The sequence below is a fragment of the Chitinophaga ginsengisegetis genome (assembly GCF_900168065.1).
In the GTDB taxonomy this organism is placed as follows: domain Bacteria; phylum Bacteroidota; class Bacteroidia; order Chitinophagales; family Chitinophagaceae; genus Chitinophaga; species Chitinophaga ginsengisegetis.
This window is the reverse complement of sequence record NZ_FUZZ01000001.1, coordinates 3,085,038-3,142,708: the sequence shown is the minus strand read 5'-3', so window position 1 is coordinate 3,142,708 and position 57,671 is coordinate 3,085,038. Positions and strand designations below refer to the sequence as shown.

General features: G+C 45.2%; 52 protein-coding genes and 3 tRNA genes (1 of these 55 only partly in view). 23 read left to right on the top strand and 32 right to left on the bottom strand.

Translation table 11 applies throughout. The annotated features are described in order from the left end of the window. Positions 1–56 precede the first annotated feature (56 nt). Positions 57–1,334, bottom strand: a complete 1,278-nt coding sequence (locus tag B5Z18_RS12425) for a serine hydroxymethyltransferase (protein ID WP_079469653.1) — start codon at positions 1,332–1,334, stop codon at positions 57–59. Positions 1,335–1,472: 138 nt separating this feature from the next. Between B5Z18_RS12425 and B5Z18_RS12420 the strand changes: the two genes are divergently transcribed. Continuing rightward, the gene (locus B5Z18_RS12420; protein WP_079469652.1) at positions 1,473–2,465 is read left to right on the top strand and encodes a sugar phosphate nucleotidyltransferase; all 993 of its coding nucleotides are present in this window, start codon (positions 1,473–1,475) and stop codon (positions 2,463–2,465) included. Positions 2,466–2,498: 33 nt separating this feature from the next. Beyond that, positions 2,499–3,446: an NAD(P)H-dependent flavin oxidoreductase gene (locus B5Z18_RS12415; protein WP_079469651.1), complete on the top strand. Its 948-nt coding sequence runs from the start codon at positions 2,499–2,501 to the stop codon at positions 3,444–3,446. A gap of 44 nt (positions 3,447–3,490) precedes the next feature. Here B5Z18_RS12415 and B5Z18_RS12410 read toward each other — a convergent pair whose 3' ends face one another. The 4 genes from B5Z18_RS12410 to B5Z18_RS12395 form a co-directional block, all read right to left on the bottom strand. After that, on the bottom strand, positions 3,491–4,786 hold the full coding sequence (locus tag B5Z18_RS12410; protein WP_079469650.1) for an ABC transporter permease: 1,296 nt from the start codon (positions 4,784–4,786) through the stop codon (positions 3,491–3,493). A 14-nt stretch (positions 4,787–4,800) separates the two neighbouring features. Further along, complete coding sequence (locus B5Z18_RS12405; RefSeq protein WP_079469649.1) at positions 4,801–5,745, bottom strand: ABC transporter ATP-binding protein; 945 nt, start codon at positions 5,743–5,745, stop codon at positions 4,801–4,803. Between the two features lie 45 nt (positions 5,746–5,790). Further along, positions 5,791–7,350 (bottom strand): NAD(P)/FAD-dependent oxidoreductase, encoded by a 1,560-nt coding sequence (locus B5Z18_RS12400; protein WP_079469648.1) that lies wholly within the window; start codon positions 7,348–7,350, stop codon positions 5,791–5,793. Positions 7,351–7,491: 141 nt separating this feature from the next. Beyond that, positions 7,492–7,878, bottom strand: coding sequence for a DUF3127 domain-containing protein (locus tag B5Z18_RS12395; protein WP_079469647.1), 387 nt, complete (start codon positions 7,876–7,878; stop codon positions 7,492–7,494). Between the two features lie 552 nt (positions 7,879–8,430). Here B5Z18_RS12395 and dnaA point away from each other — a divergent pair. The 6 genes from dnaA (at position 8,431) to B5Z18_RS12360 (ending at position 14,718) form a co-directional block, all read left to right on the top strand. After that, complete coding sequence (dnaA, locus tag B5Z18_RS12390) at positions 8,431–9,864, top strand: chromosomal replication initiator protein DnaA (RefSeq protein ID WP_079469646.1); 1,434 nt, start codon at positions 8,431–8,433, stop codon at positions 9,862–9,864. A 193-nt stretch (positions 9,865–10,057) separates the two neighbouring features. Beyond that, positions 10,058–10,146 (top strand) — tRNA-Ser (locus B5Z18_RS12385). Positions 10,147–10,628: 482 nt separating this feature from the next. After that, the gene (locus B5Z18_RS12375) at positions 10,629–11,216 is read left to right on the top strand and encodes a Crp/Fnr family transcriptional regulator (protein WP_200817232.1); all 588 of its coding nucleotides are present in this window, start codon (positions 10,629–10,631) and stop codon (positions 11,214–11,216) included. Positions 11,217–11,593: 377 nt separating this feature from the next. Then, positions 11,594–12,352, top strand: a complete 759-nt coding sequence (locus B5Z18_RS12370; protein ID WP_079469644.1) for an SDR family NAD(P)-dependent oxidoreductase — start codon at positions 11,594–11,596, stop codon at positions 12,350–12,352. Positions 12,353–12,412: 60 nt separating this feature from the next. Next, on the top strand, positions 12,413–13,000 hold the full coding sequence (locus B5Z18_RS12365) for an NADPH-dependent F420 reductase (protein WP_079469643.1): 588 nt from the start codon (positions 12,413–12,415) through the stop codon (positions 12,998–13,000). A 626-nt stretch (positions 13,001–13,626) separates the two neighbouring features. Next, a complete protein-coding gene (locus tag B5Z18_RS12360; protein WP_079469642.1) occupies positions 13,627–14,718 on the top strand; it encodes a serine hydrolase domain-containing protein in 1,092 nt (363 codons plus the stop codon). A 275-nt stretch (positions 14,719–14,993) separates the two neighbouring features. On the opposite strand, the gene B5Z18_RS12355 is transcribed toward B5Z18_RS12360, so the two are convergent. Further along, a complete protein-coding gene (locus B5Z18_RS12355) occupies positions 14,994–15,509 on the bottom strand; it encodes a cupin domain-containing protein (RefSeq protein ID WP_079469641.1) in 516 nt (171 codons plus the stop codon). 112 nt (positions 15,510–15,621) lie between these two features. Beyond that, positions 15,622–16,140, bottom strand: a complete 519-nt coding sequence (locus B5Z18_RS12350) for a chromate transporter (RefSeq protein WP_079469640.1) — start codon at positions 16,138–16,140, stop codon at positions 15,622–15,624. A 207-nt stretch (positions 16,141–16,347) separates the two neighbouring features. Between B5Z18_RS12350 and B5Z18_RS12345 the strand changes: the two genes are divergently transcribed. Beyond that, positions 16,348–16,421: transfer RNA gene (locus B5Z18_RS12345), tRNA-Pro, on the top strand. Between the two features lie 76 nt (positions 16,422–16,497). Here the strand turns inward: B5Z18_RS12345 and B5Z18_RS12340 are convergent. Continuing rightward, positions 16,498–17,052 carry a hypothetical protein gene (locus B5Z18_RS12340; RefSeq protein ID WP_079469639.1) on the bottom strand — a complete coding sequence of 185 codons (555 nt, stop codon included), beginning with the start codon at positions 17,050–17,052 and terminating at the stop codon, positions 16,498–16,500. A 203-nt stretch (positions 17,053–17,255) separates the two neighbouring features. Between B5Z18_RS12340 and B5Z18_RS12335 the strand changes: the two genes are divergently transcribed. The 4 genes from B5Z18_RS12335 to B5Z18_RS12320 all read left to right on the top strand — a co-directional run bounded on the left by B5Z18_RS12335 (position 17,256) and on the right by B5Z18_RS12320 (position 22,077). Continuing rightward, positions 17,256–17,828 (top strand): RNA polymerase sigma-70 factor, encoded by a 573-nt coding sequence (locus B5Z18_RS12335; protein WP_079469638.1) that lies wholly within the window; start codon positions 17,256–17,258, stop codon positions 17,826–17,828. An 88-nt stretch (positions 17,829–17,916) separates the two neighbouring features. Then, positions 17,917–18,912: a FecR family protein gene (locus B5Z18_RS12330; protein WP_079469637.1), complete on the top strand. Its 996-nt coding sequence runs from the start codon at positions 17,917–17,919 to the stop codon at positions 18,910–18,912. Between the two features lie 92 nt (positions 18,913–19,004). Further along, positions 19,005–21,677, top strand: a complete 2,673-nt coding sequence (locus B5Z18_RS12325) for a carboxypeptidase-like regulatory domain-containing protein (protein ID WP_079469636.1) — start codon at positions 19,005–19,007, stop codon at positions 21,675–21,677. A gap of 49 nt (positions 21,678–21,726) precedes the next feature. Further along, positions 21,727–22,077 (top strand): hypothetical protein, encoded by a 351-nt coding sequence (locus tag B5Z18_RS12320; protein ID WP_079469635.1) that lies wholly within the window; start codon positions 21,727–21,729, stop codon positions 22,075–22,077. A gap of 77 nt (positions 22,078–22,154) precedes the next feature. On the opposite strand, the gene B5Z18_RS12315 is transcribed toward B5Z18_RS12320, so the two are convergent. The 4 genes from B5Z18_RS12315 to B5Z18_RS12295 all read right to left on the bottom strand — a co-directional run bounded on the left by B5Z18_RS12315 (position 22,155) and on the right by B5Z18_RS12295 (position 25,630). Then, on the bottom strand, positions 22,155–23,138 hold the full coding sequence (locus B5Z18_RS12315; RefSeq protein ID WP_079469634.1) for an NAD-dependent epimerase/dehydratase family protein: 984 nt from the start codon (positions 23,136–23,138) through the stop codon (positions 22,155–22,157). Positions 23,139–23,411: 273 nt separating this feature from the next. Next, the gene (locus B5Z18_RS12305) at positions 23,412–24,308 is read right to left on the bottom strand and encodes a winged helix-turn-helix domain-containing protein (protein ID WP_079469632.1); all 897 of its coding nucleotides are present in this window, start codon (positions 24,306–24,308) and stop codon (positions 23,412–23,414) included. A gap of 218 nt (positions 24,309–24,526) precedes the next feature. Next, a complete protein-coding gene (locus B5Z18_RS12300) occupies positions 24,527–24,985 on the bottom strand; it encodes a nuclear transport factor 2 family protein (protein ID WP_079469631.1) in 459 nt (152 codons plus the stop codon). Positions 24,986–25,120: 135 nt separating this feature from the next. Continuing rightward, positions 25,121–25,630 (bottom strand): GNAT family N-acetyltransferase, encoded by a 510-nt coding sequence (locus B5Z18_RS12295; RefSeq protein WP_200817231.1) that lies wholly within the window; start codon positions 25,628–25,630, stop codon positions 25,121–25,123. 153 nt (positions 25,631–25,783) lie between these two features. Here B5Z18_RS12295 and B5Z18_RS12290 point away from each other — a divergent pair, with 153 nt between their 5' ends. Both B5Z18_RS12290 and B5Z18_RS12285 read left to right on the top strand, forming a co-directional pair. Continuing rightward, positions 25,784–26,662, top strand: a complete 879-nt coding sequence (locus B5Z18_RS12290) for an MBL fold metallo-hydrolase (protein ID WP_079469630.1) — start codon at positions 25,784–25,786, stop codon at positions 26,660–26,662. A gap of 85 nt (positions 26,663–26,747) precedes the next feature. Beyond that, a tRNA-Pro gene (locus tag B5Z18_RS12285) sits at positions 26,748–26,821 on the top strand. 126 nt (positions 26,822–26,947) lie between these two features. Here the strand turns inward: B5Z18_RS12285 and B5Z18_RS12280 are convergent. Both B5Z18_RS12280 and B5Z18_RS12275 read right to left on the bottom strand, forming a co-directional pair. Then, positions 26,948–27,280: a hypothetical protein gene (locus B5Z18_RS12280; protein WP_079469629.1), complete on the bottom strand. Its 333-nt coding sequence runs from the start codon at positions 27,278–27,280 to the stop codon at positions 26,948–26,950. Then, entirely contained in the window at positions 27,277–27,864 is a 588-nt protein-coding gene (locus tag B5Z18_RS12275) for an RNA polymerase sigma factor (RefSeq protein WP_079469628.1), read from the bottom strand. Before B5Z18_RS12275 ends, B5Z18_RS12280 begins: the two co-directional genes overlap by 4 nt. A 106-nt stretch (positions 27,865–27,970) precedes the next feature. Here B5Z18_RS12275 and B5Z18_RS12270 point away from each other — a divergent pair, with 106 nt between their 5' ends. Both B5Z18_RS12270 and B5Z18_RS12265 read left to right on the top strand, forming a co-directional pair. Then, positions 27,971–28,312, top strand: a complete 342-nt coding sequence (locus B5Z18_RS12270; RefSeq protein WP_079469627.1) for a DUF6249 domain-containing protein — start codon at positions 27,971–27,973, stop codon at positions 28,310–28,312. A 93-nt stretch (positions 28,313–28,405) separates the two neighbouring features. Next, complete coding sequence (locus tag B5Z18_RS12265; protein ID WP_079469626.1) at positions 28,406–30,034, top strand: serine hydrolase; 1,629 nt, start codon at positions 28,406–28,408, stop codon at positions 30,032–30,034. Positions 30,035–30,044: 10 nt separating this feature from the next. Here the strand turns inward: B5Z18_RS12265 and B5Z18_RS12260 are convergent, their stop codons facing one another. The 6 genes from B5Z18_RS12260 to B5Z18_RS12235 all read right to left on the bottom strand — a co-directional run bounded on the left by B5Z18_RS12260 (position 30,045) and on the right by B5Z18_RS12235 (position 38,566). Further along, on the bottom strand, positions 30,045–30,701 hold the full coding sequence (locus tag B5Z18_RS12260; RefSeq protein WP_079469625.1) for a GIY-YIG nuclease family protein: 657 nt from the start codon (positions 30,699–30,701) through the stop codon (positions 30,045–30,047). Positions 30,702–30,891: 190 nt separating this feature from the next. Beyond that, positions 30,892–31,998 carry a hypothetical protein gene (locus B5Z18_RS12255; protein ID WP_235015914.1) on the bottom strand — a complete coding sequence of 369 codons (1,107 nt, stop codon included), beginning with the start codon at positions 31,996–31,998 and terminating at the stop codon, positions 30,892–30,894. A gap of 15 nt (positions 31,999–32,013) precedes the next feature. Then, positions 32,014–33,684, bottom strand: a complete 1,671-nt coding sequence (locus tag B5Z18_RS12250; protein ID WP_079469623.1) for an amidohydrolase family protein — start codon at positions 33,682–33,684, stop codon at positions 32,014–32,016. A gap of 8 nt (positions 33,685–33,692) precedes the next feature. Further along, a complete protein-coding gene (locus tag B5Z18_RS12245) occupies positions 33,693–36,521 on the bottom strand; it encodes a S8 family serine peptidase (protein WP_079469622.1) in 2,829 nt (942 codons plus the stop codon). 153 nt (positions 36,522–36,674) lie between these two features. Beyond that, the gene (locus B5Z18_RS12240; RefSeq protein WP_079469621.1) at positions 36,675–37,427 is read right to left on the bottom strand and encodes a CHAP domain-containing protein; all 753 of its coding nucleotides are present in this window, start codon (positions 37,425–37,427) and stop codon (positions 36,675–36,677) included. A 173-nt stretch (positions 37,428–37,600) separates the two neighbouring features. Next, positions 37,601–38,566: a phosphatidylinositol-specific phospholipase C gene (locus tag B5Z18_RS12235; protein WP_079470065.1), complete on the bottom strand. Its 966-nt coding sequence runs from the start codon at positions 38,564–38,566 to the stop codon at positions 37,601–37,603. Positions 38,567–38,773: 207 nt separating this feature from the next. On the opposite strand from B5Z18_RS12235, the gene B5Z18_RS12230 reads away from it, so the two are divergent. The 4 genes from B5Z18_RS12230 to B5Z18_RS12215 all read left to right on the top strand — a co-directional run bounded on the left by B5Z18_RS12230 (position 38,774) and on the right by B5Z18_RS12215 (position 46,221). After that, a complete protein-coding gene (locus tag B5Z18_RS12230) occupies positions 38,774–39,361 on the top strand; it encodes an RNA polymerase sigma-70 factor (RefSeq protein ID WP_159454285.1) in 588 nt (195 codons plus the stop codon). A gap of 73 nt (positions 39,362–39,434) precedes the next feature. Continuing rightward, complete coding sequence (locus B5Z18_RS12225; RefSeq protein ID WP_159454284.1) at positions 39,435–40,586, top strand: FecR family protein; 1,152 nt, start codon at positions 39,435–39,437, stop codon at positions 40,584–40,586. Positions 40,587–40,900: 314 nt separating this feature from the next. Then, positions 40,901–44,449, top strand: coding sequence for a SusC/RagA family TonB-linked outer membrane protein (locus B5Z18_RS12220; RefSeq protein ID WP_159454283.1), 3,549 nt, complete (start codon positions 40,901–40,903; stop codon positions 44,447–44,449). A 17-nt stretch (positions 44,450–44,466) separates the two neighbouring features. Then, the gene (locus tag B5Z18_RS12215) at positions 44,467–46,221 is read left to right on the top strand and encodes a SusD/RagB family nutrient-binding outer membrane lipoprotein (RefSeq protein WP_159454282.1); all 1,755 of its coding nucleotides are present in this window, start codon (positions 44,467–44,469) and stop codon (positions 46,219–46,221) included. Between the two features lie 53 nt (positions 46,222–46,274). Here the strand turns inward: B5Z18_RS12215 and B5Z18_RS12210 are convergent, their stop codons facing one another. The 6 genes from B5Z18_RS12210 to B5Z18_RS12185 all read right to left on the bottom strand — a co-directional run bounded on the left by B5Z18_RS12210 (position 46,275) and on the right by B5Z18_RS12185 (position 49,799). Beyond that, positions 46,275–46,601, bottom strand: coding sequence for a hypothetical protein (locus B5Z18_RS12210; RefSeq protein WP_079469616.1), 327 nt, complete (start codon positions 46,599–46,601; stop codon positions 46,275–46,277). Beyond that, on the bottom strand, positions 46,591–46,998 hold the full coding sequence (locus tag B5Z18_RS12205; RefSeq protein ID WP_079469615.1) for a DUF4267 domain-containing protein: 408 nt from the start codon (positions 46,996–46,998) through the stop codon (positions 46,591–46,593). Before B5Z18_RS12205 ends, B5Z18_RS12210 begins: the two co-directional genes overlap by 11 nt. A gap of 76 nt (positions 46,999–47,074) precedes the next feature. After that, positions 47,075–47,656, bottom strand: a complete 582-nt coding sequence (locus B5Z18_RS12200; protein WP_235015913.1) for a Crp/Fnr family transcriptional regulator — start codon at positions 47,654–47,656, stop codon at positions 47,075–47,077. Further along, on the bottom strand, positions 47,640–48,890 hold the full coding sequence (locus tag B5Z18_RS12195) for an RNA polymerase sigma factor (protein ID WP_079469614.1): 1,251 nt from the start codon (positions 48,888–48,890) through the stop codon (positions 47,640–47,642). Before B5Z18_RS12195 ends, B5Z18_RS12200 begins: the two co-directional genes overlap by 17 nt. A 61-nt stretch (positions 48,891–48,951) precedes the next feature. Beyond that, complete coding sequence (locus B5Z18_RS12190; RefSeq protein ID WP_079469613.1) at positions 48,952–49,290, bottom strand: YciI family protein; 339 nt, start codon at positions 49,288–49,290, stop codon at positions 48,952–48,954. Positions 49,291–49,325: 35 nt separating this feature from the next. Then, positions 49,326–49,799 carry a carboxymuconolactone decarboxylase family protein gene (locus B5Z18_RS12185; RefSeq protein WP_079469612.1) on the bottom strand — a complete coding sequence of 158 codons (474 nt, stop codon included), beginning with the start codon at positions 49,797–49,799 and terminating at the stop codon, positions 49,326–49,328. Between the two features lie 305 nt (positions 49,800–50,104). Between B5Z18_RS12185 and B5Z18_RS12180 the strand changes: the two genes are divergently transcribed. Then, on the top strand, positions 50,105–51,001 hold the full coding sequence (locus tag B5Z18_RS12180; protein ID WP_079469611.1) for an alpha/beta hydrolase: 897 nt from the start codon (positions 50,105–50,107) through the stop codon (positions 50,999–51,001). 12 nt (positions 51,002–51,013) lie between these two features. Here B5Z18_RS12180 and B5Z18_RS12175 read toward each other — a convergent pair whose 3' ends face one another. The 3 genes from B5Z18_RS12175 to B5Z18_RS12165 form a co-directional block, all read right to left on the bottom strand. Next, complete coding sequence (locus tag B5Z18_RS12175) at positions 51,014–52,111, bottom strand: acyltransferase family protein (RefSeq protein WP_079469610.1); 1,098 nt, start codon at positions 52,109–52,111, stop codon at positions 51,014–51,016. Positions 52,112–52,215: 104 nt separating this feature from the next. Then, on the bottom strand, positions 52,216–52,758 hold the full coding sequence (locus tag B5Z18_RS12170) for a GNAT family N-acetyltransferase (protein WP_079469609.1): 543 nt from the start codon (positions 52,756–52,758) through the stop codon (positions 52,216–52,218). A 60-nt stretch (positions 52,759–52,818) separates the two neighbouring features. After that, positions 52,819–53,640: a helix-turn-helix domain-containing protein gene (locus tag B5Z18_RS12165; RefSeq protein WP_079469608.1), complete on the bottom strand. Its 822-nt coding sequence runs from the start codon at positions 53,638–53,640 to the stop codon at positions 52,819–52,821. Positions 53,641–53,726: 86 nt separating this feature from the next. Here B5Z18_RS12165 and B5Z18_RS12160 point away from each other — a divergent pair, with 86 nt between their 5' ends. After that, positions 53,727–54,641, top strand: a complete 915-nt coding sequence (locus B5Z18_RS12160) for an SAM hydrolase/SAM-dependent halogenase family protein (protein ID WP_079469607.1) — start codon at positions 53,727–53,729, stop codon at positions 54,639–54,641. A gap of 10 nt (positions 54,642–54,651) precedes the next feature. On the opposite strand, the gene B5Z18_RS12155 is transcribed toward B5Z18_RS12160, so the two are convergent. The 3 genes from B5Z18_RS12155 to B5Z18_RS12145 form a co-directional block, all read right to left on the bottom strand. Next, positions 54,652–55,329 carry a hypothetical protein gene (locus B5Z18_RS12155; RefSeq protein WP_079469606.1) on the bottom strand — a complete coding sequence of 226 codons (678 nt, stop codon included), beginning with the start codon at positions 55,327–55,329 and terminating at the stop codon, positions 54,652–54,654. Between the two features lie 98 nt (positions 55,330–55,427). Further along, positions 55,428–57,233 carry a glycoside hydrolase family 35 protein gene (locus tag B5Z18_RS12150; RefSeq protein ID WP_079469605.1) on the bottom strand — a complete coding sequence of 602 codons (1,806 nt, stop codon included), beginning with the start codon at positions 57,231–57,233 and terminating at the stop codon, positions 55,428–55,430. 3 nt (positions 57,234–57,236) lie between these two features. Then, positions 57,237–57,671, bottom strand: the 3' portion of a protein-coding gene (locus B5Z18_RS12145; protein ID WP_079469604.1) for a glycoside hydrolase. Its footprint extends 1,092 nt past the window's final position; 435 of the gene's 1,527 nt are visible here — the last part of the coding sequence; the start codon falls outside the window, past its right edge — the gene reads right to left on this strand; it ends in the stop codon at positions 57,237–57,239.

Genomic DNA, 57,671 nt, shown 5'->3' with positions numbered 1-57,671 from the left:
AAAAGAGAAAGCCCTGTTCAGGCTTTCTCTCTTATATATTAAGATATATGTTTTAACTACAGCTCAGGATACAGCGGGAACTGCTGCATAAAGGTATTTACTTCGCCTCTTACTTTGAGGATCAGTCCTTCGTTATCAGCATCCAGCAGCAAGGCATCGATCCAGTCAACGATCTGGCCCATGTGGCCTTCATTCATACCACGGGTAGTGATAGCAGGAACGCCCACACGGATACCGGAAGTAACAAAGGCAGATTTATCGTCGAAAGGCACCATGTTTTTATTTACGGTGATATCGGCTTTTACCAGTGTTTGTTCGGCTTTTTTACCGGAGATATTTTTATTGCGGAGGTCAATCAGCATCAGGTGATTGTCCGTACCACCGGAAATGATTTCATATCCTTTGCCTACAAAGCTTTTAGCCATAGACTGCGCATTTTTCAGGATCTGGTTGGCGTATACGGTGTAGTCGTCAGACAGGATCTCGAAGAAGGAAACGGCTTTAGCGGCAATAACGTGTTCCAGCGGACCGCCCTGGATACCAGGGAATACAGCAGTGTCAATGAGAGAGCTCATCAGGCGGGTTTCGCCTTTTGGTGTTTTCAGACCGAATGGATTTTCGAAATCTGCGCCCATCATGATCATACCGCCGCGTGGACCACGGAGGGTTTTATGAGTGGTAGTGGTTACGAAATGGCAATGGGCAAACGGAGAGTTCAGTAAGCCTTTGGCAATCAAACCAGCCGGGTGTGCAATATCAGCCAGTACAAAAGCGCCTACCTGGTCAGCTATTTCGCGGATACGTTTGTAATCCCAGTCGCGGCTGTAAGCAGAAGCACCGCAAACAATCAGTTTTGGTTTTTCGCGGTTGGCAATTTCTTCCATTTTATCATATTCTACCAGTCCTGTTTCTTTGTTAACACCGTAGAAATGAGGTTGGTAGAGCTTTCCGGAATAGTTTACAGAAGAACCGTGGGTAAGGTGGCCTCCCATGCTCAGGTCCAGTCCGAGGATTTTATCGCCCGGTTGCAGAATCGCCAGCATAACAGCAGCATTGGCCTGCGCACCGGAGTGAGGTTGTACGTTCACATAAGCGGCGCCAAATATTTGTTTTGCCCTGTCGATAGCCAGTTGTTCGCTTTGGTCCACAATTTCACAGCCTGCATAATATCTTCTGCCAGGATAGCCTTCGGCATATTTATTCGTCATCACATGTCCCATTGCCTGCATTACCTGTAAGCTGGTAAAGTTTTCAGATGCGATCAACTCAATGCCGTGGCGCTGACGCTCCAACTCCTGGCCGATTAAATCAAATATTTGCTGGTCTCTTTGCATGTTGCCTTAAATTTGGTGCAAAAATAAATTAAAGCCGGATCAATTGCAAGCGCAAAGGCTTCTGCTTTATGCTTTCCGCTTTTTATGTTAATTTCGCCGCATTCGAGCAGCAATAGCTAATCCTAACTACAACACTAAATGAAGGCAATAATACCAGTGGCAGGGGCAGGCACCAAGCTTCGTCCACATACATATACACAGCCTAAAGCATTAATACCTTTAGCCGGCAGAACCATTCTCAGTATCATTATTGATCAGTTGGTAGATGCGGGTATCACAGAATTTGTTTTTGTGGTAGGTTATCTTGGTGAAAAGATCCAGCATTACGTAGAAAAGAAGTATCCGCAGCTAACCTGCCACTTTGTGCAGCAAAACAGCCGCGAAGGTACTGGTCATGCTTTATCCCTTACCCGCGATGTGGTAGGTAATGATGAAATACTGATTGTACTGGGCGATACCATCTGCGAGTGTGATTTCAAAGAAGTGATCGCCTCTCCCTATTCTATGCTGGGCCTGAAGAAAGTAGACGACCCGCGTAACTTCGGCGTAGCCGAACTGGATGAACAGGGCAAAATTACCCGCGTAGTGGAGAAACCACAGATCCCTAAGTCGAACCTCGCACTGGTAGGACTTTACAAGATCAAGGAAACGCAGCAGCTGTACGACTGCCTCCAGAGCAATATCGACAACAGGATAAAATCGCATGATGAGTTCCAGCTCACGGATGCATTGGAATGTATGATTGAGCACGGCGTGCAGTTTAACGGCTACAAAGTATCCAACTGGTTCGATTGCGGCCGGAAAGACACGTTGCTGGAAACAAACGCCATCCTCCTGAAGAAGTATAAACTGGCCAGTAATCCCGTATTGCCATATGAAAATACGATCATCATCCCACCGGTAAGCATAGGGGAAGGCTGTAATATTAAAAACGCTATTATCGGCCCTAATGTGGCCATTGGTGATAATACGGTGATCAACTACTCTATTGTAAAGGATTCTATTATCGGTTCTTTCAGTAACCTGTATGAAGTAGTATTGAAATCTTCCCTGATAGGCAGCGACGCCAATATCCGCGGATTGAGCCAGAGCCTGAACATAGGCGACAATACAGAAATAGACCTGGGATAATACCGGCAGCATCAAGCTATAGTATATTCGCTTATGAACAACCGTATCACTTCCTTATTCAATATTCAATATCCTGTTATCCAGGCTGGTATGATCTGGGCGAGCGGATGGCGTTTAGCCAGTGCAGTTAGTAATGCCGGTGGCCTGGGCCTCATTGGCGCAGGAAGCATGTATCCTGCCGTATTGCGGGAACATATTCAGAAGTGCAAGCAGGCTACTGATAAGCCTTTTGGAGTGAACATACCGTTGTTATACCCGGATATTGACCAGCTGATAAATATTATCCTGGAAGAAGGGGTACAAATTGTATTCACTTCTGCCGGGAATCCTAAAACATGGACACCGGTACTGAAAGCGGCAGGCATTAAAGTAGTGCACGTGGTATCCAGTGCAGCCTTTGCATTAAAAAGCGAAGCCGCCGGCGTGGATGCGGTGGTAGCAGAAGGATTTGAAGCAGGCGGGCATAACGGCCGCGAAGAAACCACCACAATGGTGCTGATCCCGGCGGTATGCGAACAGGTGAAAATACCGGTTATTGCAGCCGGAGGCATAGGCTCCGGGAAAGCAATGGCAGCAGCTTTTGCTTTAGGAGCATCCGGCGTACAGGTAGGCAGCCGTTTTGTAGCTACACCCGAAGCATCTTCCCATATAAATTTTAAACAGGCAGTGGTAAATGCCAGAGAAGGCGATACCATGTTAAGTTTAAAGAAGCTGACGCCGGTACGCCTTATCAAAAATAATTTTTACCAGGCGGTACAGCAGGCAGAAGATAGCGGTGCAGATGTGAATGCGCTGAAAACCTTGCTGGGACGCGCCCGCGCCAAATCAGGCATGTTTGAAGGGAACCTCGAAGAAGGAGAACTGGAAATAGGCCAGGTAAGTGCGCTGATACACGATATAAAGCCCGCAGCAACTGTATTGGCAGAAATATGGACGGAGTTCAGGGAAACCATCCGTCATTTAAATAGCCTCGATATCTGATTGGTTACCGGAACAACCGCCCCGGTAACCATCTCACAAAATTTTTATGGTTTTCTTACTACCCACTTCATCGCTTCTTTCAGCGTAATTTTCTTTCCATACATCAGGATACCTGTGCGGTATATTCTGCCGGCTAACCAGGTAGTGCCTAAAAAGCCACCAATCAAACAAGCAAACGACAATCCCAGTTGCCAGTAAGGCACGGTGCCGGGAACACCATAGGGTAGCCGCGCCATCATCACCATTGGCGATGTGAACGGGATAATACTGCCCCATACAGCAAGCGGACTACCAGGGTCCTGTACCGCTTTCATCATGATCATGATCCCAATGATGATGGGCACTGTTACAGGAATGGTGAGCTGCTGTACGTCGGACGCATCTTCATTTACCAAACTACCAATAGCAGCATACAAGGCGGAGTAGAAGAGATAGCCTCCCAGGAAGTATAATACAAAGCACGGCACCAGTAAACCCCAGTTGATGCTGCCAATTACTTCTCTCATCCGGTGAACCATTTCGGCTGTTTGGGCCGGGTTGCCCTGTGCAGCAGCTGCCTGCATGCTTTCGGGAGAAAAGAACAGCGGTATCAGGGAATAGATGGCTGTAATGAATATGCCCCATATAAAAAACTGCAGAAGGCCCACTGCGGCTATACCTACAATTTTTCCCATCATGAGCTGGAAAGGTTTCACGCTGGAGATCATCACTTCTGCAATGCGGCTCACTTTTTCTTCCATCACGCCTCTCATCACAGAGGTACCAAACAGTAACAGCACAAAGTAGATAATGAATCCACTGGCATAACCTACACCATAAGACACCCAGGAGCTGCCTTTCTTTTCATCCTTCCCGTTTTTAAAGGTTACCTCCACATCAGACCTGATTTCATCCATTTTGGAAGGTTCAATGCCCTGCAGCTCCATGCGTTTCTTTTCGATGATGCTGTTGATATCCTTGTTGATACTGTTTTCTATGGTGATGCTTGCCTGGCCGCTGCTATAAAATTCAAAGCCGGAAGGTCTGTTGATATCGAAATCGGGGATATACAGGACTCCTTCGTATCCGAGTTCACTGTAATGCAGCTTGAGACTGTCGACAGGCTGGTTTTGCACGTATTTGAAATATACGCCTTTGGAATCGGGGAACTTATTTTCAAACAACCCGCTTTTATCTACTACTGCAATGAGTTTATGTTCGCTGGAAGAAGTAGATAAGAGGATAGGCACAATGATCATGGCGGCAAAGGCCAGTGGCACCAGCAGTGTGGTGATGAGGAATGATTTTTTGCGTACGCGGGTAAAGAATTCCCTTTTTATAATGAGCCAGATTTTCTCCATAAATAGCAGGTTAATCAGGCCAGCGGTAAAGCAGCTACGGGGGCGTTGCTGTTTTCGGTTTGCTGTACCTGGGTGATAAATACCTCGTTGATAGAAGGAAGGATTTCTTCAAAATATGTAACAGGAATGTCCTGGCGGATGAAATGCAGCAGAATATCGTTGGTGCTGCTGTCTTCATTCATTTTTACGGTAAATGCCTTATCATGTGTTTGCACAATGTTAAAGTGATAAGTAGCCATTTGTGCAGGATTGGGCATGGTGCCCAGGCCCACTTTAAAGAGACCCTGTTTAAAGTCCTGCTGGATCTGTTTTACGCTGCCATCCAGTATTTTATGTCCTTTGTTAATCAGCATGATATGATCGCATATTTCTTCTACCTGTTCCATGCGGTGGGTAGAAAAGATGATGGTGGTACCTTGCTGACTGAGGTTGAATATTTCCTGTTTGATGAGGTTGGAGTTGATAGGGTCCAGGCCGGAGAAGGGTTCATCGAGGATCAGCAGCCGGGGCTGATGCAACACGGTGGAGATGAACTGCACTTTCTGCTGCATGCCTTTACTGAGTTCATCAACGCGTTTGTTATACCACGAGTTGATGTCGAATTTATCGAACCAGTATTTGATCTTCTGTACGGCATCTTTCCGGGAAAGACCTTTGAGCTGGGCAAGATAAAGGGTTTGTTCACCTACCTTCATTTTTTTATAGAGCCCTCTTTCTTCCGGCATATAGCCGATATACTGCACATCGTTTTCGGGGTCAAATTTTTGTCCGTTGAAAAAGATCTGGCCTTCATCCGGGTAGAAGATGCCGGTAATCATACGGAGCAGGGTTGTTTTACCGGCGCCGTTTGGACCCAGTAAGCCGAAGATGCTGCCCTGCTGTATATCAAAGCTAACATCATCTACCGCCTTGTGGGTATCATAATGCTTTTTCAGGTGTTTAACTTCGAGTAGGTTCATGGTGAAAAATTAGTGATTAATCCCCAATAAATAATCATAATATCTCTATGATAACTTTGCGGCGATGATGGCGGCCACGCGCTCCCCGTCCATTGCAGCGGATACGATCCCTCCGGCATATCCCGCGCCTTCTGCGCAGGGATAAAGACCAGCTACCTGCGGATGTTCCAGTGTATCATTGTTGCGTGGAATGCGTACCGGTGAAGAGGTGCGTGACTCTGTGGCAACCAGCACTGCGTTTTCAGTGTAATATCCTTTCATTTTGCGGCCAAAGGCTTTAAAGGCGCCGGCGAGGCGCTGGTGTACTACTTTAGGTAATACGCTGCGCAGATCGGTGCTGTTGAGGCCCGGCACATAGGAGCATTCAGGCAGGGAGGCAGAAACTTTTTTATTGACAAAGTCGGTCATGCGTTGTGCGGGCGCCACGAAGTTGCCGCCACCGGCATGATACGCCTGTTTTTCAACAGCCTGTTGAAAGTACATGGCTGCGAGCGGGCCGTGATGGGCAAATGGTGCGAAGTCGGATTCATCTACCGTTACCACCATGCCTGAATTAGCGAAGGGGTTGTTGCGTTTGGAAGGCGACCAGCCATTCACCACCAGTTCGCCGGGATCAGTAGCTGCGGGGGCGATAATGCCACCGGGGCACATGCAGAAGGAGAATACGCCGCGGCCTTCTACCTGTTCTACAAGGCTGTAGCTGGCTGGTGGGAGATATTCGCCGCGTACCTGGCAATGGTACTGTGCATGGTCGATCAGTTCCTGCGGGTGTTCCACGCGTACACCGAGGGCAAAGGGTTTGGCTTCCAGCAAAATGTTTTGCTGGTGGAGCATGATAAATATATCGCGGGCGGAGTGGCCTGTAGCGAGAATGAGTTGTTTGCCTTCAAAGAGCTGGCCGGTGGCGGTTTGTACGCCGGTAACCGCGCCGTTACTGATTTGTATGGCGGTTACTTTTTGTTCGAAGTGTACTTCTCCGCCGCTGTTGATAATTTGTTCACGCATAGCGGTGATGATATGCGGGAGTTTATTGGTACCGATGTGCGGGTGCGCATCGATCATAATTTTATCTTCTGCACCGAAGTGAACGAATATGTTGAGGATGCGGTTAATATCGCCGCGTTTATTGGAGCGGGTGTATAGTTTGCCATCGGAGTAGGTACCGGCGCCGCCTTCGCCGAAGCAGTAGTTGGAGTCGGGGTTTACGATACCTGTTTTATTGAGGGCGGCGAGATCGCGTCGTCGTGCGCGTACATCTTTGCCGCGTTCCAGTATAACTGGTTTTACGCCTGCTTCTATGAGTCGCAGTGCCGCGAAGAGGCCGGCGGGTCCTGCGCCTGCAATGAGTACGCGTGGTGCATTGGCTGGCAGGGAAGGATATACCGGATGGGTGTGTTGTTTTTCTTCGAAGGGTTCATTGATGAACACCTGTATAATGAGAACAAAGAACACCTGTTTGGAACGTGCGTCTATAGAGCGTTTGAGCAGATTGAACCCGGTAATGTCGGCAGGCTTTACACTTAGTGAGGCAGCGGCGTGCTGTATGATATGTGTATGAGAGGCGGCATCGGCCGGCAGTAATTTGAGAGATATTTGTTGTATCATATTAGCGGTTAGGTGTTTATCCTAAAACTGCTGCAAAGATAGTGAATACGGGGTAATGTATAAAACGAGTAAAGCGAAGATACAAGGGGATGTCATCCGCTTCTATCTTCGCTTCAATAGCTTTTGTTTTATACTTTCAGCTTAGAAAGGCAGGTCGTCGCCGCCATCTCCGCCGCCTGCAGGCATCTGAGGAGTATTGTAGTTAGGCTGTGGATCTGTGCCCGGAGCAGGTGCTGCCATAACAGATTCCATACGCCATGCATCCAGGTTGGTGATGTAATTTACTTTACCATCTTTTTCCCATCTGGTGCCTTTGATATTGAAATAAACTTTAACGTTTTCACCTTCATTGAACCGGTCAACAATACCAGTGCGGTCTTGCACCGACTGAAACTTTATATAGTTGTTGATAACACGGCCATTGATGTCGTCGGACTTCTCAATAACGAACTCTCTTGTCTTAAAAGTTTCGCTACGTTGTACCGTGTTGTACTTCACAATCAGCTTTCCGGTAATTTCAAAACTCATAGAAAAATTATTTTAAATTCAGAAGGGTCAAAGATAAGGTATTCGGCTTAGTGCGGACAAATATTTTTTATTAATCCGGTGCGCGCGGATATAAATAAATACTTTCATAATTACTATCCCCTAATACATTTTTTTTAATGGAGATACTAACATAGTTTTGCACCCTCTCCCGAAAAAGTGTGAATATCTCATGACTTATCAGTGAACGTTTTTTTTTGAGAGAAAGGATACAATATTATTTTATCAATTATATATCCATATTTATGATAAAAAGGAGAATGGAGAAGATAAAGGTGCTGTTAATCAATGGGGTTTATAGTAGTGAAAACCTTGTCACGTCTGGGCTGTAAAGCCACAGCAGTAGTGGAAAAAGGAGTTTTGGTACTCTGTAATCAGGAGAATATAAACAAGGGTAGATAAATTTTTTTTTTCAACATTTTCTACAGATATTCGTCGTCCTGTCTGAAAATTTTTCAACTTCCTGCGTTGGGGAATTTCGAATTCGAGAACTAAGCATCCTTAATTAAGAAACAACTAATTTTTTTTATCTCAATGAATAAAACTTGCGAACAAGTTTGGGAAAAGTGTCTTAATATAATTAGGGATATAGTAGAATGGCAGCCGTTTAAGACATGGTTTGAACCTATTAAACCCATTAAACTTGAAAACAATGTTTTAACCATCCAGGTCCCCAGCCAATTCTTTTATGAATACCTTGAGGAGCACTATGTGGGATTGTTAGGAAAAACCATCAAGAGAGAATTAGGTAAAGAAGCCCGGTTGGAGTATCGCATTGTAGTAGAGAACGGTACGCCACATCAGCATCCCAGAACAGTAAACATGCCCACGCAGTTTACCAAACCTCAGAAAGACAATGAAGTAGATTTTCCTTTAACGATTCACAACCCGGTTAAGAATCCCTTTGTTATTCCGGGTATAAAAAGGGTACAGATTGACTCGCAGCTAAATCCAAATTATACGTTTGATGCGTATGTAGAAGGAGACAGTAACCGTGTAGCAAGACGTGCAGGTAAAACAGTGGCTGAAAAGCCCGGTGGCACCTCTTTTAACCCGCTGGTAATATATGGTGGAGTAGGTTTGGGAAAAACGCATCTTGCGCAGGCAGTAGGCAATGATGTAAAACGTATACATCCTAACAAAGCGGTGTTATATGTAAGTGCAGAGAAATTCATTAACCAGTTTATAGATCATTCCAAAAACAATATCATCAACGACTTTATCCACTTCTACCAGTTGATAGATGTGTTGATTGTAGATGATATCCAGTTCTTTGCCCGCGCAGAGAAAACACAGGACGCCTTCTTCGCTATCTTTAACCACCTGCATCAATCCGGCAAGCAGCTGATCTTAACGTCTGATAAGGCGCCTAAAGATCTGGATGGAGTACAGGAAAGATTACTGAGCCGCTTCCGCTGGGGACTAAGCGCTGATATCCAGATTCCCGATTTTGAAACCCGGATGGAAATCCTGGAAATGAAGATGCGGAACGATGGATTGGAAATGCCGAAAGAAGTAGTGAAGTATGTAGCCTATAACATCCAGACAAACGTACGTGAACTGGAAGGTGCATTAATTTCCCTGCTGGCACAATCATCGCTGAACCGTAAGGAAATAGACCTGGAACTGGCGAAGCGCGTATTGAAGTCTTTCGTAAAAACATCTTCCAAAGAAATTACGATCGAGAGTATCCAGAAAATGGTCTGCGAATATTTTGATGTGCCTTATGATAAGCTGTTGCAAAAAACACGTAAGCGTGAAATTGTACAGGCCCGGCAAATCACCATGTATCTTGCAAAATCATTTACTAAAAACTCCCTGAAAACAATCGGTGAACATTTTGGTGGACGGGATCATACCACCGTTATCCACAGCTGTCAGACAGTAAAGGACCTGATGGATACTGATAACAACTTCCGTGACAGTGTAATTGAATTACAACAGAAAGTACAACTGGCGGCCATGTAAGCCCGCCTTAGCCCTGATAACCTATTTTAAAAAGCCGTGCAGCAACTGCACGGCTTTTTTATGTCCACCCTTACGGGTATTGGGTTTCGGGCGATTTTTTGGAGTAGGAGGCAAGTTTTTTTGTAAAAAAGTGAATTTGCTTTTGGAGAATATAAAACTTTTCCTATTTTTGCAACCCCTTCAGGGAAATAATGGAGAGATGCCTGAGTGGCCGAAAGGAACGGTTTGCTAAACCGTCATACGGGTTAAACTGTATCGAGGGTTCGAATCCCTCTCTCTCCGCAGAATGCGACAAGTTATCACTAAGATGGCTTGTCGCATTTTCATTTTCGTCTATTGCTGCAAATCCATACTGCATTGAATTTTTGTAGTAAATGAACTATTTCAAATATGCTTTCTTTGAGGTTCGAAATGCAGAGAGAATAATTATGAAGATTGGTAACTATCTGATGCCTCTGTTCCTGAAACCGGGACTGGAATTTTTTGAAGGTTTCACCCGTCATTTCGCTCATTACGTAATACTTCTCTTCAATATTCTCAATCCTTCTGGCGCTTTAATTGTTTTTCCTCTTCCCCCCGATCTTTACTAGCTTCCTGGAAGTAATTTTCCAATTCATAGGCTATTGCTGGTAATAATAATGAAGGCGCTCAATATCAGTCTACAAGTTCCGCAAGCATTTAAGGAGGTATGCCGGGAAGGCATAAAATATATTTTAGTCTTTTAGCAGAAGCTTGAGTAAATTACGCATAATTTTAGACTTGAAATGATGTCCAATTTTGAAGCGTTTTTCGATTACATTCAAAAAATATCAGGCCAACTTCTATCAGAAGATGATAAGGATTTATTGACGGCACATTTCAAAGCCAGGAAACTCCGAAAGCGGCAATATTTTTTACAGGAAGGAGACGTATGCAAGTATATTGGGTTTATTGTAAAAGGGTCCGCCAGGACCTTTACGGTAGATGAAAAAGGACATGAACATATACTGAAATTGTCCGTGGAAAATTGGTGGCTGACTGATTTTGAAAGCTTTTATCTATTAACGCCAAGCCGCTTTAATATTGAGGCACTGGAGGAATTGGAGATACTGCAATCAACCAACGCGGAAATTGAAGAGTTTCTTAAGAAGATTCCTGCCTTTTCAGCGATGTCGAACATAATCAGTCAAAACAATACCATTGCAGCCCAGAAAAGAATGCAGGCTATTAACTATTCGGCTGAAGAGCGTTACGAGGAATTGGTCAGCAATTATCCTCATTTTCTGCAGCGGTTCCCGCAAAATATGATTGCTTCTTATCTTGGTTTATCTTCTGAAACTTTAAGCAGGATAAAGAAAAACGCTTTAAAGTAAACCCTTTGGCAATTTCAGGCTTCGCTATCATTACAAACAGGCCTGCTAAAATGAATCGCCCGGGCATATTCTCTCCCACCTGATATAAATGCATCCGACTGATCAATGTCTGGATTTGCAAAGGTAATTGTCTCCTGCTTCTGCCAGAGACTCCAATTCGTTATTTGCGCATTTTGATCTCTAATCACTGCATTAAATGGGTGTTTTATAAGCAGTTACCATATTTTCTTGATTTAAGTCATCACTTCAACCTGACATTTATCGTGTGTATTTAATGATCTGTGTCAGCTGGCAGTTCGTTAAGATGCACCAATTTTGGAGTGTAATTCAGAACGGAAAAAAAACGTGGGACTTGAATATAATTAATAATAGAAATCATGAGTAAATTAGAAAACAAGGTAGCGGTAGTTACCGGTGCTTCCAAAGGAATAGGTGCAGCTATTGCCAAACATTTTGCTGCGGCAGGCGCAAAGGTTGTTGTAAATTATGCTTCCAGTAAAGAAGGAGCGGACAAAGTGGTTAAAGCGATAACCGATAATGGTGGCAGCGCCATTGCGGTAAAGGCTGATGTATCGAACGAAGCAGATGTGATCAGGTTGTTTAAAGAAACTGAGCATGCTTTCGGCACGCTGGATATTTTAGTAAATAACGCGGTATATCAGGGGTATGCGCCTATTGAACAAATTTCAGCAGAAGAATTTCGTAAAAGTTTCAATGTAAATGTATTAGGGCCTATATTAACTATTCAGGCAGCGCTGAAACTTTTCGGCGATAAGGGCGGAAACATCATCAATATCAGTTCGGGTGCAAGTAAATACCCTCTTCAAAATGCCTCATTATACTCTTCAACTAAAGCGGCACTGGATGCCTTCACGATTGCTTTATCTAAGGAGTTAGGTATTAAAAACGTTCGTATCAATTCTATTTTGCCGGGCGCTACGGACACGGAAGGCGCAGCCAGCGCAGGCGTCACTGCCGGCAGTGAGTATGAAAAGATGTTTGTTGAAAAAACACCGCTTGGTCGTAGAGGCCAGCCCGCCGATATTGCGAAAGCAGCAGTATTTCTGGCTTCAGATGATGCAGCCTGGATCACCGGTGAGCAAATTTCCGTGTCGGGTGGTATGTACGGTTTTTAAAATCGTAATCCCCCAAAATGAAACTCAATATCATATAATACTTTTATTAAGAATAAAACTATGAAACTAATAGGTATCCTTGGAGCAGGGCATATCGGCAAAGCAGCAGCTACCCGATTTTTGGCCAATGATTTTCAGGTCCTGATCAGTAACAGTAAGGGACCTGAAACCCTTACCGATATTGTCTCACAACTGGGACCCGGCGCAAAAGCTGTAACAGCAGCTGAAGCTGCTGCAGCGGATATTATCCTGGTAGCAGTACCCTGGACTAAGGTCAAGGATCTTACTGAACTCACGGACTGGAACGGAAAGATCGTGATCGACGCCACCAATCGTCTGGAATCCGGTGCCGGAATTGAGGATGGCGGCCTGGCATCAACTGAAGTTGTGCAAAATTATTTACCGGGCGCGAAGGTCGTTAAAGCGATGAATACCCTCTCTGCCAAAATACTTGCCGCAGATCCGTTTGTTGGAAACGGAAAGAGGGTTCTTTTTATTTCCGGCGATGATAAAGATGCGAAGGCCATCGTGAGCGGAATTGTCAATGAAATCGGCTTTGCGCCCATCGACCTCGGCACGCTTGCAGCCGGTGGCAGATTACAGCAGTTTAATTGGCCGTTAAGCAGTCAGAATTTTATTAAGCTTTAAATGCACACGGGCTTTTCAGAACAGGAAGTAGAAAAATCAGTATCTTTCTTAAAATTGAAATTACGTCGCGGGATTTGAACGGATATTCAGTCACAGTTGGACTAATGTTTTTATCTAAATCATCCACAGAAAAGGTTTGAAAACTGTTCCTTGCAGCCCGCAAAAAAGCGGCAACGTTTAGCAAAATATTAAAGGTCTTCAGATGGATAATCTGGAGGCCTTTTTTGTTTTGAGATCGGATTATTATGGACTATGGCCGGGATGCGGCAGGGTCTATTTCACCGGTGTCGTTCAGCAAATTATTTAAGAAAGTAACCAGTCAAACCCCTTTGCAATACAGGCAATGCCTGTTGTATTTTCCATTATTTTTTCTGATCCGGGGGTAGTTGATGGCCGCTATCTATCTTACTTAATTTTTTTTCCTGCCCGCGGAAAATCTCAAAGAAGCTTATGCTAATGCGTGGTTTTTTCTTTTTTAATAAGGTCCGGATGATGCTAATGCATTTTCATCCCAAATACTTCCGCTTACGTAACATTTGCGTAGACCATCTGACTCATTCGCGTAATTTTAAGGAAATCCCGGACACATCGATCCAGCAAATACTTAGCAAAACTCCTTCAATAAGATGATTAGAATAAAGTATGCCCTATTGTTGCTATCGCTGATAATCTGTACTTCACCAGGTATTGTTGCTGCACAAAGCCTTGACGCGAAGATTGATAGTTTGATCCTAACCCTATTCAATGATAAAGATGGTCCTGGTGGTGTATTCATGGTTGCTCAAAACGGGAAAGCAATTTATCAGAAAGCGGTAGGCAAAGCTAACCTGGAGTCGGATGTGAACCTGACTCCTGAAAATGTATTCCAGTTAGGCTCCATGACAAAGCAATTTACTGCTATAGCTATACTAATGCTGGAAGAGCAGGGTAAATTAAATGTAAAGGATCCCATCTCCAAATACATAACAGATTACCCTGCAGGAAATAAAATAACGATACATCATTTGCTGACGCATACTTCAGGGATCAAAGATTTTACCAGCATGAAATCTCTTTCAACGATTGCGCAAAAGGATATGAGTCCTGAAATGATGGTTGGCTTTTTTAAAAATGAACCGGCAGATTTTGCACCAGGCGAGAAGTTTGAATACAATAATTCGGGTTACGTGTTGTTGGGGTATATTATAGAATTGGTTTCGGGAGAGACATATAAAGATTTTATCCAAAAATATATTTTTGATAAGGTAGGAATGAGTCAATCTTACTATTGCAGCGACAAACAAGTTATCCCGAAAAGAGCGTACGGATACCATAAGAAAGCATACGGGTATGTAAATAAAACGATGATCAGTTTTAGTGTTCCTTTTTCATCGGGTTCGTTGATGTCAACCACCGGCGATATGCTGAAGTGGCAGAATGCTTTAAACCAACATCAGCTGCTCAATGCGGAAGAAACAAAAAAAGCATTTACCAGGTATAAATTAAATAATGGAGAAGAATTTACCTATGGATATGGCTGGCACCTCAGAGAGATAAAAGGTATACCAGACAGAGAGCATGGAGGTAGTATATTTGGATTTAAAACAATGGCAATCTATATCCCCGGGGAAGATATTTATGTGATAGGAATGAGTAACTGCGATTGTAATTCTCCAACGAAAATAACCGGAGATATAGCGGCATTGGTGTTGGATGAGTTATGGAAACGCAAGCGATAGAGTGGCGGTGCTCATTGCTGACAGATTGGAATTAACTGGTATATGATAGGAAATACTACGTGTTGAGATAATACTTCTTGGATACTTCCCGGATACTTCTCAGATACTTAGGACTCGTCTATGTGTCGTATTCCCTATACAGTCCCCATACAGTCCCTATACAGTCCCTATACTGTTCCCATACACTCACCATACACTCATGATACACTTCCCATACACTCCCTATACACTATGCCCCCTGAAAAAGCGCCCCGAAGTTATCAAGTCGCAGGTAATTACTCCTTCGCAGATTTGGTAAAGTAATCGGGCGGATACATCTTTTGTCCATACTTTTCAGCAAGATCCTGCATTTTTTTCTTCATAGCATCGTCTATTACCGGTGGTGGCAAAAACTCGCCTTCGGCAACGGGTACTCCAAGTTCCAGGAACATTTCTTCAAGGCCGGAAGGGACTACTACGCACAGCAACTTCGCCATGTTGCCGGACTTGTTCTTGAAACCATGCACAATACCACCCCTGGGGATTACAATATATGCGCCTTGCCCTGCGGTATAGATACCGTCTTCCGACTGCACTTCCACCTCACCTTCCACTACATAAAAAGATTCCTGGAAACCGGCATGAGCATGAGGACCTGGGCCACCGCCCGGTGGCACCAGCATTTCGATGGTGGCGAACTCACCATCCGTTTCTTTCCCGGATATAAGTATGCGGTAGTTGCCGCCAGCCACAGAAAGGCTTTGTCCCTGGTGGGCGCCTGAGGTGATCACGGGTTTCTTTGCTGTTTCCATTTTTGAAGTTTGAAGATGACTACCTGAATTTACAAAATAAAGCATGGTATACTAACTTCAAATATTTATAATTTATACCCTTTAGGGTATAAAAATCACTTCATTCTCCAAATTATACCCTAAAGGGTATAACAAATAATGAAGTAATCCCCGGATGGCTGAATAAAACGCCACCCGGGAAAATCACATCTTTCCCGAGATATAAAGTAAGGTTGAGTATCACTCCCACTACTGCGGCGGTAATTAACCCAGGAATGCCTTCGATGATTTCAATGCCGTGCGTTTTCTCAATCAGCGGGGCGCCGGCGAAAATCATCAGGAAACAGGGCAAAAAGGTAAAATAAGTGGTAGCGAGTAGTCTGGCTGCACCCATCCATAAAGAGCCGCCAAAATGGTTATAACCGGCCATAGAACCCACAAATGATAATACGATGATGAGCGGGCCGGGTGTTGTTTCCGCCAGTGCAAATCCATCGATCATCTGCAATTTACTGAGCCCGTGCAGTTTGGTAACGCTGTATTGCGCTACATAAGGCAGCACGGTATAGGAGCCGCCTACCGTTACAAATGCGGTTTGTGTAAAGAATAACCCCATGTTTTTCCAGAAAGTAAAAGCGAAATCGATCTCCATTAACCTGCTGAATATAATCTTTTAGGAATCGCAATAGGCGTAGTGTAATGTAGTGTGGCGGGGCATTTTGAGATATTTTCATCTTTTTGCTAAAAAAAATTTGTTTTTATGTTAAACATTTTCCTACATTTGCACTCCGCAATTGAAGCAAAGGTATGGCCACAAGGGCAGCCGTTGATGCTGAAGAAGCGGACTAAGAAGGGATTTCGGGGCGTAGCGTAGCCCGGTATCGCGCCTGCTTTGGGAGCAGGAGGTCGCAGGTTCGAATCCTGCCGCCCCGACTTAGAAAGGACAAAATGGAATTATTTCCGTTTTGTCCTTTTTTATTTTAGCCCAAATCCTTGTCCCGTGCATATATTATGCATACTGCTTCATTGATGAGATTAGTTCGAAATGAAAATCCGTCAAAAGTTTTTCTGGAGGCATCGAACTAATTACTTCCCGCTTCTTTTCAATATCCCCGGTTTCATACGCATAATCCAGCTTTAAAAGGTTGTTCATTCCCTTGCCCAGCAGGCCGCTGATATTTACCTGGTCCTGGTCAAACCTGCTTAATTTTGCTTCCGGCTTTTCAGGTTTACTGCTGTACTCCGTTTTCATTTCCCGGAAATCGGCAGGCGCTATCTGACTGAAGGAAAGTAAATCCGTTATATAGGATAGCTTTCCTTCCTGCTCCTTTATTTGTATTTGTAGTTGTTTCTGATCGTTCTGCAAATTGAAGAAAAGTGGAATTCCACCTGAAAATAAAGAAAGCTGTGATAAGCACTCATGGAGAAAAGCATATCTGTTAACAGGTACATTATTTTGCTTATGGTGTGATGGGATTTTTAGAAAGATAATTATTAATTGGGATAACTTGCAGTCATGGACCCGATGAATGACCTGACGACAGCAGCGCTGATGCAGCGGCATGCTGACGTGCTTTTTACCTATGACGCCCGCGGACGGATGCTGCAGGCCAACGAACCCTGGCCCGACCGAGGCCTGGCATCCCTGTCCTTTCTCGGCCTTCCCGTAACGGGTACGTCTGTAAGGCAATCAGGCGTTTATAGTCACAAGGGTATCTTATAGTAAAATTTGTATGTGCTAATTAGTATGTTCAATACTGTCTGGATATGGAAATGAGTTATCAATCGCCATTTAAGGGAGAAATAGAAAGCTTTAATCAGTTGTTCAGGGAACATTATCCCGCATTGAGAGCTTATGCGGGTTTATTGGTAGGAGATACCACCGCGGAAGACGTTGTTCAGGATGTTTTTCTCCAAACCTGGCAAAACAGAGATACAATTAACATTCATACCTCAGTTAAGGCCTACTTGTTCAAATCAGTTTATAATCGTTCTCTTAATACCCTGAGCAGTTTAAAAATGCGACATGGCAAGCAACAGGAAATTGAATATACATTAAAAATTCAGGAAGCCCTTTTATGCGATCCTGATAAGAATCCGGTCATTCACAAGTTATATAATAATGAATTAAGGGACGAGGTCCACCAGGCAATAGAAAGTCTCCCGGACAAATGCCGGGAGGTGTTCAAATTAAGTTACCTCGATGATTACAGAAACAAAGAGATCAGCGAAATGATGAGTATTTCGGTCAGCACTGTTGAAAAGCATATTAATCATGCCTTGAAAACATTACGGAAAACACTTCTTCATCTCAAAGCCCTGTTAATGAATTTCTTATAATTTCTGACCTCCGCAATTTTTTTTTGCCGGAGGTATGGAGGTTTTTGTGAGGTCAACTGTCTTATAACAGGTAGAAAAGCCGTATAAGATGAACGAACAGCTAAACGAACTAATAATGATCAGGTATCTGCAAGGTACCTGTTCTCCGGAAGAGAAGCAGTTATTTGAATCCTGGCTAAAGGCTTCTGAACAAAATCGTCATCTATTTTATGAAACCCGGGTATTATGGTATGCTTCCAGGATAGAATATTTCGGCTCGGAGGAGCAACTGGCCAGAGCCCTCGCCATCCTTACTGAAAATATTCGGCGTAAAGGCGGGCAACATAGGAAGAAAATATACCTGCAATGGGGCCGTTATGCCGCGATACTCATAGTTGCAATGGCTGTTGCCTGGTTCTTCCTAGGGCAGCATCATTTTAATAAAAACACTGAAGCCTGGCTCACCGCTTCGGTAAAGCATACAGACAGCAGCAAGCTGGTAGTGCTGAGTGATGGAACCCGGATATGGTTGAATAGCAATAGTACCATATCATATCCCCGTCAATTCCTAAATGGTACACGGACCGTATCGCTACAAGGTGAAGCGTATTTTGATGTAACTCATGATTCATCCCATCCCTTTATAATACACACCTCGAACATAAGTATTAAAGTATTAGGCACCAGCTTCAATGTTCAGGCTTATCCCGGAGAAAGCCAGGCCGAAGCTGTATTAATAAGGGGAAAAATCGCTATTGACGACAGTGTAGGAAATAAGCTTGCAGTGCTTGCGCCGGGGCAAATCGCCCGCTTTGAAAAAGGCGATCACAAGCTAACGGTGCAAAATGTAAATACCGATGCTTACACTAGCTGGCGACATGGGCAGATAACGCTGGGGGCCGCCAGTCTTAATACTATTGTCAACAAATTATCTGAATTATACCAGGTACATTTTTCGATTGATCCCTCTGTAACCGACACCATCGGATATAATTTCACTTTCTCCAAGAGAAAAAAAGTAACGGAAGTTATGGATATGCTGTGTTTTGTTGCTCCTATACGTTACCAGATCCAGGGAAATGAAATATTGATCACCAGAAAATAAAAAACCGGTAATATGTTACGAGCATATTTACCGGCTATTATAATTTCATCAACAAAGCGTCCAAGCATTATTGACTAAATCTAAACAAAAGTATGAAAAAAAGCCGATGGATAGGTGCAGCTACTTTGCAGAGCCTTCTTCTATTCTTTGCCACAACAGTACCTGCTCTTGCACAAAACGAACGCATTACACTAGATCTGAACAATGTACCGCTTATATCTGCGTTGGATTCTATTCAGCAGCATTCCGGGTATCGCTTTTCATATAGTCTGGAGCTCGTGCCTTTGTTAAAAGAAAGTCGCGTATCGATCTATTTCAAAAATCATTCTATAGAAAAAGTACTATCCCTGCTGTTTGCTGAAAAGGGCATTAAATACCGTGTGATAGATAACATGGTCCTGCTTTCAAAGAGCCCCCCTGCATCCACAAAAAGAACAGATCTACCCGGGCTGATACAGGTTATTAAGGGAAAAGTAGTGGATAAAGAAAGCCATTCGCCCCTGGCAAATGTAAGTATCACTGTTTTAAATGCCTCAATGGCAAGGGGCGCCATTACCGATAGTAATGGCTTTTTTCTACTGGAAATTCCTGTAGGACGGCAAAGCCTGCAGTTTTCTTCTATTGGTTACCAGGAACAACTAGCTGCGGATATTATAGTTGTTTCAGGCAAAGAAACATTTCTGACGATCGAACTCCAGGAATCGGTTAAAACCTTGCGGGAAGTGGTCGTTAGCCAGGGTCAAAGCAGGAACCGCGCATTAAATTCAATGGCAACGGTCAGTGCGCATGTGGTTACCCCGGAAGATGCGTCCAGATATGCTGCGGGGTACAATGATCCGGCACGCATGGTAAGTGCCCTGGCCGGAGTATTATCAGGCGGAAATGGCAGGAATAACATCATTATTCGTGGCAATGCTCCCGGCGGATTATTATGGAAGCTGGAGGGCATAGAAATCCCGGCTCCCAACCATTTTAGCAGGGGACAGGGAGATGCTGGCGGCCTGTTCAGCATAGTGGGTGCAGGTATGCTTTCAAATTTTGATTTTTTTACAAGCGCCTTCCCTGCCGAATATGGAAATGCGCTGGCTGGTATCATGGATCTTAATTTGCGCAAAGGAAATTCCGACAAAGCCGAATATGCGCTGCAAGTGGGTGTGATAGGTTCCGAGGCTTCATTAGAAGGGCCGATATCAAAAAGTAAAAAAAGCTCCTACTTGCTGAACTATCGTTATGGCAACCTTCAGTTCCTGAGCGAAGGAGGAATCATCCACCTGCCAGACAATCAGAAATCGCCTGTATTCCAGGACTTCAGTATGCATATCAATTTCCCTACCCGGAAGGCAGGTGAATTTTCTATCTTTGGTATCGGCGGTATCAGTAAAACAGGTTATTACAGCTCCAATGATTCAATGATGTGGCGCCGGGACCCAGGTACACAGCTCGACAAAGTTGAACGCCATCTGATTGGAGTGCTGGGTGTGAAGCATACACTGTTGTTGCCAAATAAAAAAACCTATCTTAAATCAACGCTTGCACTTTCCTATCAATCAGATCGTTTGACAAGCAAGGAACTGGACAATAATTATCACTTTTGGCCTAAAGACAGCAGCCGTTATAGCTATCCCACCATTCGATTCACCACTTCAGTGAACCATAAATTTAATTCCGGCAGCGTTGTCAGGGCAGGTATGACCTACAGCCATTTTTTCTTTTCCATTTATGGAATGAACTATGACCAGAATCGCGTTAGTCAGGTGTTCCTGGACCAGCATGGCAATACCGGGTCGATAGAAGGATTTTTTCAATGGAAATACCGCCTGTCCCCAAATTTTGAGATCAATAGTGGTCTTCATGCAACCAGTTTTTTACTGAATCATAAATACGCCATTGAGCCACGGCTCGGCGGAAAATTGAATACAGGAAGCAACAGCTTTTTGAGTTTTGGCTTTGGTATGCATTCAAGAATTGAACCCATCTCTATGTATTTTACCAGGATAAAAGAACCTGGCGGCGCAATCACTCAACCCAACCTGGATTTGAAGCTTACGAAAGCCATGCACTATGTACTTGGATATGAAAAAATGCTTTCAAAGAACCTTAAATTAAAGGCAGAGATATATTACCAGTACTTGTATCACATTCCTGTTGTCGACAATCCCGGAAGTATTATTTCCACTATTAACAACCTGTATGGCTTGACAGACACAGCTTATGCAAGCAAGGGAAAGGGATATAATAAAGGCATTGAGATTACTGTGGAAAAATTCTTTTCAAAAAATTACTATTTCCTGCTCTCTGGCAGCGTGTTCGATTCAAAGTACAAACCGGCCAATGGTCAAACATATAATACCCGTTTTAACACTAACTATCTGGTGAACGCACTGGCTGGTAAGGACTTCAATACAGGTGCACTTAAACAAAATACGTTCAGCATTAATGTAAGAGCTACTTCCCATGGTGGCTTCCGTTATTCACCTGGTCGGGTGGCTACCGATAATAGTGGGAAAACTTATCTGCTTTTTCCACCAGAGGAAACGTATAGTCAGCATATGTCTCGATATATGCGATTTGATGCCGGTTTAAAGTTCAGAAAAAATAACCGGAGTTATTCGTGGATATTGTCTTTGGATGTACAAAACATCACTAACCGGGAAAATGTTCTTGAAGTAGAACCCAACGTTGACCCAAGGAATATCATACATCTTGACCCAACAGTAACAGATCTGGGTATTATTCCGGTTCTCAACCTTAAAGTTGAGTTTTGACGTATTACGCAGCTGCATAAGATTAGTAAATTCTATTAAAACATTTTATATGAAATTTTTTTTTGGTTTAGTATGTATTGTTATAATACTGGTAATTGCATGTAAGAAAAAGGGGACCGATAATCTTAATCCCGGGGAAGTAGATTGTGGCTCTTTCACCACTACATTTTCGACTACCGTGAAACCTTTAATGATATCCAGTTGTGCAAAAAGCGGTTGTCATGCAGCTGGCAGCACCAGTGGCCCAGGCGAATTGACAACTTATTCGCAGATATTCAATTCACGGGCAGCCATTCGCAACGCAGTAGCAAATGGAACAATGCCCCGTGATACCACTTTTACAGCCATGCAAAAAGCAATTATTACCTGCTGGATCGATGCGGGAGCACAGAATAATTAATGCAAAAGATGTCATTTATAAGAGGGCGTCTTCAGTAAATAGCCCATGAATTGCGAGATTTATGGACTATTTACTGATTAGCTGATGGGATAGGGGCCATCCGTAAAGCTCTCTGCATGGTATCCTTTTGAGCCGGTTAATTGGGCAAGTGGACTGCGTAAACTTCCTCCTGTGTTTATACGTGCTACTACGTAAGCGAAATCATATGCAGGTTCCCAACCCAGGTCTTTCCTCGCTTTCTCATTTACATATACCCGGTCTATGCTTTGGTGCATTTTCCATCCGCGATGGCTATACGCTGTTGCATAAGCTGGTACGGTGCGCAGTACTACCCCGGGCGCATTGCGGCGCAGGTCATGCAGATCTGCCGGGCGGAACGGTGTAGTAGCGCTGATGATATAAACGCCCCATCCGATGGAGGAAGCCTTTTCTGCCGCCAGCAAATGTGCGTTTACCGCGTCTTCCAGCTCTACCCTGCGAAACAGGAACTCGTTGGCCTTCAGGTTCTCGTCCTGAAAGGTTTCCCGCATATGTTTGTCGTCGTCTTTTTCAGGAAAGAAACGGGAAGTGCGAAGTACTATGCAGGGCAGGCCGAAATTTCTGTAGAAGAGCTGGCAAAGGTCTTCCGCTGCTTTTTTGGTTACCCCGTAAATATTCTTGGGCTGTGGCTGCACTTCCTCCGTAATCCAGGCTGCAGGCGCTCCGGGAGGCGGCACTAATGCATCCCCAAAAACACTGGTCGTGCTGGTGAAAACAAAACGCTGCACGCCAGCAGCCACTGCTTCCTGCAGGAGGTTAAGTGTGCCGGTAATATTGGTATCTACGAATTGCTGCATAGTATGCGTGGCCACATGGGGCTTATGCAGCGTGGCTGCATGTAAAACGGTGGTTACCCCTTTCATACAATCTCTGACGAAGGAGCGCTCCGTAATGGAGCCTACATTAGTAGTAAATGCAGATGGCTGGATATCCAACCCGATTACTTCAGTAGAATGTTGTCTTAATGTGCGTACCAGCGCCTCTCCAAGATGCCCGGCGCTGCCAGTTACCAAAACTTTCATGTTCTCTGTTTTTATAGGAATGCTACAAAATCGGAAAAAAATCCCGCTCCGGGCAGGACAATTGTCCCGCCAGTATTCCCTGAAAATACAAGAGCTGTATCCCTTCCCGGGCTCCTGCATAATATGTATGCTCCGTGCGCTGTTACCGCCGATGCAGGGCTTTTTTATTTGCAATTCCCGGTTAAGGGAAACTCTTAAACAGTGAAGTATTCAATAGTTTGTAAGATGGATCACTTTGTTAAATAAGATCAGTTTTGGGCGGGAAGATGCTTTTTAAGTGTTAATCTCAAGCTTATACCCTTTGCCGCGTATAACAACAATTTTGGTATTCGGATCGAATTCCAGTTTTTTTCTAAGTTTTGATATGAACATATCCAGACTGCGCCCTACAATAACACCTTCATCTTCCCATATCTCTTTTTGCAGCCGGCTTCTTTCTATAGTCTCGTTAGGAGACATTGCGAAAATGAGCAGTACACGGGTTTCAGTTCCGGTTAGCTCTATTGTCTTTTCATTTATTATCAGCTGCTGCTTCTCTGCATCGAACAACACCGAGCCCAAAGTAAATATCCTGGCATCCTGACTCTTAGGTAAGGCTCTCCGTGGCTTAGGCTTAACAGATCTCAAAAAAACAAAACCAGCAAATGCTAAAAATGGCAGGCTGCCCAGAAGATATACATTCTTTGCAGTATTTATACCTGTAGGTTTGAATTTAACATTGATCATGTAACATGCTTTGGGTTGCACTCTGCCCCTGCATGCTATAATGTCATCTTTTGTATTTTTGGATATAGCGTAACCATAGGCAACGCTGGAGTTGCTACAATTCAGAACGTTAACAACATAGTCACGTGCGAGCGGGTCTTTGGCCAACAAGCGGCGGGTAGTATTCACCAGGGAGTCTGGTCGAAAGGTGAAATCCCTCTCAAACCTGATCTGGTATTCATTTTCAGCGACCTTTTTTACCGGGAGCACTCTTGATGTACTGTCGCCCGACTGTAAGAGCACTTCATGTCCGATCCTGCGAAGCAAAACTTCCCTCCTGGCGATATCAAAGTCGTCGCCGCCGCTCATACTGAAAGCCACGAAAATTATCGTGATAAGCGAGAGTAATATAAATCCGAACAGGTATCTGCGTTTTCCGGACAGGAGGTTTCGGACGTCAGGCATAAGATTGAAATTTATTTACAAAGGTTACATTTCTATTTACAATCCTGATTACTAAGGTAGAAAGATATCAAAGTAATTTCACTGAATCAACTTTGATATGACATGAAAGACAAAAAAAGTTCTGTACAACCTGATTATCCTGCCGGTGGCACGCCCCGACTTAGACAAGAGCCTTACAGTTTACTGTAAGGCTCTTGTCTGTACCTATCATAAATCAGCTACTCTACTTTAATAATAGTTGCCTGTCGCGCTACCACCTGCCAGCCATCTTTCCCTGTCATCCAGATGTTCGTGTAGCGTCTTGTAACAGTTTTACCAGCATGATCGCTTGCTCCCTGGGGTTTAATAACTTCATAGCCCATTACAATGGCGATGTTTTCAGTAAAGGTTATTTTTTCAATAACTCTTTCAAAGGACGCATAATTGAGTTTGCCGGCTCTTAAACTGGCCTTTGCAGTCTCAACAGTTCCTACCCTGTTTGCCGGTGTATTTATCACTATGTTGGGCGACCAGAACTTGTTGAACAACGCAGCGGTATCGCCTTTTAATACAGCTTCCCGCTCAAGGTTATCCAGGTTCTTTATGACCGCTTCATCGGTTTGCCGGGCCAGGGCAATATTGAATGTCAACGCAGAAAGAAGTATTACTACGAATACGTGGTATGCTATCTGTTTCATATTTGGGGATTTAAAAGTGAAAGAGACAGTCTGATGTAGCTATTGAGGAAATCTATCTAACCTAAAATTAAATAAAATTATTCACATAGCTCATCACGTACGCTGAAACGCTATTACCTTCCCCGACCACCGTATTTACAGCATTATTTCAAACAGGCTGGAGGTGCCTTCTTTGTAATGCGCAGGTAATTCATTACTTGCCACCGGCGCTACGATGCCCAGATAATTAAAGCCACAGCTTACATAATAGTTATTCAGCTTATCATTACCGCTGCCGGTATCCATCCTGATATAGTTTTTTCCCGTACTTACTGCATATTCCCTGGCCCATTGTACAATATGCTTTACATAGCCGTTGCCTCTGAAATCCGGGTGGGTGGCGATACGGTGAATATAAATGGCCGGGTCTTTATCCTTTTCTTTCCAGATAAACGGATCCTGGAACGTAATAGAAAAGATGCAGGCAATCCGGTCATCTTCCAGTATTTTCCACAATCTTTTTTCGCGGATATCTGTTTCAATCAATGCCCGGTCAAACCCCTGCCAGTGTTTCTGTGCTATTTTCTTCTGAAGTTGCGTGCCGGCTTCGTAAAGACTAAAAATAACATCGATATCTTCCGGTGTGCTGTTAATTATCTGCATCATAGAACAAATATTGAGACCGTAAAATTCAGCTATAAAATGTAAATAAAACAGATTCAGTTTTGTTTATTTTAACCATATCAGATTTGTTATTGTGCTTAGCAGTGGTGAGTCTGTGAAATATATCTATCTTTATAGAATAACTAAGAACCGCTGATGAAGCTAACAATATCAGGCTACTCTACTGCCTTGTTTTCCACCTGGTACTTCCTCGAAGAACTGGGTATTTTAATGGATGCAGGAGATGGATTAACGGCAGCGCTTTTGCAAAAAAGCAGGAAGATTAATTATGTATTCATTTCTCATGCAGACAGGGATCATTTAACCGGCCTGTTGCAGCTGAACCAGCTGAATGCGCGCGCAGGATTGCCGGTGATCTGTTATCCCAGGGACAGCAGTTCTTTTCCGGCGATGGAAGAATTTTCAAAAAGATTTGATCCTCATATTGCAGGTACCCAATGGCGGGCAGTGGCGCCGGGTGATGAAATATGGGTGAAAGACGATATAGTGGTTATTCCTGTGCGTAATGAACATGTGACTACCGGTGAGCATATCATCCGGAGCCTGAGCTATAAGGTAATGCAGGTGAAACAGAAAGTGAAGCCTGAACTCGCCGTGCTACCACCAGAAACGATCCGGCAAATCATTATGGATCAGGGAAAAGAAAGTACCACCATGGAGGTAAGAACCAACCTGGTGGGCTATTCCGGCGATACGCCTGTGCAGGACCTGGAACGCTGGGACGGATCTGATATCCTGATCCATGAAGCCACTTTTTTAGCCAGCGAGGGGGATATGAAAATAGTAGCCCACAAAAATAAGCACAGTAAGCTGGAAGAGGTAATGGATATGGTAAGCCGTATCCGCGTAAAACAGCTGATCCTGGGGCATTTCTCCTCAAGGTACAGTGCAGAACTCATCGACCGGAGCATTAAACAACTGTGCGATAAATACGGCATCAGTATCCCCGTTTTCCGTTTGTTACCCGGACTAACGGTAAGGGATATACTTTCCGGCACACCGGTCAATAAATAAAGATTCCTGTTGTTTTTTTTCAGAAGGATTTGTTTTTGTGGATATTTATTTCCTACATTTGCATCCCGCTACACAGCATCGGAGACGGGGCGTAGCGTAGCCCGGTATCGCGCCTGCTTTGGGAGCAGGAGGTCGCAGGTTCGAATCCTGCCGCCCCGACTGATTATAAAACCCGCTTTAATAGCGGGTTTTATTTTTTTAGATAACTCCCCCGCTCTCTGCGAATAGTAAATCTTCCCATACAGACAAACAGCCACGGACCGCATATCGCCCCCCCGCCACCGGTCAGGGATAGTTAAACTTCGATACCTGAAATCTCCTGATTACCACAATTACTCCCCATACCCCTGCTAAGAATGCAGCAATGGAAATAAATAATACCGATTGCTCCGGCGAAGGGTTCAGATAATAAAGAAACGCGAGATTGAAGGATAAGAGTATACCCAAAATGAATTGCCCTATCCATTTCCCTGCTTTAAAAGCTGCTGCTTCTTTTTCCTTTTGTTGCAGAACAACGGCCTGTATCAAGCGATTGGAGAAGAATTCCGTTGGCTTTTCTATCCCATCTTCTTTCAGAATAGCCCTCAGCTGATCTTCTGTCACGTTGTTATTTCTCATAGTAAATTTCTTGTTTCATGGTTTAACAATAGCCCTAATTCCATTTCCAGCTGTTTGCGTCCTCTTAATAAGCGCATTTTTATTGCAGACTTCCCGGCACCCAGGATCTCGCAAATTTCAGCAATATTCTTTTCCTCAATATAATGGAGGATAAGCACCAGCCGGTCTTCCCTCGATAGCTTGTTAAGCGCTAACGTGACATATTTTTTTCTTTCCGCATCTTTCACCAGATCCCATCCTTGATTTTCTGTTGTCCCATCCTGTTCGTTTTCCTGCTGTTGATCTATGCTGATAGCAGGTGATTTCCTCCTTTTAAGTTTTGTTAGTGCCGTATTATAAACGATACGGTATAACCAGGTAGAGAATTTCGATGCCTGTTTGAATTTACCCAGCGATGCAAATGCCTTCATAAAAGAATCCTGTACCACTTCTTCTGCGTCTTCGTTATTGGCAACGACCGACATGGCAATAGTAAACGAAAAGTCCTTATAGATGTTTACCAATTGGGCAATACTATTTATATCGCCACTTATGGCTTTATTCCATATTTCATTTTCCTGTTTATTTTTTCTGTGGGTTGCCATCTCATGATTTAGACTACTTGCAGGGCAAAGTGGTCACATTTGTGACCACATGGGCGTTTTGGGAGTCTTATTAATAAGTAACTCAAAAATATCTAAAAATATAGTCATGCTAATAACGTCCGCATCATTATTCATTTCACTAGCCCTTGTTGTTTTCGGGATAAGTTATTACTATTTCACAACAAGGCATAAAGAACGAATGACCATTATTGAAAAAGGACTCCCTCCTGACTATTTTAAAGGAGGCACCAACTACCTGTTATTTATATTGCTTCTTGGAATTGTGAGTATTGGAATATCCCTGGGAATCGTAACGGGAACATTTTTGAGATCATTGGACATAGACGGAATAAAAGATTTTATACTGCCATCTACCATATTCCTTTTTTTGGGAAGCAGTTTAATCGTCTCCTATTTCGTGCTAAAAGGCATAGATAAAAAAAAGTAATACACCCTGTTTTGTTTATTGCAACCGGCATTGGTGGGGAAACCCGCTATGGGAAACCTTTGCGTACATGCAAACGATCAAATTTAAAATACCATGAAGAAACTATTTATCATAACGCTGTTTTCTATTCTGACACAAATTTGTTTGGGCCAAAGCCAGGAACGGGAACTGGACGCCATGTTAACCCGCGCGTTTCCGGCCACCGGCCCCGGAGCGGCCGTGCTGGTGGCAAAAGCAGATAAGATAGTTTACAGAAAGGCATTTGGTAAGGCTGACCTGGAACTGAATGTAGCATTGAAACGGGAGCATATATTCCGGATCGGCTCCATTACCAAACAATTTACCGCCTGCGCAATTTTAAAGCTGGCGGAGGAAGGGAAATTATCGTTGCAGGACACGATAACCAAATTTGTCAGCGATTATCCTATAACGGGTATTACTATCGAACATCTGCTTACGCACACCTCGGGAATAAGCACCGGTGCAGGCGCATGGACGCCTGAAACAAGAAAGCTTGATTTTACCCCGCAGGCGCTGATCGATTCCTTTAAGCACCAGCCATCAGACTTTTTGCCCGGCGCCGGTTTTCGTTATAATAACAATGGCTATGTGCTGTTGGGTTACATCATTGAACGGGTTTCCGGAATGTCTTATGAAAAATATATCAGTGAGAATTTCTTTAAACCCCTGGGAATGAAAAACTCCGGCTATGACAACAACTCTTCCATAAGTCCCGGGCGCATCAGTGGTTATGAGAAAGACAATGAAACCTACAGGAATGCCGGTTTCCTGAGCATGACCCAACCTTATTCCGCCGGTTCCATTCTTTCTACCGTTGAGGATCTATACACCTGGAATAAGGCCTTAACGGACGGAAAGGTTATCAGTAAAGAAAGCCTGAAAAAAGCGCATACTTCCTATCTGCTGAATAATGGGAAGCCTACCGGTTATGGATACGGCTGGTGGCTGGGAAATATCCAGGGAAGCCCGGATATTAAGCACGATGGCCTGATCAACGGGTTTTCAACATTCGCTGTTTATCTTCCGCAGGAAAAAGTATTTGTGGCTGTTTTTACAAACTGCGAAAACAATAACCCGGAAGTCATCGCTTCAAAAATTGCCGCGATCACTATCGGCAAACCTTATCATACAAACGAAACCGGGCTACCAATAGAACAGCTTAAATCATATGCAGCCATCTATGAATCAACAACAGAAGGGCAAAGAACCGTATCTTATGAAGATGGCCGGCTCCTGTATTTTGTAAAAGGCGGAGCCAAAGAACAGCTGATCCCATTTGGAGCTGACAAATTTTACTTTGAGAACAGCCTGACTATCATAGAATTTCTGAAGAAGAAAGACGGCGGCATTAGTGCGCTCGTTTCAGAAACGGACGGGAAAACGGTCACATTCATCCGGACGGGTATTAAATCTACTAACCTGTATGCGATACATATTTCCCCGGAAGTACTGGAAAGATATGTGGGGAAATACCAGTTTCCGAATAATTTTATACTTGCCATTACCAAAGATGGTAACCGGTTGTATGGCAAAGGACCCGGTCCCCGGCAAATCAGGCAGGAAATAGTTCCTTACGATACCTGCAGTTTTTTTGCGAGGAATTTAGATGCGCAGTTGCTATTTAATCTGGACAAGAACGGAATTGTTACAGGACTAACAAAAATTCAGAATGGGGTAGCCATTGCAAAAAAAGTTGAATGAGCTACATGCCTCAATACAATTGATTGCGCAATATTCTTTTGATCATTTGTATCGTTGAACGGCTGATCTGACCTTTGTATTTCTGGAGAATGGTACTTTCACTGACGCCATCACTCAGCTCGTTTACTACCCGCAGCCATTTGCCGAGGAATTCCGAATTGGGAGTACGGTATCTCATTAACCGCCTCACAGTTTCAATAATGGATTTATTCACTGTGCCCTCGTGAAGCTCGAATACCTCGTCGTTATTAAGTCCCAGCTTAATGTCGTCGGCGATCCTGGAATAATCCTGCAGGTATTTTTCATTGGCTTCCATTACCTGTAACAGGGGATTGTCGCTGAAAGCGATGTCAGTATATTTCCGGTGCTGTTTCTGTAATGCCTGCAGGGCATAGTTGCGGGCAATATTATCGCAGATGATGAGGTCATCTTTAGTGAGTTCAAACCATTCGCCCTTCACGCGCTTATGCTGAAAAACAATATGCAGGCTCTCTTCCAGGTCCGTCATATTCAACGCTGCATACTGCCTGATAACACGGAACATCACGGGCAGGTGCGTATGATAAGCCGCCAGACGCTTATGCAGGTCCTGCGTTTTACCGATCTTATACAGGTTTTTACCTGTGTTCAGAATGTACACACACTTACCAATTTGTACTTGCTCCATGAGGTGATTTCGCGCTTGCTGGTGATAATTATGTTATCAATTTACGACTATGATTCTTATATACAAAATGGAATAATCATCTTAATTTATAATATGAGACGCGTGCGGCGCATGAGGGAACAGCACACGCGCCGGGTGTGGCTATTAAACAGGGGTTTGAGCCGTAAAGATGGGCAGTTCGGTTTTGAGTCTACTTCTCTGAAAGCATAAGCGTTACTTTGTGCTGGGCCGCTATTTCTTTCAATGCAGCTTTATTTTCTTCAGTTAGCGCGCTGCACCACCTGAGATCCAGTGTTTTCAATCCATTTTCCATAAGATCTTTTAGCGCACTCATAACTCCACCAGCCAGCACGGTCACTTTTCTAAGCTCGCGTTGTCCGTCTGAAGCGGTGGTGGTAGTGGCTTCGCCAGGTGATTTCTCGCTGGTAATAGTTCTGGCCAGGCTCAAATACTGCAGGCTCCTCATTTTTCCGATCGTCTGGTAACAGGCTTCATCCATAAATTCCGCTCTTATCAACTCCAGGTTTTTTATTGGCAATTTCGACAGCGCAGAAAACTTATCTTTTGGTGGAGGCGTACTGGAGCTTGGGTTGTTAATGATAAGGGTATTAAGACTTCCAAACCTTAGCAGCAAATCTGATGACCAGTCATTGGGCAAAATAGGTTTAATTAAATTCAGGGTCGTTGTATTTTTATCTGCAGAAGAAATTTCATCGACAAACCCTTCCGGTGTTTTTTTGAGACCCGAAACATCCGTTTTAATTTCCGGTTTTGCCTGCATCAGTTTTTGATAAAGCGCTACCGCGGTTAAACCCAGTCCTGCTGAAAGCAGCCCCCAGGTGATGCCGTATGACAGGCCAATGGCCGATGCAATAGCCCCCACAATAACAACGGTTGTGGGGTTCTCGGAAATTTTTAAACCGAGTAATTTGGCAACCTCCATCAGGGTATCTATAGAAACCCGTTGTACCACCGGGTTGGCAACCGCTTTTTGCTGCGCAACCGGCGAATTTGGTAAGCTGTGATGAAAATCCTGTGCCTTGTTTCCCATCACATCAGCCTCGTGTTCCAATCCTTTGTCGTTGTTCACGGCTACGTTCTGCCTCAATTGCAGGGGCGGCGCGGGTAAACTTATTCCACCGCTGCTATGTATATCATTAGACATCGCGCGGGATGGACTTTCAGCCTTGTTTTTTTCATTAACAGGAGAGAACATTTGAGGGACGTTTGAGGTGGAGGGAAAATGTGATATAGCTTCATCTGCCGGTCTTATACTAATATACAGATAATTTCTCATTGACAAACTATCGCGCTATTCTTCCCAGTTGCTCAAATATCTCGCGGTAAAATTCAGCCCGTTGATGTACATGAACTTCCCGATCACTTCGTCGAGGTAATTCATATCGAGAGATCCGTCTGTTGTATTGTAGCGAAGTGAGCGTGTATCGTTACCATCTCCCGTATTCAGATATTTATCGGCAACAGGCAAATATTTTTTCAGACCGGCTGCCAGGTCAGATAACTTCAGCACATTATCTATCCGGTTGATAGGATTAATCAGTCCATCGAAATCAGAACCAATACAGATATGATCCCACGGTGAAGTGCCCGGTTCCCATCCTATGCCGGCATTCCCGATCCTCACGGCGTAAATAATGTGAAGACACAACAGCATCAGGTGCCGCTCCGCCCTCGATGGGATGCTCAGGAAATCAAATAGTTTCTCTGCACCAGGAAGCTGCCCGTCTCTGAAAAGTTTTTCCCATTCTTCCCTGGCAATGTATTCGGGATCAAAATATTCCGGCCGGTTGCTGTCCACCATTTTTTCAGCACCCAGGATGCGCTGGTCAAGACTGATACCGATCATTCCCCGTGATCCCATGATCTCTATAATTTCTTCATCAAATAAATTGATGGTCCAGGGATTACCATAAAGACCGCTATTGATGCTGTCGTTTGTTTTTCCGATTTTCCGGTTTTCGGATTCCACGATACTTACAAATACGCCATCCTGCTGACCCGTAGTGGATCTGAATTGTTTTTTAGCAAGATAATTATTGAGTGAAGTAAATGTAAAACCTGTATGGGATGTGATGATCGGCAGCCTGTTTACTGCCGGGGCTTCGTTGATCAGCGATTCGCGGTAACGATAGTAATGAAACCGCGTATACACACTCATGTGTTTCAGATCGATTAACACCGGCCGCTTTTCATGCAGGAGGGCCTGGCGTATTACTTTTTTACCCAGTTGTGTAAGCCCAAGACCAGCTTTGGGCATAAAGTCCTCGCTGCTGAATGCTATCTGCGCCTGCTTGTTAAGTCCCTGTGCAAACCCGCCCAGCGGCTGTTCCGGGATATAGCTAAGATGACAGAGATTAATACTGATAAAATCCAGCTCACTGTTATCCTGGATATCTTTCAGGTTCAGTTCCGGTGTTCTGGATAGCGCGGTGCCACGGATAGGTACATCGGATAAATTATGACCGCCTTCTATAGAAAAGATGAGGTATCGTTGCGTATTATCATTTTTCAGCGTCTCTGTTATTTGTTGTACGGATTTACCTTCCCAATCTTTTCTCCCGGTATATTTTATGTGATAAGGAGCCTGTTCAAGTGTAGCTTTACTATCCAGGTACATTTTTACCTGTTGCTGAAACTCAGCGTAGTAGCTTGTTTTGCCGTCCCTGGTTTTATTTACGATCTCTTTATTTAAGGGTAGGATATGGGAGAAGTCGATGCCGAGAATATGCAGAATTCTACGGGCAAAAGCGTGTTCCAGGCTGATAATAGAAGCCACTCCCAGATAGAGCTGGCTGTCTTTCACCTGGTCGGGCGACGATTGGCTGTTGAACGGTCCGCCGAAAAGATCGTTCAGCAAACTGGCCACGCCGGTGGTTTTCACCTGTTCATTTATAGGGGTGCCATTGCTGAGATAATGTTTGAACAGCAGGTGGAAATGGAAGTCGAATATTTTATTTGTCATGGGGTCACTTATTTAGCGGCATTTTCAATAATAGACTGGACCGTATTAAACCGTTGAAGTAAATCCGGATAGGTGGCGGTAGTGGTGCTTTCATAGGCGCCCCTGCTTTTTCCGAAGGTGGCGCTTTCCAGCGCCCGTGCGCTGTCGGACATGGGGGCGGAAATAGCAGTGAGTGATTCCTGGTTACCTCTTTTCGTACCAAAGATGGCATTATGGAGTTTGTTCCAGTATGTTTTTACTATTTCACCATAGCCCTGCAGTGAGTTCAGGAAAGCACTTTCGTTCCAGCCGTTGTATTGATTGTTTAATTTGTTGGCAGGTTTAGGTGGGGTGTTTAAAAGTTTTTCTGCGTTAAGAATACCGCTGCCAAAACCTTTCGTAGGCAGTTGATCGCTTTTGCGTGCAGAATCCTTCAGCGCTTGCCGGAAGGCTTCTACCCGTTTCCATCCTGCATATTCCGGAGCGCGGAGCTGATCCTGGTATTTTGCCAGCCAGTATGCTGCCGCAGCAGCCACATGTGGTGTGGCATAGCTGGTGCCATCGCCATAGGCAAAACCTTCCTGGTGGTCGCCTTCCGCCTGCCAGATGGGTACCAGCACATCTTCTCCCGGCGCGGTAATATCTACGGTATCTCCTCTCGATGATCCGGTCCATTCCCTGTCCAGCGGGTTCGACGCTGCTACCGCAATAGTGCCGGGAAATACGGCGGGCGCTACTACCGCCTGTACGCTGTTGCCTGCTGCGCAGCACCAGATCACGCCGCTTTCGTACGCTTTTTTTGCCAGGCGCGCAGTAGTGAGCGTAGGAGGAATACCCATGCTCATGGTAATGATATCAAAACCCTGTGCAATGGCGGCATCCAATGCAGCAGCCAGTTGTTGCTGCCTGTTGATGATAACAACTGTTTCGGCTATACGAAATGGAACCAGTTTGTAGTTATCAGGCGCCAGTAATCCGCAGTTGCCATTGCCTGCTGCCGGTGAATAATCGTGGCCTATTAACAGGCTGCCGGTGCGGGTTCCGTGGCCGGGTTGCTTTCCCAGCGATATGGTACGCAAATCCAGCGCGTTATTGGTATTGTCGAGGAAGTTATAATCGTTGTCGGTATCAAAGGCGCCGGCTACTTTTGAATGGTCGGTGTAACCGGTATCAAACTGTACTACCCTAATGCCTTTTTCATGGGGTGATGCAGGCGTTTGCTGTGTCAGTAATATTTTATCAAAGCCGGTGGCATACCAGTTCCAGCGCCGGTATTCTTCTGCTTTCCGGCCGGCAACAAATTTGCTGACAGCTGTTACGGTATAATTTTTCAGGAAGGTATCTTCGTTGGGCGTACCATAACCATCGTCAAACAAAAAGCCGGATTCGGCAGGGCCACCGCCTTTCCTGATGATGTTAACGGTATCGGCATTGAGGTATAAAGGCAGGTCTGCTTCTGCATAAAATATCCCAGGTATCTGCGCCAGTTTTCCTGCTTCTTCATGCGCGTTGCCGCTGAAGTTGGTAGTAAATGTAAACAGCTCTTCTTTGCCAACAACGGCGGTAGCGGGTGTGAGTAACGACAGCTTCACTCCCGGTGGATATTTTACAGATAATACTGCTTCTATCTGTGATACTGTTTCCGGTTTATTCAGCGCAGATATGATAAATGCGGTGGGAGTACTGATATTGGAAGATGATGGAACATCCATAGTATTTTCTTTGGGAGATGAAGTAATATCGGGAACATTGGAAGAAACGCTGTTATTGCTCATCGCTGCAGCTGTTACCACATTGGCTACACCGTTCCGGACGCTCGCCTGGTCGGGTAAAGCCTGCTTTAATTGCGGCGCTATATTGTCGGTATCTTTCAGTAAGGCGCGGCGGCCCTTTTCCATATCCGGACTCAAAGTGGCTTCCCGCACGGCACTTACAATTACGCTCACTTTAATACCCTCGTTGCCGATCCAGTCAATCTCATCATCGGGTGTTTCAGGGGTGGCCAGCTGCCCGCTCCGGGTAAGTACCCGGTTCTGATCATCTGTGCGGGAAAGTCCGCTGTGATGCAGGGCAATGATTTCGCAGGTGCCCATGCCAAATACCGGGGAGCCGCTGCTGCCGGGCAGTGTATCCGATTCATATACAAGCCGGGTGCCTGTTTCAGAGAAGAAACGGATATCTTTCAGCACCACCTTTTTGGGCAATCCATTGGGATGCTGCACAATTACACAGGATTCTCCCTTGATGATTTTGCCGAGGTTACCATCAAGACGGATGGGTGGAAACTGTGACAGCAATTCGCCGAAAGTGCCGGTGAGGCTTACGCCTATCAGGGTAAAGTCGAGGCCGCTGTTCAGCGTAACTTTACTTACTTCCAGGCTGGAGGTCATAAAAAACTTGCGGGCATCCAGTTTAAAGGAGGCGCTTCGTTTCAGCGCTTTGGTAGTGGCGTCTACTTCATAGTTAAACTCTGCAATCATGTCTTCAGCATCATCGGCAGATTCAATCACATGGTGGTTAGTCAGCAGGATATCTTCTGTTACGAGGAAGCCTGTGCCTATGGGAGAACCGCCTTTTAGGATACGGCACACTGCCTTTGACATTTCAGATAACCTGTCCAGCACATATTTGTCCTGGAAGTCTGCCGTGCCTGTAATCCGCTCCAGCGCTGTTGCTACCAGGGGCGTGTTTTCCCGTGCCACACGATATTGCACCCGTGTAGGGTTATCTTCCAGTTGTACTAAAGGCTGGTTGGCTTCCCGCAAGGCGCAGAGCTTTCTTTCGGCGGCTTCAAACTGTGGCTGACGGTCACCAAAACGATTGGCTACTTCCTGGATTACTTTCCAATGAGGTATCATTTATTGAGGGTGTTTATTTGGGGTAGTACGCTTCGGTTTTCTCTCATGAATTTAATCAAAAAAGAAAGAATAAAAGATTATCTGAAGTATCTTTTTTGTTATGAAATGATATTCCCGGGCAGCACAGGCCGGCTGCCCGGAAATATGAAAATATTATCCGTAAATAATGAACCCTTTTTCGATAGAATTTATCTTCCTGAATGTTATACGGAACACACCAATTCCGTTGCTGCTGCCATTGGGATTGCTGTTGCCTTCAATGGTTTCAATAAAGCCGCCGTTTACAGCCGTTACGATACCCGTATGACCGAAGCCGCCGCCATGACTTTTAATAAAGATGCTGCCCGGAACTACGAGAGAGGGATTGTTGATAGCCCTTGCAGTTGTGATTTTCAGCGCCTGGGTTCTGTTCCAGTGATCCAGGCATCCGGCCGTTTTAACAACGGGATTGGGAATGCCCAGGTCTGCAGCAGCTTTTTTGAAACACCAGAATACAAAGGCTGCGCACCAGTAGTTGCCTGGAGGCGTGTTGGTACTGGCAAGATAGGCTTCTACCTGTGGCCCGCGGTTGCTGCCGGGAGGTACTTCCATCACGCCAACCTGGCTCTCTGCTACTTCAATCGCTTTTGCGAGTAAAGTATTAGGCGCTTCATGTTCTTCCGGTACGCCGTTGTCAAATAACACTTCCCAGGTAATGGCGCCCACTTCACCATCCACAATAAGCGGATTGCCAAACCGGTCGCGGTGCATTGCCTGGAATTGCTTTACGGCAGATACAGTTTTAGGCCCAAAGGTGCCAGTGCCCTGTAAAGTGCCGATGCCGAGTTCAATCAGTCTTTGTTGAATTGCTTTTACAATCTGGCTGTTTTTTTCGCCAGCCTTAATTACTTTGTTGGGGTAGTTCATAACAATTGATTTTAAAATATTGGGGTAAGAAATATTATTTCACAATGGTTTTTAAACTGTTAATGGATAGTTGTCTGATGAGTCTTTTCCGGGGTTATCTAAAGATAACAACTTCCCGGCATTTTAAAAAAGGCCGCTTCATCCCTGATGAAGCGGCCTTTCCATTTATTTCTTTAGAAATTGGTATTAATAATCAGCGTGTTCCTGTCGGAAGTGGCAAAGTCCATCGGGATAATGCCATATCTGCCATGTGTGTTGTTGGTAAAATAAGTATTGATTTGTGGATTAATGGCATTGGAAACAGTGGTGATGCTGGGAATACCAAAGATCAGCGATTTATATCCGCTGGTGAAATTGATGTACAACACCGACTGGCTACCGTTTTTCGCTTCCGTAAACAGGTTGGTGATGCCTGTCCATTTTGCGTTATTATCAGGCACTACGTACTGGTCCTGCACGCGCAGGGAGGAGTTGGCGTTATTGATGGAAAAGGTGGTATTATCGGCCCAGTTGGTGGCTTCAATACCTTTTGGTGTATTAGAGGCGCCAAATCGTCTCAGCAGCACAATTTTGCCCCTTACCTGGCCGAGGTTGGGCACTACATCGCTTAAGTACCATTTGGAGGGTTGCAGCTGTGTATAGCTGTCGAAAGTTTGCTCAAAGGAGCGGGTGTTGTTGGTAGGATCATACTCCTCTTTTACGCACATCACAATTGTTTCTGAGGGATTGGCTGCCAGGAAATCATAACAGGCATTGAGCACATCTGTGAAGTTCAGGTTCTGGTAAATAGAACCGTGGTGAATGGCAAAGGCATCGCCGATGTGCCTGCAACGGATATCAAGGAAACGGGTACCGGCATCCAGCTGTTCACGGATGCTGAGGTTCTGGCATTTGGCGGTGCCGCCAACGGGTTCCACGCGGGCGCCGCTGTCGTGTGTGCCGGGAATAGACAGGCTGGTGAGACTGGTATTGTCTGCAATAGCGCTCATCCATCCGGGAAGGGTTACGTTTAAGGTGCTGGTAACAGTGGTGTTTTTCAGTGTTTCACTGCCGGCTGCAGCATTCGGGTTTACCAGGTCTTTCTTACAGCCAAAAAGAGACAGGATGGCCAAAGCCATGAAAAGGGTTTTTAGGTTCATAGTGGAAGTATTTCTATTAAAAATACAGGAGAATCCTGTTTGGTTCATTGCAGTGGAAATTAATTGTTGGTTAACAATCTCTGATGAGGAATTAACATTTCCGGCAGTGGCCGAAAGGTGTGATTTTTTATCAGGATAGGAATGCATATCTTTATGCTATATCAACCAGATTAGCTTCGGGGGAAGCACAAATTTATTTTGAATACCGTGCAAATAAATAGTGAACCAGATTTACTATTCAGGGTGTCGCAGGGCGATGAGGCTGCCTTTGCACACTTATTCCATACCTACCAAAACAGGCTGGGAGCATTTGTTATGCAGCTTACGGGATCAAAACCGATGGCGGAAGAGATTGTACAGGAAATATTTATCCGGATCTGGGAAAAGCGGGATAAGTTAAGCCAGGTAGAACATTTTCATCCGTACCTCTATGCAGTAGCCAGGAACTATTGTTTATCTTTTCTCAAGAAGCTGGGCCGGGAACTGGCCCGGAAGCAGGCGTGGGAAATCAGTGTGGTGGCTACCCATGACCAGGAAGATGATACCGTTATTAAAGACTACCGTCGCATTATAGACCAGGCCATCTCTGAGCTGCCGGCCCAGCGTCAGAAAGTATATCTTTTAAGCAGGGATGAGGGCCTCCGCCAGGCCGAAATTGCAGAGCGAATGGCCATCTCCCTGGAAACGGTTAAAAAACATATGGTGCTGGCCCTCCGGTCCATCCGGAGTTATGCAATGGCGCACCCTGAAATCAATTTGCTGATGCTTATTCTGACCACCCCTTTCAGGATTTAAAATTTTTTTTCTTATCCCGTTACCTCTTTTTTATACATGTTGCTGTCTTATAGTGTAGAATCAATCTATGCTAATGGATAATACCAGGTTGCGCTACCTGCTTAGCCGATATGCGGGTAAAACAATCACCCAGGCGGAACAGTCCGAGTTAAGTGATTTCTTAAATGCGGCAGATAATCAAACGCAGCTGGAATTGCTGATCGAAGAAGCCTGGATACAGTCCGGTGAGGAAGAAGAGTTATTTTTTCCCTCGCCCCAACTAAGCCGGGAACCGGCGCCGCAGCCGCTTAAACGGGTTTACTGGAAGCGTTGGGTCGCCGCTGCATTATTATTGATCATTGCTGGCAGCGCCTGGCTGCTGGCCACCAGAACACGGAAAGCAAACAAGTTACCAGCCGCGGTAACAGAAAATATAAAAAAAGATGTGAGCCCCGGCGGAACAAAAGCCATGCTCACACTGGCGAATGGGAATGTGATAGCGCTGGATAGCTCTCTGAAGGGTACACTGGCCCAACAGGGAGATGTGAATTTACATGTGAGCCCGGGAATGCTGAAATACGACCAAAACAGGCAGACATCTGCCAATAGTATAGCCTATAATATATTAAAAACCCCCAAAGGGGGACAGTACCAGCTGGAACTGCCGGATGGTTCAAAGGTATGGCTGAATGCCGCTTCGTCCCTGAAATTCCCTACTGCCTTCGTTGGAAAGGAACGTCGCGTGGAACTAAGCGGGGAAGCCTACTTTGAAGTAGCCCGGAATGCCGGCCAGCCATTTTTTGTATCGGTAAATAACGCCAGTATCGCGGTATTGGGCACCAGCTTCAATGTAATGGCTTACACCGATGAAGCAGCCATGAAAACTACCCTGCTGGAAGGCGCCGTAAAAGTGAGCCAGGCAAATGCCTCCAGCTTGTTAAAACCGGGAGAACAATCATTGCTGGAACCAAACGGCAAAATGAAAGTAATAGAAAAAGCCGACGTAAGCCTGGCGGTAGCATGGAAAAACGGACTTACTTCTTTTAAAAGTGCAGACATCAAAACAATCATGCGGCAGGTGGAAAGATGGTACGATGTGGAAGTGGTATACAGCGGCCCTATACCGGCGCGCAGCTTCACAGGAGATATTCCGAGAGACGCTAACCTGTCTGAATTACTACGATTACTGGAAATCAGCAGAATCCATTTCAAAATGGAACAACGTAAGCTGATCGTTATGCCGTAAGTATCTTATTCATTATATCAACCAAATGCTATTACCATGAACAAAGGTCCCTGAATGACGTGTGGTAGGAACCGGCATAAAAAACCAGGAGCGATCTCACCCGCCCCTGGAAAAAAGCCTGGGTCTGGTACCTGACATCAATACTTATCAGAAATCAAGAATTATCTAAACCCAAACACCACAAATGTATGCAATCTAATTGTCATGCAAAGCCCGTCTTTGTACCCGGGCTATTATCAACCATCAAAGATCGCGTCCTGACATTCCGAAAATCAGGTGCCCATCTGAGGATAAAAAAACAACTGATTAAGCAAATGAAAATTACGGCTATCCTCTTAACGGTAGTTTGTTTGCAGATCAGCGCCAAATCTCTGTCGCAACAGATAACCTTGTCGCAAAAGAACGCACCGATCCAGAAGGTATTTGAAGAAATAAAGAAACAATCCGGTTATAAGTTCTGGTATGAAGATGCTATGCTTACGAAAAGTAAGCCGGTAGATATCTCCATCCGTAATGGTTCGCTGGAAGAAGTACTGGCACTGCTCTTCAGAAATCAGCCCTTCAGTTATGAAGTGATCGGCAAAATCATCGCTGTAAAAGAGAAAGATATCAGGCTGGAAAATACCACTCCCTTCATCGCAATACCGGAAGTAGTACTCCGTAAAATCAGCGGTTTGGTAAAAGATAGTACCGGCATGCCCATACCCGGTGTTACCATTCTCGTTAAAGGCACCAAAACCGGCGCCACCACAGATGTACAGGGCCGGTTCAGTCTTGATGTACCGGAGGGCAATGTAGTACTGGTGTTCACCTCCGTAGGATACGAACCCAAATCCATTACTCTCGGCACTTCCACGTTCCTGAACGTAACGCTTTCCATCGCCTCCAGCGGGTTAAACGAAATGGTGGTAACCGCCCTCGGTATCAAACGTCCGAAAGGAACGCTTGGATACGCGATCAGTACCATCAAAGGGGATGAACTTACCAAGGCCGGTTCAACCATGAACCCCTTCCTTGCCCTTTACGGCAAAGCAGCCGGTGTAGGCGTAAACGTGGGCGCATCCGGTCCGCAGGGTGGCGTCAGGATCAATATCCGCGGCGCAGCCAGTATGAACCCCGATCAGAATGTAAGACCCCTGTTTGTGGTAGACGGCGTTATCCTGAGCGACCGTAAAACACAGATCGGTGGTGATGTAGGACAGGGATTCGACTATGGCGCCGGTATCAACGATATTAACCCGGACGACATCGAATCAATCGACATCCTGAAAGGCGCCAAAGCCACTGTATTGTATGGTAGCGATGCCGCCAACGGCGTAATGATCATTACTACCAAAAACGGCCGCAATGTGAAAGGATTTGGTATGACCGGTAACATACAACATACCATAGAGCAACCGGTATCTTACCTGAAACTGCAAACCAAATATGGTTTGGGCGACAACCTCTATGATACCACCTATGAAACTATCAATGGCGTTAGAACCCGCATGCTGCCCAATAAACGCTTTAGCTTCGGTCCTGCTTTCGATGGCGCTGATGTGATGTTCTACGATAGTTCTATGGTGAAGAATTCGCCACACAGGAATAACTTCATGTCACTCTTCCAGAACGGTCACTCCACTTCTGCCAACGTAGCCATTGCCGGCAGCAACGAAAAAGGTAGTATCAGGGCTTCTTATACCAACTATAATTACCAGGATATTTCCGGTGATAATTCCTGGCAGAAAAGAAACTCTTTCAGCTTCAACGGTAATATCAAAGCATCCGAACTGGCTTCCTTTGAAGTGATCTCCAACATTTACAGCATCTCTACCCAAAACCGCCGTTCCCAGAACGATGGACCGGTAGCATGGGGATACCCGGTTGATTATGATTATAACCTGATATATCCTTACTATACAGATGCCACCGGTTATAAAAGAGATCTTTCCAATGCCCGTGTTTCCGATGCCTTTAGCTTACTTGGCAATTACCTGTGGAATAACAAAAAGAACCGTTACAAGGATGAAAATATCCACATGATCACTTCTGCCAAAGTAACCCTGAACTTCACGAAGAATATTTTCCTCGTAGGGCAGGCGGGGTTGGATTATGATAACACCAATTATAATACAGAGGTAAGTGTAACAAAGGTGCTCCCTACGGTAGGCGGAGGAAGCTTTGGCGTGGCAAAGGAAAATTCTACCACCCAAACTTACCAGGCATTACTGAACTATAATAAATCATTCCTGAACAACGATCTCCGTTTGTTTGCATTTGGAGGCGGTGTATACCGGTTGCGTAATGTAGATTACCTGGGTACCAACACCGTTGGCGGACTCACCTTCCCGGATTGGTATTCTTTCTCCAATCAGCTGGGTACACCCAGCGCAGACAACGCACACCTGCTTAGAAATTACACAAGAGGATCTGATGTATTATACAGCTTGCTGGCATCAGCAGCGTTGTCATGGAAGAATGAATTTACATTGGAACTGCAGGGTCGCCAGGACTGGAACTCTACTCTTCCTCCGGAAAACAACAAGTATTTTTATCCGGGCGCGGCACTTACCTGGAATTATACGGAACGTTTCCCGATTGCCGGTGTAAACAGCGGACAGCTGAGGTTATCCTGGGCAGACGTGGGTAACGGTACCACCCGTTATTTCGCCAATAATCTGTATGGATACACCCGCCTGCCAGGTACAGACGCCAACTCCGTTTCACCTCCGGACAAGTTGTTACCAGGCGCTCTGAAACCAGAACGTAAAAGAGAATTTGAAATTGGTATCAACAATACCTTCCTGCCACAGGACAGGGTGATCCTCGATTTCTCCTTCTACACCAACCACCGTTACAACCAGATCATCAGCTTACCTATTTCTTCCGCTTCCAGTTCCGCTGGTCTAATCGTGAATGCGGGTGATGTAAAGGCCTGGGGTTTTGAACTGGCATTAACAGGCGTTCCGCTGGTAGGTAAAAACTATCGTTGGAGCCTTACGCTGAATGCCGCCAGCCAGGGATCAAAAGTAATAGACCTGTACCCGGGTGTTACCAATTATCCTTTCAGTAACCTGATCAACGGCGCCGCCGCATCTATTCATGCAGATGAAGGCCGTCCGTATGGCGAAATTGTAATGCTCGATTACAAACGTGATGAAGCAGGTAATAAAGTAGTGAACAACAACGGTATCTATATCCTCGATGATCAGAAATCAACGGTAGCTGGTAACGTAATGCCAAAAGTATACGGCGGATTTATCTCCGACTTTCAGTATAAGAACTTCAACTTCCGTATTGGCCTGGATTATAAATACGGTGGTACTATTTTCAGTTATACCAACAACCGCTTAACAGGTGTGGGCCAGCTGGAAAATACCATGCAATACCGCGATGAAGAAAACGGAGGTTTGGCGTATTACATCAATAGCAACGACCAGAATGTTCCGTGGCAGCATTCACAGCCAGCTCCGGCTCAGTCTAAAGATGGGCACGTGTATCACGATGGTTTGATCCTGCCGGGTATGAAAGTGGATGATAACGGTAAATATACCACCAACGATATCATCACCAGCGCTTCTTCCTATTATGGAAGCTACGCAAACGACCTGGCCACCTCTTTCCCGCCGGATCGCCTGTTCAAAAACAATTACATCAAAGTGAGGGAAGTAGCGCTTTCCTATACATTACCCGCGGAAATTTCCAAAAGGATAAGAATGCAAAGGCTCACTGTTACAGCAGCTGCCCGTAACCTGTTCTATCTCTACAAATCTATTCCCAATATCGATCCGGAAGGAGCACTGGGCGCAGATGTTTTCGTGGAAAATACCATCTACCCTTCCCAAAGGACTTACTCCCTGGGGTTAAATGTTGCTTTCTAATGTATAAACTGAAAAAAATGAAAAAAGCTTACTTATATATTTTCCTGCTCTCTGCCTCCTTCCTGGGAGCTTGTAAAAAGGATCTGGAAGACCGGTTCTACGACAAGGACAAGCTCTCCACCGGTAGTGATATCGATGTAGTGCCCGGCTTATTCACCGGCGTGCTTACAAACAATAAAATATTTGCACAGGACTACGGCGAGTGGTATTACCTGCTCAACGGCGGTACCAGTATCACCGGTTATGAGCAGGTGGCGCAACGGTTTGTATCTTACCGCTACGACTGGTTCTCCACATACAATGACCTGACCACCGGTAACGGCTTTGATGATTCTCCAATCAACGGTCAATCTTTCTTTCAGCACAGTTATACCCGGTTGAAGAATTACGAAGTGATCAGGGATTCTGTGAATGCACGTACCGGGCAATTAAAACAGGATGGAGATGTATACCTGAAGCTGGTTAGCTTTATCAAATGTTACCAAAGTGCCAAGCTGGTAGATTTCTTTAATTCGGTTCCTTATTCAGATGCTTTCCAGGGTTCTAAAAAAGAGCCGAAATATCTCTTCCCTAAATATGATGATCCGAAAGAGATCTACCAATCTATCATACAGGAACTGGGAACTATTGTAGATGAGCTTCCCGGAGCTTATTCGCAGATGTCGGCTGATGCCAAAACCGTTTTCACGGAGCAGGATATTGCCTTCCACGGTGATATCAATAAGTGGGTGTCTCTCATCAATTTTACCCGTCTGAAATTACTGGTAAGAATTGCCGGTGTGGAAGAAGCATATGCCAAACCGCTGATTCAGGCGGCACTGGCAAAGCCTTTGCCACAAACGGATCTTTACTGGTTTTACTGGTTTGATATTGTTCCCACAGGTGGCGGAACATGGATTCGTGGTGTTTATGAAAATACCTACGCTTCCTTTATACCAAACATCATCATGAAAAGGATGAACTACGGCACACCTGCTTACCAGGAAGGAATTGACGATCCACGTTTACCGGTGCTGGCTATGCCAACCAAATACCTGGATTATCGCGGAGTATCTGCCAATATCGAAGAACAAACAGCATTGTATAGCAGTGGAGAAAGGTATTATCCGTATGCAGATAATATCGCTTCTACTTTCGCTACCAATGCAAAATCTATGTACAACCACGCTACCTTCCACCAAAATGCGAAGATGCCGGTGTATATGGCGTCTGTAGGAGAACTGGACCTGCTGCTGGCAGAAATTGCGCTGAAAGGATTAGCTAATACAGGTAAAACAGCTGAAGAGCATATCAAAGATGAGGTAACACACTCTGTCGATTTCTGGTATACCATTAATCAACTGAGCAGCTATGCCAAAACCCAGATGACACCTGCGCAAACAGCCATGGTATATCCTGCCAAACCATCTGCTGCGGTAGTAAGTGCATGGGGCGATGTTGTAAAAGGCAAATTTACATTGGCTGCTACCCTGGACGACAAAATGGAGATTCTCATGCAGCAGAAGTATATTCACCTGAACCTTTATCAGCCTTACGAACTGTGGGCAGAGCTGAGAAGGACCCGTCACCCGAAGCTGGAACCATTCACCTGGCATACTTCCGTATGGAAACCAATGCCGGAAAGAGTGCGTTATCCAACTATTGAGCTGACTAACAACCCGGATAACTTCAAGAAAGTAGCAGGAGAAAATAATTTAACCAGCCCGATTTTCTGGGTACCTGCCGCTGCAAGAGCAAAAAATCCTTATTGGGATAACTATAATTATCAATAGCAGAGAGCAATGCAAGTCGAGAGGGAGCTAACCATATTGGTTGGCTCCCTTTTTTAATGCCATATCGCAATGCACGCTGCTGCCATTGTTAGCGCCAGTAACGCATAATAGGCTGCCTTCGTAAACGTTTTGTTAGTAAAGCGTATATTGATTAACGTTACCACTGCGAATATGCCGGTTTTAGGTATTACTTTATAATAATTAACGTGTGGATATTTCAGTGCCACCAGTATGATACCGGTCACCAGCAGGGCAATACCCAGGATCAATCCTTTGTGGTCGCGCACTTTTGTGTGGTAGTCGGACCATTGTGTCGCCAACACAGCGAGGTATCCTGCAAAACATCCAAAGTGTAAAAGCAGCACAATACTAAAGAGCATGGGATGTTTTTTTAGCGGTGGAAGAAAGATAGTAACCGCCCAGTGCCAGTAGCATTATAATCGCCACCAGGTGCTGAATCAGTTTGCCGGCTTCATAGGCCGGGTTGTGAAGTACCAGGCAGAAATCCATTACCGGAACAATAGTCCCTGCCAGCAACAGCACGCCCAATGCGCGGCGTTCACCGGTCCATAGTAGCCCCAGTATTGTAATACCGGAGAACAGGTCGCGGATGCCTTTGATATAATGAAAAGAGAAGTTCCCGTTTACAGGTACGCTGATGCCAAAACCGGCTTCGGCCGCCAGGGGATTCAGGAGAAAAAAGAGTCCGATAAATACCAGCAATATCCCAATAGATAAAGTGCTGTAGAAAGTGATTTTTTCAGAGGTGTTTTTCATTTGTTACATTTTTTTATGATGATGCAACAAAAGTAAAACCCGCGCTCCGCCGGTTCGTTCACCCAGGTTAATAAATTTACATCGACAGCCTTTTCCTGATCCGGCTTAAAGACGGAGGCTTTACCCCTACAAAGGAAGAGATATAATACTGCGGGATGCGTTGCTGCAGGTCGGGGTAGCTGTTGATGAAGTGAAGATAACGCTGCTCCGGCTGGTCGCCATAAAAAGAGCTGACCTTTTTGATGGCTTGTAAATACAGGTACTCGCAAATCAACCGGCCAAACTTTTCGCCTTCTTTTACTTTGCTGTAAATCAGCTGAAGATTTTCATAGGAGATAGCCAATATTTCGGTGGGCTCAATGCACTGGATGCTGCGCTGCGATGGAGAGTGGTCGAGAAAGCTTTCGTAGTTACAGGTAAATTCATTTTCCTTTCCAAAATCAAGCGTCACGTCTTCCCCGGAATCTTTGATACTGTGATACCGGATCAATCCTTTCTCAATAAATCCCGCTTCCCGGCAAACCTGTCCTTCCCGCAGGAAATAATCATTCTTCTGGTATTCCCGGCTGACAAACAAAGAGGAAACGAATGATTGCTCGGCTTCATCCATGCGGATGAAATGCCCGATAGCGTTGATCAGGTTAGTGTGTATGCTCATCAGTAAGACGGTTTATTTGTGCCTGTATGCCTTGTTTTTCGGTGTCGGTTTTGGCTAACTGCCAGGCTCTCTGAAAACTGGCTTTTGCTTTTTCGTTATCGATATTCCTGTACAGCTCACCGAGCAGCACATAATAGAAGTGGTTATTTTCCAGCTTTAGTTTTTCTGCTTCGGCAAGCGCTTCCTGCTGCCCGTTTGCTTTATAGAGGGCAAACGTGCGGTTCAGGGCTACACTGGGAGAGTAATTGATCATCAGCAGTGCATTGTATAACTGCAGGATCTCTTCCCATTTCTCCGGCGTATCCTCTTTCACACAGTGCCAGTAAGCGATCCTGGCTTCGAGGTGATAGGAACTTATTTCATTGCCTTCGGCAGAAAGCTGCAGGAAATAGATACCCTGGTTAATCAGTGCCTGGTCCCACAGCGCTTCGTTCTGTGCTTCATACAATACCACTTCGCCTTCACCGGCCTGCCTGGCATTGAAACGGGAAGCGTGAAAACACATGAGGGCAATGAGCGCATTTGTTTTAGGCAAATTGGTTTTGTCGTAGGCAGTAAGCATCAATCCCAGCCGCAGTGCTTCGAGGCAAAGATCCTGTTGCAGGATCTGGTTCTGTGTCTGCGAGTAATATCCTTCGCTGAAAAGAAGATAAATGATGTGCAGCACATTATCCAGTCGCTGTGGGATTTCACTTTCCGGCGGCAGCTCCATTTTAATCTTCTCTTCGCGCAGTTTTTCTTTCGCCCTGAATAATCTTTTATTAATAGTTTCCTTGTTGGACAAAAAGGCTTCTGCAATTTCATCTATCCCAAAACCGCAAAGAATGCGCAGTGCCAGTCCTATCTGCGCTTCGCTGGCAATAGACGGGTTGCAGATGGCAAAAAGCATTTGCAGCTGGCTGTCTTTGATATTCTCCTGCGAGAAATTTATCGCTTCGGCATCATCCACCAGTTCCTGCCGCGCTATTATTTCGGGCAATACTTTTTTATCAAATATTTTATTTCTTCTGAAATGATGCAATGTTTTTTGTTTGGCTACGGTATAAAGCCAGGCAGTAGGATTGGGAGGGAGTCCTTTAACGCCCCATGTTTCCGACGCGAGTAAAAATGTTTCACTCACAATATCTTCTGCTATCTCAATATGCTGCAACCCGAAAAGTTTGCTGATCACAGCCACCATTTTCGAGAATTCCTGCTTAAATAAATACTTCAGTGATTCGAGTTCCTTTTCCATACTAAAACAGTAAAAACCACTCTAACGAAAGAGTGGTTTTCTTTATTTCTCCTGATACTGGTTACGAAACTATTTCCCTGACTTCCACACAGCCTTTGGCATCCAATACCGGGCAGCCATGGGCCAATGTGGTAGCCTCTTCCAGCGTATCGGCCTGCACTACCAGGAAGCCGCCCAGGCGTTCCCTGATTTCTACAAACGGACCATCGGTAATCACGCCACCTGGCTTTAATACTTTTCCTTCTGTAGAAAGACGCCGGCCGTTACTCACCAGTTTGCCCTGTGCAGCAATACCACCTGTCCAGTCCTGCCACTTCTTCAACAGCGCCTGGAAGTCTTCCGCAGATAACTCGCGGTAGGCATATTCAGACTGGCGAAATAATAATAAGAATTCTTTCATCTCTTTATAATTTAAATCGTGGTGGAATATATGAATTAATTTGCTTTGGCGGCAAACATCCCTGGCTTGTAGCTTCCTGCTGAGGTGCGGAAGGCAACGTTAAGACGGTTATAACTGTTAATGGTAGTAACTGCTATTGTCAGGTCTACAATTTCTTCCTCTGAAAACTGCTGACGTACCTGTTCGTATACTTCATCCGGTACGTCGCCGTTGGTGAGCCTGGTTACTGCTTCTGCCCAGGCAAAGGCTGCCCGCTCACGATCGGTATAAACGGTAGCTTCTCTCCAGCCTGCCAGCATATAAATGCGTTGCTCTGTTTCTCCTTCTGCGCGTGCATCTTTAGAGTGCATATCGAGGCAAAATGCACAACCATTCATCTGTGATACCCGGAAGTAAATTAAATGCTGCAGGGATTTTTCAATGGATGATCCTGCAAGATACGCACCTACGCCATATAATGCTTTTACTGCGTTAGCTCCTTTTGTCAGAAGATTGATTCTCTGTTTCATGATTTATAAGTTTTATTGGTGATGAATTTGTTCGTTTATACACCAATAAGGATCGGGAAAAAGGAAATTGGACATCTTCCCCGGATTTTTTTTAAAAATATTTTTTAGGTAGATGGGTAGCTGGTTTTAAATGATGTGCCCGGTATAAGGATGCTGCCGTTGACCATCTTTTTGATGCCTGTGTGCCGGGACGGTACCTGCCGGCGGCAGCGGAACGGGAATTATTTTAGTGAATCAATTGTTAATCACACCTGCTTTCACAATTGCAAAACACTCCAGCGGGCCGGAATTTTTTCTTTTGACGGATGATTCTACACCATTATCCACGCATCGGAAAAATGCTGGCGCTTTTTATTTTTGTGCTGCCATTTACCGCTATATCCGTCAAAGCCCAGGAAATAAGACCCCTGTACAAGGACTCTATTCCCAACAGTATCGGGAAAACTGCACCGGCAGATGCCCCCACGATCACCATCTATAAGCCGGAAAAGCCCAACGGGGCAGCGGTGATCATCTTCCCCGGCGGCGCATACGCCTTCCTGGCCTTTGCTGAAGAAGGCACCAAAATAGCAGAAGCCTTCATTACAAAAGGAGTTACCGCCTTCGTGGTAAAATACCGGCTCCCTTCAGATGCCACCATGCGGGATAAAAGCATGGGCCCTCTCCAGGATGCGCAGCAAGCCATTAAACTGGTGCGGATGAATGCCGCGGAATGGGGACTGGATCCGCATAAAATAGGGATCGCGGGCTACTCTGCCGGCGGACACGTGGCCTCCACGCTGGGCACACACAGCGGGAGAAGCTATGTACCCAATAAAGAAAACACCGATCTGCGCCCGGATTTCATGATCCTGGTATATCCCGTGATCAGCATGAATAAAGACCTGGCACATCAGGGATCAAGCATCAACCTGATAGGAAATGAGCCCTCCAAAGAAAAAATTGCCTTCTTTTCCAATGAAGAGTGGGTGAACAATAATACACCGCCGGCCTATATCACGCATACCAGCGATGATGCAGTGGTGAATGTAAATAACAGTATCGCCTTTTACCAGGCCATGCTGAGAGGAGGCATTCCCGCTGAGCTGCATCTCTATCCCACCGGCAACCACGGCTTCACCCAACGCTTACCCGTAAACGAATGGCTGGATCCTATGGTGTGGTGGATGAAAAGAGGGGGCTGGATCCCCAACACCCCCTGATCTGATATTAAATCATGGCATAGCCGTGTGAACAGGTCGCGCAGCAGGCCGCGAATGCAGCAGCTTTATCAGGGGCCGTTCTACTTTGTAGTAGAAGAAAATGCCTACCGCCACCGCCAGTACCATATGCACGATCACAGAAAGATCGGCATTCATGAAGTAACCGGTGGCGGCATATATCTGCGCGATAAAATAATAAAAAGTATAGTGGGTCAGGTAAATGGAATAAGAAGCATCGCCTATCAGTAACCCCCATTTGTTATTCCAGAGCCTTGCCCAAACACCCCGCTGCTCCAGGAAAATACAACCGGCCAGGATACATGCACTGGGCAGGCCCCATAACAATACCCTTTTCAAACTGCCGGTACCGCTGGTCACGCTGCTTAGTTCAGAAATATTTCCAAAGCCATACACAATGTTATAAACGTATCCGCCAATGCCCAGCAATAGCAACAGCCCGGCCACGCCGGTAGCCACTTTTACGTGGCGGTACAGCCAGAAAATGATCACCCCGAAAAGGAACTCCAGCATGATAGGATTGGTGTAAAAAATAAGCCTGAAATCAGTTGGCTTCAGCAGCTGTCCCACCGTCACAAGCGCGGGAATAACAAGTAACAGCAATAAGGTTTTATATTTTGTACGGAACAGGATCAGGAAGAAGAAAAGGAAATAAAACCACCACTCAAAACTCAGCGACCAGCCCACCACCAGGATAGGCGCCAGCCACTTCTGCGAGTTCAATACCGGCAACATGAAAATGGTATCTCTCCATCCATAAAGAATAGCCGTGATAGGGTACATCCGGTCAAAAAAACAAAAGAATACCATATAGCACACACTGGCCACATAATAAATAGGGTTGATCCTGAGGAAACGTTTCTTCAGAAAATCCACTCCATCACGCGCACCAAAATAGTTGCTGGCTACATAACTGATTATAAACCCCGATATCCCAAAAAAGAGGTCCACGCCAATAGCGCCAAAGTTCTCCAGGAAATAAAATTTTTGCTGATGGGAAACGGTGAATGCTTCCTGTAAGTCGATGGCATGTACATGTACCACGAGGATAACTGCTACTGCCCTTAATAACTGTATGCTGTTAATCTTCATAAAAGGGATACTGATTGAGGGTAAAGGATGGCAACACCGGTCACTTTTGTGTAAAGCAAGTTAAACCGGGCGGCTGTAATTACACTTCAGTCAGTATCGGCTGGTTACTTACGTGCCCTGTTCCATGCTTCCCGGCTGATTGTAAACCAGTTAAGCATCGTTTGGTCCTCGTAAAAAGTGCCATCCAGGCTAAAGCCGGACTTCTCTAAAACGCGCTTCGACGCATCGTTTTTTACATCGGCCATGGCATAAATATTTTCCAGCCGGAGCCGGTTGAAGCCGTAGTCCAGGCAGGCATGTGCGCATTCAGTAGCGTATCCCTTTCCCCAGTATTTCTTTATAAAACGGTAGCCGAGGTCGTAGTAGTTAACGTGGCCATTGGTAGGTTCTTTTACCAGTTTTAATCCCGCCCATCCCACAAAGCGGTTGGTATCTTTTTCTATTACAGCCCATCTGCCAATGCCGTTCTCCCGGTATTGCTGCCGGATAAACTGAATAACTTCCCGCGATTCTTCTATCGTGCGCACCGGCTTGTTGCCCAGGTATAAATGCACCGCTTCGTCTGAATCCAGTTCAAACATGCCGGCGGCATCAGCAGGTATCAGTTCCCTTAAAATCAACCGGGGAGTAGATGCGAAAATCTCCATACACGTGTCATTTGGCGCCGAATTTAACGGAACTATTGAAAAGAACAAAAACGGGAATGTTTATTTGGTCATCAACAGGAAGTTACTTCCTGCGTCTGCTTCGTTGGATTTTTTCTGATACTGGTAAGGAGAGAAGCCCGCAAACTCTTTGAAGGCCCTGATGTAGTGGGACTGATCGGCATAATCATGCTCAAAGGCAATATCAGACAACTTACTGTAGTTGTTACTTTTTAATTGCTTTAAGGAATTCTGAAAACGGCATATCCGGGAAAATAATTTAGGGGAGATGCCAACGCCCTGTTTAAACCGGCGCTCAAAACTTCTTTCCGTTAGCTGCAACTGCTGCTGTAAGTCCTTTAACGCAATGCTGCCGCCGGAGGCGATGATCTGTGATAACGCAAAGTGTGTAACCTCATCTGAAGACGTGCTGTTTTCATTGATCTGCTTAAATAGAAAAGCGGAAATGATGGCGATCTTCTCCGTTAAAGAAGGGGTATTGCCTAATCTTTCTGCCAGGTAAAAATCTTTTGTAGCTGCCAGTATATCCAGGTCTAAACAGGAATTGGTTAACTCATCGGCATTCAAACCAAAAACAGATTTCAACGCATGCGGATAACAACACACCCCGATTGAACAGATGGTACCCGTTACATGCAGCTCGGTATACTTCGTGGTTTGACCATATAACAGCAAATCGGGTAACTCTTTGTTTTCCTGGTAGAAGGTACCGTTATCCGACTGCTGGATAATTAAACCCGGACAACCATCTGCCATTGGCCCCAGAATTTTAGGCACGTGGGCAACATCATCACTCTCCAGCGTCCAGAAATAACGGACGTGGTTTTTCAGATATGATGGCGGTGGTAGTTCCTGGTACTTCATTTTAGGACAGATGAATTATATTCAAGTTAAGAATTTTTAATGATTTCAGGATAAGCCACTAAATTTGAAGACTAATTAGTTCCCCCATGAGCATTACATTACACCGTTTTATCAGCAGCCTGGTATTGCTATTAACTACCAGTATCGGATTTGCTCAAAATAAAATAGTGGTTTTTCAATCGGATTTTGGTTTGAAAGACGGCGCAGTATCCGCCATGAAAGGTGTAGCCTCCGGCGTATCGTTCGATCTGAAACTATATGACCTTACCCACGAAATTCCTGCGTATAATATCTGGGAAGCCGCTTACCGGCTGGAACAAACGGTTCCCTACTGGCCCGCAGGCACCGTGTTTGTATCGGTAGTGGACCCCGGCGTAGGCACCAGCCGTAAATCGGTAGTACTCAAAACAAACAGTGGCCACTTTATCGTAACACCGGATAATGGTACACTCACCCTCATCGCTGCTTCAGAAGGCATCGCGGAGATACGTGAAATCAATGAAGCTGTGAACCGCCGCAAGGATTCGCAGCAATCTTATACTTTCCACGGCAGGGATGTATACGCCTATACCGGCGCGCGACTGGCAGCAGGCGCCATCACCTTTGAAGAAGTAGGACCGGTATTAGCCAAAGAGGTTGTAAAAATACCATACCAGGCCGCGGTACTGGAAAACGGAAAACTGAAAGGGAACATCTCTATCCTGGATGTACAATACGGTAACGTATGGACCAACATCAGCGCTGATCTGCTCAACCAGTTGCATCCTCAATACGGTGATATACTGCAGGTAACTTTTTTCCACAACGGGAAAAAAGTACATCAAACAGCGGCGCCGTATAGTCAAACTTTTGGCGCAGTGCCGGAAGGAAAACCATTGAGCTACCTGAACAGTTTACTGCAATTGTCTTTTGCGCTCAACCAGGGCGATTTTGCAGCCACCTATCATATCGGAAGCGGTAGTGAGTGGAGTGTAGAAGTAACGTTATCTCCCAAAAAATAAATCATTCAGATCAATCGTCGGGATTAGCACGCCAGTTTAATCTGGGAAGTAGATAAAGTAAACTGATGCCATAAATATCAGGTTGCCGCTTTGTTAAGCTCTTCATATAAGAGCCCTTGACTTCAATAGCGCCATTCTTTTTTTTGCCAAGCCCGATCCGCATGCCCAGGTTGCCTATCGGTCCTACTGCGTGCTGGGTAGTAGAATCCGTAAAGCTGCCGCCGTTACGGTCTTTGTACCTTATATTTACTGGTCCGTAATGGTAGGCCAGGCCGCCTCCCACAAAGAAACCCACCGCACTCTTATTATTCAGGGAGGAAAATCCGGCGAAGTTCAGGTTAATGATAAGCGGGATATCAATCATACTCCTGGGTTTTGTTTTAGGACCATCGTCCTCTTCACCGGTATAGTAATATACAATATTGCCGTCCGCATCATAATACCAATCAGTGTTGTCGTTGGCATCTCCGGAACCGCCAAATGAAAAGGGAATACCTACCGAAACAGTCATCTTATCTGTTTCCATCACATTGTAACGGATGGCATACGAGATGCTGAAGCTGGTAATGCTGCCGTTCCTGGAAGTGTGATCAATAAATGTGGAAAATCCTAAGCCGTGTACAAAACGTTGGGAGAAAACCGGTAAGCCGGCGATACAGGCAATTGCTAACAGTACAATTTTTTTCATACGGCGGCCGTGGGATTAGAGGATACCATATAAAGGTAAAGTAAAAAGCTATTGAAACGGAAGTCCGCCCCAATAGCTTTTTACAAACTTTTCTTGTGTTATTGTAATACGTCCAGTATCGGATGATCAATGCCCTGCAGCGTATTTGCAGCGGGCTTAATCAGTTCCAGTACGGTGATTTTATTGCTGCCTTTTTTCAGCCATTCAGCCGGTACATACAAGGTTTGTTGCGGACCTACCTGCCAGTATCTGCCCAGGTGATGACCGTTGATCCAAACGGCTCCTTTGCCCCACTGCGTCATATCCAGGTAGGTGTCGCCGGTGGTGGATAATGTAAAACTGCCTTCTTTCAATACCGGTGCATCGGTACCGGCAGCAGCAGGTTTTACTGCCGGCTGCACATCAAAGGGAAGCTTAAACTGCTGCCATTGATGAATGGCCTGACCGTTAAATAATACCTGGCCGGCAATACCTTTTTTATTTTTAAGAAGATAGGGGCCAAAATTGATACGTCCCAGATTTTCTACCAGGATGTCCAGGGTAACGGTGCCGGATGGAAGGGTTACCTCCACGCTGTCCTGTGCCAAACGGCGGTCCAGGATGGCTACTCTTTTACCATTCACAAACACGAGGCCGTAGTCGCGGAGATCTTTTATTTTCAGCAGGCCACTGTGTCCACCGGGAATAGTGGTGCGGTATAACACAAAACCATAAGCCTGGTTGAGATCTTCAAACGTTAACGGATCTATGCTTTTGATCGCTGCCGGCAGTTTATTGAATACTGCAGTACTGCGTTCAAAAGTGATCAGCGGCGTGGTGATCACCGGTTTCTTTGCAGGTACTTCCGGTAAAGTTACGCCAGCCGGGAGATGCCGGGCAATTACTTCGCGGAACTTCATGAATTTTGGCGTAGCGTTTCCTGCTTCATCCAGTGGTGCATCATAATCGTAGCTGCTGATCTGCGGCTCATAGGGACTCTTGTCATTATAGTTGGCGCCATTCATATAGCCGCGGGTAGTGCCACCGTGAAACATATACATGTTAATGGAAATGCCTGCTGCGAGTACACGATCCAACCTGTCGAGGAAGTTTTCATAGGGAATGGTATGGTGCTTTTGCCCCCAGGAATCAAACCATGCCGGGTACCATTCCGCAATATAAAAAGGCCCTTTGCCATTATGATTTTCTCTCACCAGCTGTTTTACTTTTTGCGGATCATCTATCCCGTTTACTGCGGGCAGCAAACCGGGCAAATGACCTTTAGCTACATCGGCAGCCGGATCGCAGGTATAGAGTAATCCGTCAAAACCCGCGTCAATAAACATCTTCCGGTTAATGTCCAGGTAACTTTTATCATTGGAATAAGAACCATACTCATTTTCAATCTGCACCATCAGGATGTTACCACCGTGGTTTACCTGTAAGCCCGACAATTGTTTTCCAACTTCCCTGATATAATTATTATAGGCTGCGAGGTATTGCGGTTCTTTGCTGCGTACTTCAAGACCCTTTATATTCTGCAACCAGTAAGGATATCCGCCAAATTCCCATTCTGCGCAGGCGTACGGACTGGGGCGCAATACTACCCACAACCCTTCTTCGTGCGCTATTTTTACAAAGGCGGCTACATCGTTGTTGCCGGAAAAATCGTAATGTCCTTTTTCAGGTTCGTGCATGTTCCAGAACACATAAGTGCCTATGGTGTTCAGTCCCATTGCCTTCGCCATTTTCAGGCGGTCGCGCCAGCTTTCCCGCGGTACGCGCAGGTAATGGATCTCTCCTGAAATCATCTGGAAAGGCTTGCCGTCCAACAGGAAGGTGGAATCTCCCAACTGGAAAGTGTGTTGTGCAAACAACTGTATGCTGCACAATATCATTAAAATTACAACGCTTAGTTTTTTCATGGTCTACTGTTTATTGCTTAGGTTACCTGTCAATGTAACTACTGACCGTGGCGGAATGTGAACAATGTTTCCGGAAATATAGCCTGGCTGCAGGTTTTCGGCTGCGCTGGTGGTATAGCTGCGCATACTGCCTGCTTTCAATCCTTTGCAGTGGATGCTGGCATTGGCGGCAGTGCGGCCGTTATTAATCACTACTATCCGGAGGGTATTATCTTTGTTTTTATAAGCAGACAGATAGAGGTCTTTCAACGCTGCGCTGTCGCTTATCTCTGCTTGTACCCTTATAGCGCCGGGTCTTATAAACCGGCTATAGTTACCTAACACCCACATCATTTTGGTATCGCGCAGCTGTCCGTCTGTTTTATCTTTATCTATATAAATCAATCCATCTTTATAATTATAGGGAGAAATGGCAAGCCACCACTGCCAGGCGGCAGC

What these genes read in the sequence shown, in the direction of transcription:
- B5Z18_RS12280 (WP_079469629.1), bottom strand. Translation starts at nt 27,280, where the DNA reads ATGAGAAATAACAACGTGACAGAAGATCAGCTGAGGGCTATTCTGAAA.
- B5Z18_RS12210 (WP_079469616.1), bottom strand. Translation starts at nt 46,601, where the DNA reads ATGCTCTTTAGTATTGTGCTGCTTTTACACTTTGGATGTTTTGCAGGA.
- B5Z18_RS12270 (WP_079469627.1), top strand. Translation starts at nt 27,971, where the DNA reads ATGCTAATAACGTCCGCATCATTATTCATTTCACTAGCCCTTGTTGTT.
- B5Z18_RS12215 (WP_159454282.1), top strand. Translation starts at nt 44,467, where the DNA reads ATGAAAAAAGCTTACTTATATATTTTCCTGCTCTCTGCCTCCTTCCTG.
- B5Z18_RS12340 (WP_079469639.1), bottom strand. Translation starts at nt 17,052, where the DNA reads ATGCCGCTGCATCAGCGCTGCTGTCGTCAGGTCATTCATCGGGTCCAT.
- B5Z18_RS12275 (WP_079469628.1), bottom strand. Translation starts at nt 27,864, where the DNA reads ATGGCAACCCACAGAAAAAATAAACAGGAAAATGAAATATGGAATAAA.
- B5Z18_RS12350 (WP_079469640.1), bottom strand. Translation starts at nt 16,140, where the DNA reads ATGGAGATCGATTTCGCTTTTACTTTCTGGAAAAACATGGGGTTATTC.
- B5Z18_RS12295 (WP_200817231.1), bottom strand. Translation starts at nt 25,630, where the DNA reads ATGATGCAGATAATTAACAGCACACCGGAAGATATCGATGTTATTTTT.
- B5Z18_RS12260 (WP_079469625.1), bottom strand. Translation starts at nt 30,701, where the DNA reads ATGGAGCAAGTACAAATTGGTAAGTGTGTGTACATTCTGAACACAGGT.
- B5Z18_RS12195 (WP_079469614.1), bottom strand. Translation starts at nt 48,890, where the DNA reads ATGGAAAAGGAACTCGAATCACTGAAGTATTTATTTAAGCAGGAATTC.
- B5Z18_RS12255 (WP_235015914.1), bottom strand. Translation starts at nt 31,998, where the DNA reads ATGAGAAATTATCTGTATATTAGTATAAGACCGGCAGATGAAGCTATA.
- B5Z18_RS12395 (WP_079469647.1), bottom strand. Translation starts at nt 7,878, where the DNA reads ATGAGTTTTGAAATTACCGGAAAGCTGATTGTGAAGTACAACACGGTA.
- B5Z18_RS12245 (WP_079469622.1), bottom strand. Translation starts at nt 36,521, where the DNA reads ATGATACCTCATTGGAAAGTAATCCAGGAAGTAGCCAATCGTTTTGGT.
- B5Z18_RS12305 (WP_079469632.1), bottom strand. Translation starts at nt 24,308, where the DNA reads ATGCCTGACGTCCGAAACCTCCTGTCCGGAAAACGCAGATACCTGTTC.
- B5Z18_RS12185 (WP_079469612.1), bottom strand. Translation starts at nt 49,799, where the DNA reads ATGAAACAGAGAATCAATCTTCTGACAAAAGGAGCTAACGCAGTAAAA.
- B5Z18_RS12425 (WP_079469653.1), bottom strand. Translation starts at nt 1,334, where the DNA reads ATGCAAAGAGACCAGCAAATATTTGATTTAATCGGCCAGGAGTTGGAG.
- B5Z18_RS12375 (WP_200817232.1), top strand. Translation starts at nt 10,629, where the DNA reads ATGATGTCCAATTTTGAAGCGTTTTTCGATTACATTCAAAAAATATCA.
- B5Z18_RS12150 (WP_079469605.1), bottom strand. Translation starts at nt 57,233, where the DNA reads ATGAAAAAACTAAGCGTTGTAATTTTAATGATATTGTGCAGCATACAG.
- B5Z18_RS12415 (WP_079469651.1), top strand. Translation starts at nt 2,499, where the DNA reads ATGAACAACCGTATCACTTCCTTATTCAATATTCAATATCCTGTTATC.
- B5Z18_RS12420 (WP_079469652.1), top strand. Translation starts at nt 1,473, where the DNA reads ATGAAGGCAATAATACCAGTGGCAGGGGCAGGCACCAAGCTTCGTCCA.
- B5Z18_RS12225 (WP_159454284.1), top strand. Translation starts at nt 39,435, where the DNA reads ATGGATAATACCAGGTTGCGCTACCTGCTTAGCCGATATGCGGGTAAA.
- B5Z18_RS12400 (WP_079469648.1), bottom strand. Translation starts at nt 7,350, where the DNA reads ATGATACAACAAATATCTCTCAAATTACTGCCGGCCGATGCCGCCTCT.
- B5Z18_RS12300 (WP_079469631.1), bottom strand. Translation starts at nt 24,985, where the DNA reads ATGAAACAGATAGCATACCACGTATTCGTAGTAATACTTCTTTCTGCG.
- dnaA (WP_079469646.1), top strand. Translation starts at nt 8,431, where the DNA reads ATGAATAAAACTTGCGAACAAGTTTGGGAAAAGTGTCTTAATATAATT.
- B5Z18_RS12190 (WP_079469613.1), bottom strand. Translation starts at nt 49,290, where the DNA reads ATGAAAGAATTCTTATTATTATTTCGCCAGTCTGAATATGCCTACCGC.
- B5Z18_RS12335 (WP_079469638.1), top strand. Translation starts at nt 17,256, where the DNA reads ATGGAAATGAGTTATCAATCGCCATTTAAGGGAGAAATAGAAAGCTTT.
- B5Z18_RS12330 (WP_079469637.1), top strand. Translation starts at nt 17,917, where the DNA reads ATGAACGAACAGCTAAACGAACTAATAATGATCAGGTATCTGCAAGGT.
- B5Z18_RS12180 (WP_079469611.1), top strand. Translation starts at nt 50,105, where the DNA reads ATGATTCTACACCATTATCCACGCATCGGAAAAATGCTGGCGCTTTTT.
- B5Z18_RS12265 (WP_079469626.1), top strand. Translation starts at nt 28,406, where the DNA reads ATGAAGAAACTATTTATCATAACGCTGTTTTCTATTCTGACACAAATT.
- B5Z18_RS12235 (WP_079470065.1), bottom strand. Translation starts at nt 38,566, where the DNA reads ATGAACCTAAAAACCCTTTTCATGGCTTTGGCCATCCTGTCTCTTTTT.
- B5Z18_RS12175 (WP_079469610.1), bottom strand. Translation starts at nt 52,111, where the DNA reads ATGAAGATTAACAGCATACAGTTATTAAGGGCAGTAGCAGTTATCCTC.
- B5Z18_RS12240 (WP_079469621.1), bottom strand. Translation starts at nt 37,427, where the DNA reads ATGAACTACCCCAACAAAGTAATTAAGGCTGGCGAAAAAAACAGCCAG.
- B5Z18_RS12250 (WP_079469623.1), bottom strand. Translation starts at nt 33,684, where the DNA reads ATGACAAATAAAATATTCGACTTCCATTTCCACCTGCTGTTCAAACAT.
- B5Z18_RS12205 (WP_079469615.1), bottom strand. Translation starts at nt 46,998, where the DNA reads ATGAAAAACACCTCTGAAAAAATCACTTTCTACAGCACTTTATCTATT.
- B5Z18_RS12360 (WP_079469642.1), top strand. Translation starts at nt 13,627, where the DNA reads ATGATTAGAATAAAGTATGCCCTATTGTTGCTATCGCTGATAATCTGT.
- B5Z18_RS12155 (WP_079469606.1), bottom strand. Translation starts at nt 55,329, where the DNA reads ATGAAAAAAATTGTACTGTTAGCAATTGCCTGTATCGCCGGCTTACCG.
- B5Z18_RS12165 (WP_079469608.1), bottom strand. Translation starts at nt 53,640, where the DNA reads ATGAAGTACCAGGAACTACCACCGCCATCATATCTGAAAAACCACGTC.
- B5Z18_RS12355 (WP_079469641.1), bottom strand. Translation starts at nt 15,509, where the DNA reads ATGGAAACAGCAAAGAAACCCGTGATCACCTCAGGCGCCCACCAGGGA.
- B5Z18_RS12320 (WP_079469635.1), top strand. Translation starts at nt 21,727, where the DNA reads ATGAAATTTTTTTTTGGTTTAGTATGTATTGTTATAATACTGGTAATT.
- B5Z18_RS12220 (WP_159454283.1), top strand. Translation starts at nt 40,901, where the DNA reads ATGAAAATTACGGCTATCCTCTTAACGGTAGTTTGTTTGCAGATCAGC.
- B5Z18_RS12160 (WP_079469607.1), top strand. Translation starts at nt 53,727, where the DNA reads ATGAGCATTACATTACACCGTTTTATCAGCAGCCTGGTATTGCTATTA.
- B5Z18_RS12290 (WP_079469630.1), top strand. Translation starts at nt 25,784, where the DNA reads ATGAAGCTAACAATATCAGGCTACTCTACTGCCTTGTTTTCCACCTGG.
- B5Z18_RS12200 (WP_235015913.1), bottom strand. Translation starts at nt 47,656, where the DNA reads ATGAGCATACACACTAACCTGATCAACGCTATCGGGCATTTCATCCGC.
- B5Z18_RS12170 (WP_079469609.1), bottom strand. Translation starts at nt 52,758, where the DNA reads ATGGAGATTTTCGCATCTACTCCCCGGTTGATTTTAAGGGAACTGATA.
- B5Z18_RS12405 (WP_079469649.1), bottom strand. Translation starts at nt 5,745, where the DNA reads ATGAACCTACTCGAAGTTAAACACCTGAAAAAGCATTATGATACCCAC.
- B5Z18_RS12370 (WP_079469644.1), top strand. Translation starts at nt 11,594, where the DNA reads ATGAGTAAATTAGAAAACAAGGTAGCGGTAGTTACCGGTGCTTCCAAA.
- B5Z18_RS12325 (WP_079469636.1), top strand. Translation starts at nt 19,005, where the DNA reads ATGAAAAAAAGCCGATGGATAGGTGCAGCTACTTTGCAGAGCCTTCTT.
- B5Z18_RS12315 (WP_079469634.1), bottom strand. Translation starts at nt 23,138, where the DNA reads ATGAAAGTTTTGGTAACTGGCAGCGCCGGGCATCTTGGAGAGGCGCTG.
- B5Z18_RS12410 (WP_079469650.1), bottom strand. Translation starts at nt 4,786, where the DNA reads ATGGAGAAAATCTGGCTCATTATAAAAAGGGAATTCTTTACCCGCGTA.
- B5Z18_RS12365 (WP_079469643.1), top strand. Translation starts at nt 12,413, where the DNA reads ATGAAACTAATAGGTATCCTTGGAGCAGGGCATATCGGCAAAGCAGCA.